Here is a 53824-nt window from a genome sequence, read left to right on the forward strand (position 1 = left end):
TTGATGCCGGGCAGAACCGTCTGGATGACGCCGATGCGCACCGGCCGGTAAGCGTTGACGGCGAAGATCTCGCCGCCGGCGCAGATCTTCGTCACCTTGTCGACCAGAGCCGTGGCAACAGCGAACGGGATGATCTTGACCGTCGCCACCATTTGCCCCGTCTCGACAGGTGCGTGCTGCGCCAGCGTGGCGATGGTGATGGTCGGGTCGACGGCATTGATGGCGTCGATCATCGTGGCATCGACGGTGAAGACGCCGGCGGCCTTGGCGTGAAGGTTGACCCGGCCGGTCGCGGCAGGTTTTGCCTCGATGTTGCGGTGGGCCATGCTGGCAGCAATCTTTTCGGCCGCCGCATCCTCGCTGAGGTCATCGGCGGCAAGCACCGCCACGACGATCTCGGTAATGCCGGCCGCCTTCAGCACGGCCACGTCCTGCGTGCTTAGCCTGTGCGCCTTGCGGAAACGCCGCTCGCCCGCCGTCGTGGCATGCGCCAGCACCGCGCCTTGCGCCTGGTCGATTGGAACCGGACCGAATCTCACGCCGCAGCGCCTTTCGATTCCAGCCCGCGCGAGCGAAAGGCGTGGATCGTCTGCGCCAGGATGGCGACGGCGATCTCGGCCGGGCTCGCCGCGCCAATGTCGATACCGATCGGTGCGTGGATGCGGGCGATCTGGTCGGCGCTGGCGCCGAGCGCCAGCAGGCGCTCGACGCGCCTGGCGTGTGTTTTGCGGCTGCCGAGTGCGCCGACATAGAAACAGTTGGCGTCGAGCGCGGCCTTCAGTGCGAAATCGTCGATCTTCGGATCATGGGTGACGGCGGCGAGCGCCGTATAGCTGTCGAGCGGCTGGCGTTTCAGCACATCCTCCGGCCATTCGGCATGGAGTGCTACATCGGGAAAACGGTCCGGGGTGGCGAAGGCGGTGCGCGGATCGACGATCTCCAGGGGATAGCCGGCGATCCTGGCCATCGGCGCCAGCGCCTGACTGATATGGACGGCGCCGACTACCACCAGGCGCGGCTGCGGCAAATGCGCGTTGAGGAAGAAGGTGCGCCCTTCAGCCTCGACCGAACCCGAATTGCCGGTGCGGAAAGCCTTGGCGATCGCTTGCCCGAGATCGCCGGCAACCTGGTCGCCTTCTCGCACGATGCGGTCGCGGCCGTCGCCGAGATCGGTCACCAGGATCGCCGCACGGCGGGCACGGCGTTCGGCATTGAGGGCTTTGAGAGCGTAGGGATCCATGCCTAACCGAGCCGCTCCACATAGACTTTGATGCGGCCGCCGCAGGACAGGCCGACCTGCCAGGCGGTTTCGTCGGCAACGCCGAACTCCAGCATCTTCGCTTTCCCCGAGTCGATGACGTCCATCGCCTCGCTCACCACGGTACCCTCAACGCAGCCGCCCGAGACCGAGCCGTGGAAATTGCCTTCGGCGTCGATGACCAAGTGGCTGCCGACCGGCCTCGGCGCCGAACCCCAGGTCTCGACCACCGTGGCGATGGCAACATCCTTGCCGTCCTTCATCCAGCCTTCCGCGATGATCAAGGGGTCGCGGGCCTCATCGAGATAGATGCTGTTGTCCATGATCGCTTGCCTCAAAGTCTTTTTTCTCTGGGAGCCTGTTTTCGGAATCCAATATGGCTATGCGGCGCGCCTGACACCAGCGTCCAGCCAGCGACGCGGATCGACCGAAGCGGCGGATTTCTTGTCCAGCGAGGCGCAGAGGTCAGCCAGCGCATCGAGATTGTGTACCGAGCGGAACTCGTCGACATGAGGCAGCATCGCTCTGACGCCGCGGGCGCGGGCCTCGAAACCGTCGAAGCGCAATAGGGGATTCAGCCAGATCAGCCGCCGGCAGGTTTTGTGCAGGCGATCCATCTCCTCCGACAGGCCGGCGACATCGTCGCGCTCCAGCCCGTCGGTGATCAGCAGCACCACCGCGCCCTGCCCGAGCACGCGGCGTGACCAGTGCTTGTTGAACTCCGCCAGCGTATCGCCGATGCGGGTGCCGCCCGACCAGTCCTTCACCGCCGCCGAGCAGTCGGCAAGGGCGGCATCGGGGTCGCGATGGCGCATCTGCCGCGTGAGATTGGTCAGTCGCGTGCCGAAGACGAAGGTGTGCACGCGCCGCCGTTTTTCGGTCAGCGCATGCAGAAAGTGCAGGAAGATGCGCGTGTACTGGCTCATCGAGCCGGAGATGTCGGCAAGCACGACCAGCGGCGGATGGATCTCGCGGGCGGAACGGAATTTCGGCAGGATCAGTTCGCCGCCGGTTCGGGCGGCCGACCGCATCATGGCGCGTGGATCGATACGGCGGCCATGCAGGTCTGCCTTGAAGCGTCGGGTACGGACCATGTCGAACAGCAGCCGCAGCCGGGCAATCGCCTTCTTGGCGTCTGCCATCTCGCCGGCATTCATCTGGGCAAAGTCCTTGCCGCGCAGCACTTCATTCCCAGAGAAGGTTAGCCGGGCGTCGACTTCGATCTCCGGGATTTCCCTGACCGGCCGATTCTTCTCGTGGCCTTCGAACATGGCCTGGCTGACGCGGTTTTCTGCCGCGCGCGGCTTTTGCTTCTCCCTGGTGTCGGGCGCCACCGGCGAGAACATCGCCAGAAGTTTCTCGATCAGCTCGCGCGATTTCCAGAACAGCCGGAAGGCTTCGTCGAAAACAGGGTGATCCTCGTGCCGCGACACCAGCACGGCATGCAGCGTCCAGTAGAAATCGTCGCGCGAACCGATGCCGGCTGCCAGCACCGCCTCGATCCCATCCTTGACCGAAGCCGGCCCGACCCGCATGCCGGATTTGCGCAAGGTGCGGGCGAAATAGACAATGTTGTCGGCGATGCGCCCGTCTTCCGTCGCCTCTCTGGGGTCGGTCTCTTTGGGGTAAGCACCCGGCGCCTTCACTGCCCTACTCCGCCGCCGCCAGTTCGGCCTTGACCTCATCGAGGATGCGCCGGCCCTCGCCCGCGCCGATGCGGGCAATGTCGTCCTGGTATTTCAACAAAACGCCGATCGTGTCGGAGACGGTTTCGGGATCAAGCGCCACCTTGTCGAGTTCGGTCAGCGCGCCGGCCCAGTCGATGGTTTCGGCGACACCCGGCGCCTTGAACAGCTCGACCCGGCGCAGCTTCTGGATGAACGACACCACTTCGGCCGAAAGCCGGCTGTTGGCCTGCGGCACCTTGCGCCGCACGATCTCCAGCTCGCGCTCGGCATTGGGATAATCGACCCAGTGATAGAGGCAGCGCCGCTTCAGCGCGTCGTGGATTTCGCGGGTGCGGTTGGTGGTGATGATGACGATCGGCGGCTCCTCCGCCTTGATGGTGCCAAGCTCGGGGACCGTCACCTGGAAGTCGGACAGGATTTCGAGCAGGAACGCCTCGAAGGCTTCGTCGGTGCGATCGAGCTCGTCGATCAGGAACACCGGGGCAGCACCCGCCTTGCCGGTCAGCGCATCGAGCACCGGGCGGCGGATCAGGTATTTTTCGGAAAAGACATTGCTCTCCATGGCGGAGCGGTCGACCGAGCCTGCCGCCTCCTCCATGCGGATTTCGATCATCTGCGCAGCGTAGTTCCACTCGTAGACGGCGGAGGAGACGTCGAGCCCTTCATAGCATTGCAGGCGGATCAGCCGGCGGCCGAGCGCCTGCGCCAGCACCTTGGCGATCTCGGTCTTACCGACGCCGGCCTCGCCTTCTAGGAAGAGCGGCCGCTGCATGCGCAGCGACAGGAACAGCACCGTTGCCAGCGAGCGGTCCGCGACGTAGTCCGCGCCGGTCAGGAGATCGAGCGTTTCGTCGATCGTCCGCGGCGCGGGGCGCGGTTTCAGCTCGGTCATTCTTTCTCCGTTGCCGCCTCTGCTCCGCTCTGCAGCACGTGGTAGTCGCGGGCGTGGTAGATCAGCGGCCGCAAATTATCGCCCATGCGCAGGCCTGTCACCTTGCCAAAAAGCACACGATGGGTGGCGAGATCCTTGGTGTCGATCAATTCGCAGTCGAAAACCGCAAGAGCGCCCTTCAGGGTAGGCGCGCCCGTCGATATGACATCCCACTCGCCCAGCCCGAAACGCTCATCGGCCGACAGCCCGGTCAGGCCTGAAAACGCCACCGATAGGGGCTGCTGGTGCGAAGCCAGCGTGTTCAGCGCAAACCGGCCGTTTTGCATGAACAGCTCGTTCTTGGCATTCTCGCGGTTGAGACAGACGAGAACCGTCGGCGGCGTGTCCGACACCGAACAGGCGGCAATCACCGTCGTGCCGCGTTTGCCGGCGGGCCCGTCGGTGGTCACCACATGGACGTGGCCGGCAAAATGCGCCATCGCGTCGCGATAGGCCTGAGGCCCTATGTCGTTCAACTTCAACACCGATGATTTTCCATAAGCGGGAACCCAAGCGTTATATATGGCGGCACACAATAGGCCACAAGCGAAGTGGTTGACGCCAATCCGCAAATTCCCGTGTTGCGCCTGGGGCGGGCAGCCTTTAGGTCTTGGCACAAGAGACGCTGGAAGTATGCGACCGGCACGGAGGAATTCGTCGTCAAAATGCGACCCCCAACAGCTGTAATAGCGGCACTGCTCTGGCTGCTGCCGGCAAGCGCCGGCGCGCAGACGCTGCATGTCGGCGTCGCCGCGCCCCTGTCCGGTCCGTCGGCGATCCTGGGCAAGCAGATCGAGGCGGGCGCTGCCCTGGCAGCAGAAGCCAACGGCGCCGAGATCAGGACGGTCGACGATGCCTGCACCGCCGATGGCGGGGCTGCCGCCGCCAGGGAATTCGCCGCTGCGAAGGTCGATATCGTCGTCGGCTTCCTCTGCACCGAGGCGATCCAGGCGGCGCTGCCGATCCTCAAGGACGCCAACATACCGGTCATCACCGTTGGCGTGCGCACCGAAAGCCTGACCGATCGCCGCGCCAAAACCGGCTGGCCGGTCTACCGGCTGGGGCCACGCGGCGACGACGAGCGCAATGCGGTGGCCGGCATCCTGACCCGGCTGTGGCAGAGCGAATTGTTCGCCATCGTCGATGACGGGACCATCTATGGCCGCGAAATCGCCGAGACGCTGCGCGCAGCGGCCGAACAGGCGGCGCTGAAGCCGGTCTTCACAGACACGTTCCGGCCGCAGCTCGACAACCAGATCGGGCTGATCGGCCGGCTGAAGAAGGCGGGCGCGACGCATGTCTTTGCCGGTGGCGACGGCGACGACATCGCCATTATGGGCCGCGACGCCGGCCAGCTCGAGGCCGGCATTGTCTTTGCCGGCGGCGAGAATTTGCGCACGCCACCCGGCGATGTGCCTTACGCCGTCGGCACGCTGATGATCGCGCCGCCGGAATGGGCCGATGTCGCCGATCCCAAGGTGCTGGCGGCGTTTACGGCCAAGAACATCGCGCCGGATGGCTATGCCTTGCCGGCCTACGCGGCGGTGGAGATTGCCAAGGCGGCCTCGGCCGCGCCCCAGACCTCGGGCAAGGGGCTGGCCGACGCGCTAACCGGGCATGATTTCACCACCGCGATCGGGCCGCTGCGGTTCGACGACAAAGGCGATCTGAGCCAAAACCTCTATCGCGCCTTCCGCTTCGACGGGACGCGTTTCGTGCCGGCGGAGACGAACTGATGTTTCGCACCGGGCCGCGCAATCTGATCACCGATGTCGCCGGCTTGCGCGTCGGCAACGCGTCGGATGCCACGCTGAAATCGGGCGTCACCACCGTATTGTGCGACGAACCGGCGGTCGGTGGCGTGCAGATCCTCGGCGGCGCGCCGGGCACGCGCGAGACCGATTTGCTCGAACCGCACAATTCCATCGAGGCGGTTCATGCCGTCGTGCTTTCGGGCGGTTCGGCCTTCGGCCTCGACGCCGCGTCGGGCGTGCAGGCGGCGTTGCGTGAAAAAGGCATTGGCGTCGATGTCGGCGGCTTTCGGGTGCCGATCGTGCCGGCGGCGATCCTGTTTGACCTGCGCAATGGCGGCGACAAGGATTGGGGCCGTTATCCTCCCTACCGCGACCTCGGCTACGAAGCCGCCCAGGCGGCAACAGTCGACTTTCCGCTCGGCACAATCGGCGCCGGCACCGGCGCGCTAAGCTCCGGGCTGAAGGGCGGCCTCGGCTCGGCCTCGACCGCGCTCGACAGCGGCATCACCATCGGCGCGCTCGCCGCCGCCAACCCGACCGGCTCGGTGACGATTGCGCGTACACGCTATTTCTGGGCGGCACCCTTCGAGATCGGCGATGAGTTCGGAGGCCTCGGCTATCCCTCGCCGATGCCGGACGACGCCAGGCGGATCCTGTTGAAATACCGCGACAAGCGTGTCGGTGGACAAGTCGAGGCCGGTGGTAACACCACCATCGCCGTCATCGCCACCGATGCCGTGCTGACCAAGGCGGCAGCCAAGCGGCTGGCCATTTCAGCGCATGACGGCTTCGTGCGCGCCATCTGGCCGGTGCACACGCCGGCCGACGGCGATCTGGTGTTCGCGCTGGCGACGGGGAAGAGCGGCATAGAACTCAGCGCCGACGATGCCGTCGATTTCTTTGCCACTGCCGGCGCCACCATGGCGCGCGCAATCAGCCGCGGCATCCATGCCGCGACGCCGGCCGAAGGCGACCTGTTTGCGGTGTGGTCGTCGCGCTGACTTTCAGTCAGGTCGGGTCGGACTCCTCTTCCTCGAAGCTGACCGCGACATCCGAATTCGCCGACAGCCAGACTTTCTGGCCCTCGACCTCGGCAAGCAGGCTCAAGGGAATGTAGTGGTGATGCCCCTGATGGGCGCCCTCGCCGCTGTCGGCCTTGGTCAACTTGATCCGCTCGCCATCGACCCTGTCGACGGTGCCGATGTGAACGCCGTCGGCGCCGACCACTTCCATATGCTCGCGAATCTTGCTGGCCTCAGTCATGGGGTGTTCTCCTTTTGAAAACGATCGACGATAACAAACAGAGGCGAAATTGGATGCATCGCCTTTTGAATAGCACGATGTTTTGACTGTCTCGTGATAGGGAACGATCGAACCAAGGCAGGCGGAGCGGAACCCCGATGCGAAATCTCGTCCTGATTGGCGTTTGCCTGCTGGTCCATCTGGCATCCGCCATGGCCGCCCGAGCGGGCGATGTCGCCGAGCTTGAAATCCTCGGCTTCAGCAAGGATGGCAGCGTCTTCGCCTTCGAGGAATATGGTGTGGCAGACGGTTCGGGCTTTCCCTATGCCAATCGCTACTACATCAACACCGCCGACGACACGTTCCTGAAGGGCACGCCAATCCGGGTCCGGCTGGAGGATGAGACCGCCTCGCTCGAGACGGCCCGTCAGCAAGCCAGGCAAAAAGGCGAAGCAATCATTGCCCAGGCCGAGCTTACCGCCAACCGCGGCATCACCGCCGGCTTCAACCCGGTGACCGAATTGTCGGCCGACCCGTTCCGCATGGTGGTCAACCCACGGCCGATCTTTTCGCCGGTCGACCCGCCGCTGGAATTCCGGCTGGACGAGATCGGCATGAACGACACCGAAAGCTGCCAGAGCCAAGGCGAGATCAACGGTTTTCGCTTGCTGCGGATCGAGGCCAGGGATGGCGGCCAGACCCATCTGCTGCATGAGGATAAATCGATCCCGAAAAGCCGTGGCTGCCCGAACGGCTACAGGATCGGCGCGGTGCAGACATTTTCGATGGACGGCATCAGCGCCTATGCGGTGCTGATCGCGGTGCGCCAATACGGCTTCGAAGGGCCGGATTTTCGCTGGATCGCCGTGACCGGACGCCTGTGACATCGCTCGATCAATCCAGCTGGCGCAAGCGCGCCGGAAATCGCGTCAGCCGCGCCGTACCATCGACGGGCACGGCGCTTCTCGGCGCCTTGCTTGGGCGATGGCCATGGGCGCCAGCGCGCTGACCGGTCTTTGGCTCGACAATTGGGAGACCCCGGAAAAGATCCGCTTCGTCGCCCTGCTGTTTGCGACCGGCGCGGCATTGGCCTTTCCCGTCGGGTTGTTCGCAGCGCGGCTGGTCTCGCTCGACCGGCATTGGGAGGTGGCGTTCGCCGCCGCCTTCGTCTGCCTGCTTGCCACGACGCTCGCCTTCACCGGCGGGTTGTTTGCGCTGCAATACCGCTCCTATTATGCCGAATGGCACGCGGAGGCCTTCACCGCCCGGTGGGCGTTCGAACTGGTCTTCACCTCGCTGACGGCGCTCTACCAGTTCGTGGTGCTGGGTATCAGGCTCTATTTTCCGCTCGGATTCATCGCGCTTGCCGCCGCCAGCGTTTGGTTTGCACGCCAGCAGCGTTGAGCATTCGGTCCGCCTCTGATAGGAGGCGCACTTAACCACCGACATATCAGGACTGACGGATGATCCCTCGCTATTCCCGGCCGGAAATGGTCGCCATCTGGTCGCCGGAAACCCGCTTCCGCATCTGGTTCGAGATCGAGGCCCATGCCTGCGATGCGCTGGCCGAGCTCGGCGTCATTCCCAGGGAAGCCGCCAAGACCATCTGGGAAAAAGGCGGCGCCGCCCAATTCGACGTCGGCAAGATCGACGAGATCGAGGCCGTCACCAAGCACGACGTCATCGCCTTCCTCACCCATCTCGCCGAATTCGTCGGGCCGGATGCGCGTTTCATCCACCAGGGCATGACCTCATCGGATGTTCTCGACACCTGCCTTGCGGTGCAGCTCGGCCGCGCCAGCGATATCCTGCTGGCCGACCTCGACGGCCTGCTCGCCGCGCTGAAGCGCCGGGCGTTCGAGCACAAGGACACCGTCACCATCGGCCGCAGCCACGGCATTCATGCCGAGCCGACCACGTTCGGCGTCAAGCTGGCGCAGGCCTATGCCGAGTTCTCACGCTGCCGCGAGCGGCTGGTGCACGCGCGAGAGGATATTGCCACCTGCGCCATATCGGGCGCGATCGGCACCTTCGCCAACATCGATCCCTATGTCGAAGAACATGTGGCGAAAAAGCTTGGGCTGAAGCCGGAGCCGGTGTCGACGCAGGTCATCCCTCGCGACCGCCATGCCATGTTCTTTGCCACGCTCGGCGTCATCGCCTCGTCGGTCGAGCGGCTGGCGACCGAGATCCGCCATCTGCAGCGCACCGAGGTGCTGGAAGCGGAAGAGTATTTTTCGCCGGGCCAGAAGGGCTCGTCGGCAATGCCGCACAAGCGCAACCCGGTGCTGACCGAAAACCTCACCGGCCTTGCCCGCATGGTGCGCTCCATGGCCTTGCCGGCGATGGAGAATGTCGCGCTCTGGCACGAGCGCGACATTTCGCATTCCTCGGTCGAGCGCATGATCGGCCCGGACGCCACGATAACACTCGATTTCGCGCTGTCGCGGTTGACCGGCGTCATCGACAAATTGCTGGTCTATCCCGACAACATGCTGAAGAACATGAACAAGTTCCGTGGCCTTGTGCATTCGCAGCGCGTGCTTTTGGCGCTGACGCAAGCCGGCGTCAGCCGCGAGGACGCCTACCGCCTGGTGCAGCGCAACGCCATGAAGGTATGGGAACATAGCGCTGATTTCCTTGAGGAATTGTTGGCCGACAAGGAAGTCACGGCAGCGCTGCCCGAAGCCGAGATCCGCGAGAAGTTCGACCTGGGCTATCACACCAAGCATGTCGATACGATCTTCAAGCGGGTTTTCGGATAGGATCTTCCATGCGGCTGGCTGTCCTTTCCGACATCCATGGGAATCTGCGCGCGCTTGAGGCGGTTCATGCGCAGATCAAAGACGCTTCTCCCGACATCATCGTCAATCTGGGCGATTGTCTCTCCGGGCCGCTATGGCCTGAAGAAACCGCGCAATATCTGATTGCACAGAATTGGCCGACCGTGCGCGGCAATCACGACCGTGTGCTGGTCGAGCCGCCTGCTTCCGGGTTGGAAGACGTCGATGCTTTCACCCACCAATGCCTGTCCCAGGCGTCATTGACCTGGCTCTCGGCATTGCCGGTCACCCTGTCGCCTGCCCAGGGCATCCTGCTTTGCCATGGCAGCCCCAGTGACGACGACGTGTTCCTGCTCGAGGAAGACGGAGGCAGCCACTTCCACCCGTCCAATGAAAAGCAGATCAGGCACAAGCTGGGCAGCGCCGGCGCCGGGCTGACCTTGTGCGGCCATACACATACGCCGCGCGTTGTGCGCTTGTCGGACAACCGGACAATCCTCAATCCCGGCAGTGTCGGCGTCCAGGCATTCCCAGGTTTGACTGTGACCGGCAGTCCGGATGCCCGCTATGTCCTTGCCACGCGCAAGGACAGACAATGGTCGTTCAGCCATCATACGGTCAGCTATGACTGGACCGAAGCATCCGGCCGCGCCACGGCGACCGGATTCGACAGCTGGGCGCATGGGCTGCTGACGGGCTACGCCGCCAATTCCTTGTAAGAACCGAGCAGACGCTCAGCCTGGGGCGCCTGGCACGGTGCGGATCACCGTGCCCCACGGATCTTCCCGTGTGATGTCAGCGGTTGTCTTGTCCGAGCGCATCTCGACCCAGGCCAGCCCTGAGCGGGACGGATCGCGGCGCCCGGCGCCGGCGCTGTGCCACGAATTGCCACCGATATGATGGTGGTAGCCTCCCGACGACAGGAACACCGCCTGCCCTCCATACTTAGCGACCGTGTCGAAGCCAAATTCGTCGTGCCACCAGGCCTCGGCATCTTCCGGCCGGCCGACGCGCAGATGGACATGGCCGATAATGCTGTTTTGCGGCGCGCCCTGCCAGCCGGCGTCACCGGCCGGCACGCTGCCAACCACGGCGGCCAGATTCAGCCGCTCGGTCGCCATGGCGATCTTGTCGCCGTTCCACTTCCACTCCTGCGGCAGACGGTCCCTATAGACTTCAATGCCGTTGCCTTCGGGGTCGGTCAGGTACAAAGCCTCGCTGACCAGATGGTCGGAGGCGCCCTCGATGCGGATCTTGTTGGCGGCGGCATGGTTTATCCAACGGCCGAGATCGGCGCGGCTGGGCAGAAGGAAAGCGGTGTGGAAAAGGCCGGCGCTGCGCGGATCGTCGGGCTTGGCCGCTGCGTCAGGCTCGATGACCAGCAGCGGGCGCTCGGCAGCGCCCAGCGTGATGGCGCCATCGGCGCGGCTCAATTCCTGCAGGCCGACAACAGCCCGGTAGTAATCGGCAAGTCCTTCGGCGTCGCGCGCCTTCAGGCCCACGCGTGACACGCTGACGGGGGTCGTCGCGGCAAAAGGCAGTTCGCTCATAAAACTCTCCGTTCAGCGCGTTATCCCAGGCCGCGCCACCAGTCTATTCTGTTGTCCATCTCTTCCTGCCTCAAATCGTCGATCCTGATCGTTCACACAAGATGGAAAGAATCGAACAGGTTGTTCACGATTGTGATGCACCGCATGCGTCAGCGCGGGTTGCACGAGACACGGCCGCTCGCTATCTCAGCGCCATGAAAGTCAAAGACGCAGATATTCTGATCGTGCCGGGCTACACCAATTCCGGCCCCCAACACTGGCAGACACGCTGGCAGTCGAAACTGTCGACGGCGCGCCGGGTCGAGCAGGCGGAGTGGTCGAAGCCGGTGCGCGAGGACTGGACGGCGAGCGTGGCGAACGCTGTCAACGAGGCCGAGCGGCCGGTGGTGATCGTTGCCCATTCCCTGGGCGTGGCGGCCGCGGTGCAGGCCATTCCGCAGTTCAGGAAGCCGGTCGCCGGTGCGTTCTTTGTCGCGCCGCCCGACGTCGCCAACCCGGAGATAAGGCCGCGTCACCTGATGACCTTTGGCCCCTATGCACGCGAACCGCTGCCCTTCCCGTCCATCGTCATCGCCAGCCGCAACGATCCGTTCTGCGCCTTCGAGGTTGCCGAGGACATTGCCGGCGCCTGGGGTTCGCTGTTCATCGATGCCGGCGAAACCGGTCACCTCAATGAGCATGCCGGCTTCGGCCCGTGGCCGGAAGGGTCGATGACCTTCGCCAAGTTCCTGACCGACCTCAAGGCCTGACCGGGCAAGGCACCACGCCTCAGCCCTTGATCGAATCGTTCATGCTTTTGATGAGTATCTTTGCGCCGAGCGAAATCAGCGCATGGTCCGAGCCCATCGCCAGCAGCCGGTAGCCCATCGCCACGACGCGGCCGGCAATCGCCGGCTCAACGACGTAGATTGCCGCATGCTTGCCCGCCTTGCGCGTCCGCTCGGCGATGGAGGCGACGGTTTCCATCATGCTTTCCAGCGTCGAATTGACGGTGGCGCCATTCGACCAGGCGATGGAGAAATCCGATGGGCCGAGGAAGATGCCGTCAATGCCCGGCGTGTCGAGGATGCCGTCCAGCGCATCGAGTGCGGCGCGCGTTTCGACCATGGCAAAGGCCATGGTGCGTTGATTGGTGTCGCGCAGCCATTCGGCGTGGTCGCCTTTGCCATGGCGCGGAAAAGCATAGGTCGGGCCCCAGGAGCGCTCGCCCATCGGCGGATATTTCATCGCCGCGGCAAAGAGTTTTGCATCGGCCACCGAATTCACCATCGGTGCAATCACCGCCTCGGCACCGAAATCGAGGGCGCGGCTGGCCATGTCGAAGCGGCCGACCGGAATGCGCACCAGCGCCGGCTTGTTGGCGGCCAGCACCGGCACCAGGCCGCGCAAGACCGAGTCTTCGTGGTGTCCGCCATGCTGCATATCGAGGGTGACGGCGTCAAAACCCTGCTTGGCGATGATTTCGACCGTCAAAGCGTCCGGAACGCCGGACCAGGCGGTGAACAGCGTTTCATCCGCCGCCAGGCGTGACTTCAGGGACATGGGTGCTTTCCTCGTTGGGTAGAGCCTTGTAACAGGCCTACGCACAGTTTCAGCCGGAAAAGGCTGAAAAGGCAAAGAAAAACCGCCCGGCTGGACCGGGCGGTCGATTGGTCCAGCGCTACTCGCTCTAGGTGTTCTTGATCTGCTCGATCGCCTGCGCCATCAGTTCGTCCATGGTGCGGCGGATCTGGTGATCCGACTGGTCGACGCCGGCGGCGTCGAAATCCTTGCGGATCTTGCGGAATACGTCGTGATCGCCGGCTTCCTCGATATCGGAAACCACAACTTCCTTGGCATAGGCGTCGGCGTCAGTGCCGGATTTGCCCAGCTTTTCGGCGGCCCACAGACCGAGCGCCTTGTTGCGGCGTGCGGAAGCCTTGAAGCGAAGTTCTTCGTCGAAGGCGAATTTGCGCTCAAAACCCTCTTCGCGGTCTTTCATGCTGCTCATGGCTTCCCTCCGATGAAATCGATTCGCGTTGGCGATGGATATGTGTGTTGCCGCAGCACAAACCAAAAGGGCGCGGGCCGGTCAATATGCTACATCACTTGCTGCGCTGCGGCATTTCATTCCTGAAAGCGGTCGATGGAAAGGATTTGCCGATTGAGCAAACGCTGTGATTGGGATAGACCCGGCATTGAACCCCACCCGTCGCCGCACCAATTTAGGCAGACGGACAGGAACTGGTCGCTTGCCGCCTGCCCGCAAATCCAGAGAAAAATCAGATGAAAAATCGCCGCCGCATTTATGAAGGCAAGGCCAAGATCCTCTATGAGGGACCGGAACCGGGCACGCTTATCCAGTTCTTCAAAGATGATGCGACCGCATTCAACAAGAAGAAACATGAGGTCATCGACGGCAAGGGTGTGCTCAACAACCGCATTTCCGAGTACATCTTCAACCATCTGAACCGCATGGGCATTCCGACCCACTTCATCCGCCGGCTCAACATGCGCGAGCAGCTGATCAAGGAAGTCGAGATCATTCCGCTCGAAGTGGTGGTGCGCAATGTCGCCGCCGGCTCGCTGTCCAAGCGCCTCGGCATCGAGGAAGGCACCGTTCTGCCGCGCTCGATCATCGAATTCTATTACAAGGCCGATGCGCTCGACGATCCGATGGTGTCGGAAGAGCACATCACCGCTTTCGGCTGGGCAAGCCCGCAGGAGATCGACGACGTCATGGCGCTGGCCATCCGCGTCAACGACTTCCTCTCCGGCCTGTTCATGGGTGTCGGCATCCAGCTCGTGGATTTCAAGATCGAATGCGGCCGCCTGTTCGAGGGCGACATGATGCGCATCGTCGTTGCCGACGAGATCTCGCCGGATTCGTGCCGGCTGTGGGACGTGGCAACGCAGGACAAGCTCGACAAGGACCGTTTCCGCCGCGATATGGGCGGCCTCGTCGAAGCCTATCAGGAAGTTGCCCGCCGCCTTGGCATCATGAACGAGAACGAGCCGCCGCGCCCGACCGGCCCGGTGCTCGTCGCCTCGACCGATGGCCTCAAAGGCAAGCCGCATTAAGTCTTCATTTCTTGACGCAATTCCGGACGGAAAACCGCTTCACACTTTTCCTGGAATTGCTAAGTCTTCGAACAGGAACCTGTCCAGCATGATCAAGGCCCGCATCACCGTCACCCTCAAGAACGGCGTGCTCGACCCGCAGGGAAAAGCCATAGAGCACGCTCTGTCCGGACTGGGGTTCGGCGGCGTCGGCCAGGTGCGGCAGGGCAAGGTCTTCGACCTCGAGCTCTCGGAGACCGACAAGGCCAAGGCTGAAGCCGATCTGAAAGCCATGTGCGACAAGCTGCTGGCGAATACGGTGATCGAGAATTACGCGGTGGAGATCGCTTGATATGAAATCAGCTGTCGTTCTTCTCCCCGGCCTCAACCGCGACCGCGACATGATTGCGGCGCTGACCAAGATTTCCGGGCAGGCGCCGGCGACCGTCTGGCAGACCGACACTGAAATCCCCGATGTCGACCTGATCGCCATTCCCGGCGGCTTCTCCTTCGGCGATTATCTGCGCTGCGGCGCCATTGCCGCGCGGATGCCGGTGATGCGGGCAGTCGCTGAAAAGGCCGCCAAGGGCGTCATGGTCATTGGCGTCTGCAACGGGTTCCAGATTCTGGTCGAGGCCGGCCTGCTGCCCGGCGCGCTGATGCGCAATGCTTCGCTGAAATTCGTTTGCCGTGAGGTGAAGCTGCAGATCGCCAACGCCAACACCATGTTCACCCGCCGCTATCAGCCGGGCCAAATCATCCGCACGCCGGTTGCGCATCATGACGGCAATTATTTCGCCGATGCCGACACGCTTGCGCGCCTCGAGGGCGAAGGACAGGTTGTGTTCCGCTATGCCGAAGGCACCAATCCCAATGGCTCGATCAACGACATTGCCGGCATCATCAGCGAGAAGGGCAATGTGCTCGGCCTGATGCCGCATCCGGAAAACCTGATCGAGGCCGCGCATGGCGGCAGTGACGGCCGGGCGCTGTTCGAAGGCGCACTCGGCATCGCCGCCTGATATCTCTTCGAATTCCTTTCAAAACGCGGGGGCGGTTGACCATGAGACTGACGATTGTTCGCCTAGGTCCCCTGGCTGCTGCCGGCTTGGCGTTGGCGTCCTGCCAGTCCAGCCCGAAGAGCGCGCCGGTCCCCACGGGCAAGAGCGCTTCGCTGCTGGCCATGGAACAGGTAGCGATATCGGCCCACAAATGCTGGATCGCCAGCAAGGATCCCGCCTTCAAATCCTATCAGATGGCCAATGAGCTGAATTCGTTCAGCGGCACGCCCCGCTTCCTGCTGGTGCCGGCCAAGCATTATGGCGGCAAGCCGCTGCTGGTCGTCCAGGCGCAAGGCAATTCCAGCCGCGTCGACGTGTTCGGTCCGCTGATGGACGATCCGCTCGGCGCGCGCATCGGATCCGACATTGCGCGCTGGCAAACGGGCAACCCCTCCTGCAACGCGGCCGCCTGACGCCATGGGCCGCTTCCTGCAGTTTGCGGGATTGATCATCGGTCTGGCCGGGCTTGTCCTGCAAGCGTGCATCACCATCCCGGCATCGATGGAAGCCGGCCGCAGTTTTCTCGGCTCCATCGTCTTTCTGTTCAGCTTCTTCACCATCCTGACCAACATCGGTGCAGTGCTGGTCCATGTCTCGCTGCTGTCGCCTTCGGGCTACGCCTGGCTGCCGGCCTTTGCCGGGCCGCGGATGCGGGCGGGCGTGGCGGCTTCCATCGCCCTGGTCTTCATCGTCTACGCGACAGTTCTGGCGCAGCTCTGGCAGCCGCAGGGGCTGTTCCTGCTCTGTGACGTGCTGCTGCACTATGTGACGCCGGTGCTGTTCGTGCTGTGGTGGCTTGTTGCAGGCGCTGACGGCAGGACACGCTGGAGCGACATTTCGTGGTGGATGGCCTATCCGATCGCCTATCTCGCCTATGCGCTGGCGCGCGCACCGATCGCAGGCGAAGTGCCCTACCCGTTCCTCGACGTTGCGAAAAACGGCGCGGCCAACGTCGCCCTTGCGGCGCTGGCCGTCACCGGTGTTTTCCTGGTGCTGTGCATCCTCGCCGTGCTTGCCGATAAGGGCGTCTCACGCCTCAGGGCTCCGGGCACACGCCGCTGACCAGACTACAAGTTAGTCCCAGATTCGCCTGATGCCTTCGCGGTGAGCGTCGTCACGCGACACACCGATGTCCCTGAGCTGCTCGTCGGTCATTTCGAGCAAAGCCAGGCGGCCGCGACGGCGCTCGATCAGCACGTCGATCCATCGCGCCAGCGATCTGACTACATGCACGATCCGGCCGACAAAGCCTCGCCGGCTGGACGGGCGCGGCCCGACCAATTCAATGCCCGCGCAGCGGATTGTCTCGATTGTATCCATTGTCTTTCTGCCAACCTTGCAAATTGTACCCATCTTAGTACGGTTCTGATATGCATTGACACCCGATCTGGTGCAATATACAGAATTGTCACCATGACAAATTGGCTCCCTGACCTCACCATCGGTTCCGGCCCGCTTTACCAGCGCCTTGCCGACAGCATCGAGTCGGACATCGACAAGGGCGTCATCGATGCCGGGGCAAAATTGCCGCCGCAGCGCGATCTCGCCTATGATATCGGCACGACGGTCGGCACGATCGGCCGAGCCTATCAGCTGCTGCGCGAACGCGGGCTGGTGAGCGGCGAAGTCGGACGCGGGACCTATGTGCTGGCGCAGCAATCGGAAGCGTCACCCGAATTCGCCGAGCCTGCCGTGCAAGGCACGCGCTATGTCGATGCGCCGCCCGGCAAGCTGCGTTTCGACAGCACTGCCGCGCCCGACATCGGCCAGGGCGCCATTGTCGCTGACATGCTCTCGCGCACGGTGCAGGATCACCCGCACGAGATTTCGAGCTACACCAGGGATTTTCCGGAGCGCTGGTTCGAGGCCGGCGCCCGCTGGCTGTCGCGCAATTCGTTCCGTCCGGCGGCCGACACCATCGTTCCCACGCTTGGCACACATGCCGCGGTGATGGCGGCGATTGCGGCACTGACCACACCGGGCGACTATGTCGCCTTCGAGCACCTCACCTATTCGCAGATCGCCCGCAGCGCCGGGCTGATCGGGCGGCGCATAGCACTGGTGGCATCGGACGAAGAAGGCCTCGATCCCGAGGATTTCGAACGCGTCTGCGCGCAAAAGCACCCGAAGATGATCTTCCTGATGCCGACGGTGCAGAACCCGACGCTGGCGATCCTGTCGGTTTCGCGCCGCGAGGCGATCGCTCGTGTCGCGCGCGCGTACAATGTCATCGTCATCGAGGACGATCTCTATGGCGGCCTGACCGAAGATCCGACGCCGCTCATCGCCGAATATGCACCCGAGCGCACCATTGTCGCCGGCGGTCTGTCGAAATCGGTCGCGGCAGGTGTTCGCGGCGGCTGGCTCTCCTGCCCGCCCGCCTATCGCCATCGCATCCGCGTCGCCCACAAGATGATGACCGGCGGGATGCCGTTCCTGCTGGCGGAGGTGAATGCGCGGCTGGTGCTGTCAGGGCAGGCTGGCGATATCCGCAAACGCAGCATTGCCGAAATTGCCGCCCGCATCGCCATCGTGCGCGAGACACTGGCGGGTTTCGCCTTCAAGTCACACGGCAGCGTGCCCTTCGTCTGGCTGACGCTGCCCGATCCCTGGCTGTCCGGCACGTTCAGGAGCGCATGCCTCGAAAATGGCGTGCTCCTCGACGACGAGGACGAGTTCAAGGCGGGGCGTTCCGAGCAGGTTTTTCACGGCGTGCGTTTCGGCGTCTCGCAGCCAAGGCGGCGCGAGGACATCACCGGCGGCGTCGCGGTGATCCGGCGGCTGCTGGAGGAAGGCCGCGCCGGCTACGACAGTTCGTCCTGAATCGTTGGCGCTAAACCGTGCGCCTGCGTACCGATCTCAGGTTCAGCCCTCTGCCTTGAAGTTTTTGGCTTCCTTTGCGCCCTTGTCCTTGCCGTGCTTCTCGGCCAGGTCCTTGGCCTGCTTGGGCGAAACGTCGGTGGTCTCGGCAATATGCATGGCCTCCTTGTCGGAGAGGCGATTGTCTTTCTTGCCTTGCTTGGTGGCCATGTCGAAATCTCCTGATTGGTTTGAGGCCTAACGGCCGGGATGCCATAGCGTTCCCCAACGGCTCCCCGCTACCATCGTCGCCCTGTGGTTTTCCGGCGTTTTTCGTCATCCAATGGGGTGTATCACGCCAAAGCTTGCGATATGAGGGGACTCAAATTCCCCTCTCCCATGGACATCAATCGCCGCCCATGACCATTTCTAATTCCGTGCCGATCACCCCGGAACTCATCGCCGCGCATGGGCTGAAGCCCGACGAATACCAGCGCATCCTCGACCTGGTCGGGCGCGAACCGAGCTTTACCGAACTCGGCATCTTCTCGGCGATGTGGAATGAGCACTGCTCCTACAAATCCTCGAAGAAATGGCTGCGCACGCTACCGACCACCGGGCCTCAGGTCATCCAGGGTCCGGGCGAGAATGCCGGGGTGGTCGATATCGGCGATGGCGACTGCGTCGTCTTCAAGATGGAGAGCCACAACCATCCCTCTTACATCGAGCCCTACCAGGGTGCGGCGACCGGCGTCGGCGGCATATTGCGCGATGTCTTCACCATGGGCGCGCGGCCGATTGCGGCGATGAATGCGCTGCGCTTCGGCGCACCCGACCATCCCAAGACCAGGCACCTGGTCAGCGGTGTGGTTTCCGGCGTTGGCGGCTACGGCAATGCGTTCGGCGTGCCGACGGTCGGTGGCGAGGTCAATTTCGACGCCCGCTACAACGGCAATATCCTGGTCAACGCCTTTGCCGCGGGCCTCGCCAAGACCGATGCGATCTTCCTGTCGGAAGCCAAGGGCGTCGGCCTGCCGGTCGTCTATCTCGGCGCCAAGACCGGGCGCGACGGCGTCGGCGGCGCCACGATGGCCTCGGCCGAGTTCGACGACAAGATCGACGAGAAGCGCCCGACCGTGCAGGTCGGCGATCCCTTCACCGAAAAATGCCTGCTCGAAGCCTGCCTTGAACTGATGGCGTCCGGCGCCGTCATCGCCATCCAGGACATGGGTGCGGCCGGCCTCACCTGTTCGGCGGTCGAGATGGGCGCCAAGGGCGACCTCGGTATCGAGCTTCACCTCGACCAGGTGCCGGTGCGCGAAGAGCGCATGAGCGCCTATGAGATGATGCTGTCGGAGAGCCAGGAGCGCATGCTGATGGTGCTGCGCCCGGAGAAGGAAAAGGAAGCCGAGGCGATCTTCCACAAATGGGGCCTCGACTTCGCCATTGTCGGCAAGACCACCGACGATCTGCGCTTCCGCGTCATTCACCAGGGTGACGAGGTCGCCAACCTGCCGATCAAGGACCTTGGCGACAAGGCGCCGGAATATGACCGCCCCTGGGTCGAGCCGAAGAAGCCTGCGGCGCTTGCCGCCGGCGATGCGCCGAAGGCCGATGTCGCCGATGCGCTGTTGAAACTGCTCGGCGGGCCGGACCTGTCGTCGCGCCGGTGGGTGTGGGAGCAGTACGACACGCTGATCCAGGGCAATTCGCTGCAGCTTCCGGGCGGCGACGCCGGCGTTGTGCGCGTCGAAGGCCATCCGACCAAGGCGCTCGCCTTCTCCTCCGACGTGACGCCGCGCTATTGCGAGGCCGACCCGTATGAAGGCGGCAAGCAGGCTGTGGCCGAATGCTGGCGCAACCTCACCGCCACCGGCGCGCTGCCGCTGGCGGCGACGGACAACCTCAATTTCGGCAATCCGGAACGGGCTGAGATCATGGGCCAGCTGGTCGGCGCGGTGAAAGGCATTGGCGATGCCTGCCGGGCGCTCGGCTTCCCGATCGTGTCGGGCAATGTCTCGCTCTACAATGAAACCAACGGCCAGGGCATCCTGCCGACGCCGACCATCGGCGGCGTCGGGCTGATCGCCGACTGGTCGAAGATGACCCGTATCGGCTTCGCCGCCGAGGGCCAGATGATCATGCTGGTGGGCGCACCCGCAAGCTGGGGCAGCCATCTCGGCCAGTCCGCCTATTTCAGAGACATTCACGGTCGGACCGACGGGCTGCCGCCACCCGTCGACCTCGCGCATGAAAAGCGCGTCGGCGACCATGTGCGCGCGCTGATCGCGTCGGGTGTCGTCACCGCGGCGCATGACCTTTCCGATGGCGGCCTGGCGATAGCCCTGGCCGAAATGGCGATGGCGTCCGGCATCGGCGCCACCATTCCGGGGCTCGCCGGCACCGACCCGATCCCGGTCTGGTTCGGCGAGGACCAGGGCCGCTACCTCCTGACGCTGTCCGTCGATCCGAAGAGCAAGGAATGGGACGCCATCCGCGACGAACAGAGCAGGCTCGGCATCTTTGCGCCATGGATCGGCTCGACCGGTGGAAACGAACTGAAGCTCGGCGATGCCAGGGCGATCCCGGTCAGCGAATTGACCGCCGCCCACGAAGGCTGGTTCCCGAACTTCATGGACAAGTCCAGTTGACCAGCCTGGCAGCCCGGACGCTGATCGCAGTCGTCTTCTGGCCGTCGCTGTTCTTCTTCTGGTTCCTCGGGCCGTTCGTCTTTTTCCTGCTGTCGACGACCTCGAGCGAGGTCTGTCCGCTGCTGGAAAGGCGTGACCAGTTCCTTGAGGCGGCCAATGGCACACTGCAGATGCTGGCCTTGCAAAGTCTGATCTATGCGATCCCCATCGTCTGCCTGGTGCTGTGGAGCCGCCTTTTGCCGAACCCGGCGCGCGCAAGGCATGTCGCCACCTGCATCAAGCTCTTTGCCATTGCGGTCATTACCGGCGCGCTGTGGGAATACGGGTCATCGCTGATCTGCGACGGCTATGGCCAACCATTCTTTTCGCCCTTGTGGCAGATGACCAGCTATCTCCCGATTATCACCCTGGCGCTCAACATCCCGCTCTATGTCCTGGTGTTCAGCCTTGGCCGGGGGTTCTCGACCCGCGACGACATTACAGAAGATGGTGTGGTTCACCCGCGGCAGGATGGCCCTTAGACACTGCGTCCCGACAGAACGGCTTCAACCCGGACCAGAAAGGCTTTAGGCTGCCGTCCGAGTCACTCGTGCCTAGCCGCCCAGAACAGGATTTTGCCATGGCAATGGATGCCCACGACATCGAAAAACTGATCAAGGACGGCATTCCGGACGCCAAGGTGACGATCCGCGACCTCGCCGGTGACGGCGATCACTATGCAGCCGAAGTGGTGGCCGAAAGCTTCCGCGGAAAGAGCCGCGTCCAGCAGCACCAGATGGTCTATGATGCGCTGAAGGGCAATATGGGCGGCGTGCTGCACGCGCTGGCGTTGCAGACCAGTGTGCCGGACTGACGCCAGGCTGGCCTAGCGCGTCGGCGGCTGGCTTGCCAACACGGCAATGATCGGCCCTGCCGGATATCTTCCGCCGACAATCATCCTGTCGCCATCCGACAGCGCGGAGACCGCGCCGTCGAGGAACAGCGCGTTGCGGCATTGTAGCGCGTCGCGAAACAGCCGCGCAAAGCTGCCGAAACTTACCTCAGACCGCGAGATCGCCAGCAAAACGGTGTTTTCATCGCGCACGCCGACGCCGTTGCGGACGTAGCGCGAGGTTCCGTTCGGCTCGAAGCGTGGATGAATCTGGCCATCGATCACCAGCATCGGGCCCGACTGCGTGGCGAAGGCGACATCGGGTTTGGCGGCGGCATAGGCGTTGCTTTCCATGACAGCCGCCTTGCCGTCCTTGCCGACCAGAAAGACGCCGTTCGGCTTCAGGAAGAAATTACCTTCGCTATCGGCAAGGTTGAGCGGCGACTTTTCGCTGCCGTTCTCGACCAGCAGGCCGACCGGCGACAAATCCTCGTGATACATGCCGCCATTCATGGCGAGCAGCACCGGCCTCCCCTCGCCCGCAACCGCCTTGTCGAAGGCTTCGAGCGAACCAAAAGGCTTGCCATCGGCGCCGGCGTGGAAAACACCGATGCTGTCGGCGCGAAGATCGATCTCGCAGACGACATAGGTCACCGCCTCGAAGGCGACATTCCGGCAAGGCGCGGGCAGGTCACCGCCAATGACCAGCGGCGGCGGCTCCGGGCGTCTCGGCCACCACACAACGGCAATCGCCGCCAGCAGGATGGCGATCGGAAGGGCGGCGCCATATCGTCTTCTCATCATGTTCCGAAGGCTGCAATCGGGTCGGATGCTTGGCCCAAGACAGGCGATCCTTTGCGCCATTTCCGCGACGGCGGCGCAAACATCTTGTTTCGGCCCATCTATGGGTTTATTTGATGGCTATGCTTCGAGCCTGACTCCCACAGGCGTGAAAGGATATCTCATGAGCGGCATCAACGACTACATCGACAGCGAAGTGAAGGGCAACGACGTCGTCCTTTTCATGAAGGGCACGCCCGGTTTTCCGCAGTGCGGCTTTTCCGGCCAGGTCGTCCAGATCCTCGATTACATCGGAGCCGACTATAAGGGCGTCGACGTGCTGACCTCGGCCGAACTGCGCCAAGGCATCAAGGAATATTCGAACTGGCCGACGATCCCGCAGCTTTACGTCAAGGGCGAATTCGTCGGCGGCTGCGACATCATCCGCGAAATGTTCCAGGCGGGCGAGCTGCAGACGTTGCTCGTCGACAAGGGCGTCAGCGTCAAAGCGACAGCCTGATTCTGAGTTGAGACGGGGCAGCCCCGCCCCGGCAAAATGTTACCTCCCCCTATCGGAGTGAGGACGAACTTATGCGCCGGCATGCCGGCGCATATTCGTTTTGAAGATCGGACCCGCCGTGGACCAGCCAGCAAAAGCGCCGCAACAGGCACGCAAATTGCCTATTCCGCGCTGGGAATTCATCGCGCTGTGCGCGGCACTGATGGCGTTGAACTCGCTGGCCATCGACATCATGCTGCCGGCACTGCAGCAAATCGGCGCCACGCTTGGCGTTGAGAATGAAAACCACCGCCAGTATGTGATCACCGCCTATATATTGGGCTTCGGTGGCGGACAGCTTTTCTTCGGACCGATCTCGGACCGGTTCGGGCGCCGCGCGCCGCTCGTTGCCGGGCTGGCGATTTATGTCGTGGCGGCGGCAGCTGCCGCCATCGCCCCGTCATTCGCCGTCCTACTGCTGTGCCGGCTGGTGCAAGGCATCGGTGCGGCGGCGACCCGCGTCATCGCCGTCTCGATCGTGCGCGACACGTTCGACGGTCGGCGCATGGCCGAGGTGATGTCTCTGATCTTCATGGTGTTCATGGCCATCCCGGTGATCGCGCCTGGGATCGGCCAGTTCATCATGCTGTTCGCAACATGGCACTGGATCTTCGTCACCATGGCCGTCGGAGCGCTGATCGTGTCGGCGTGGTCGCTGCTGCGGCTGCCGGAGACGCTGCATCCGGAGTACCGCCGGCCGCTGACAGTCTCATCCGTCGTCGGTGGTTTCCGCATCGTGCTCACCAACCGCATGGCGCTTTGCTACGCCTTTGCCAGCACCTTCATTTTCGCCGCCATGTTCGGCTTCATCGCCTCCGCACAGCAGATCTATGTCGACATTTTTCATGTCGGCGAATTGTTTCCTGTCATCTTCGCGGGTGTCGCCGGCGTTCTCGCTTTTTCGAACTACCTCAACTCGCGCCTGGTCGGCCGCATCGGCATGCGCCGCCTGTCGCAGAGCGCACTGCTGTTGTTCCTGGTGATCAGCCTTGCCTGGCTCACCGTTTCGCTTCAAATGAAGATGCCACTCTGGCTGTTCATCACCTTCTTCGCCAGCGCGATGCTCCCGTTCGGCGCGCTCGGCGCCAATTTCAACGCGCTCGCGATGGAGCCGCTCGGCCAACTGGCGGGCACCGCGTCGTCCATCCTGGGCTTCATGCAGACTTTTCTCGGCGGCATCCTCGGCACGCTGATCGGCCAGGCCTTCAACGGCACGGTGACGCCGCTTGCCGCCGGCTTCTGCAGCGTCTCGGTCGCGGCCCTGCTGATGATCCTGATCGCCGAGCGCGGCAAGATGTTCCAGCCGCACAACCCACCCATTTCAGGGCACGTCACCGACCTGCATTGAGCAACTGTTCTGCGCTACGAGTTTTATTTGTCTCAGACCGCAGCCACCTTCAAGCGACGCGTTTCAGGATGCGCCGCCAATCACTGCCGTGAAACGAGGGAACAGCGGGCGCCCTGCGATGGCGCCACCCATGCTGTCCGAAAGAGGCATCGGCAGAGCCTTGTCGAGAGCTTCGAGCACGGATGACACAAAGACCCGGTTGAGCGAGGCATCATCTCCCATATGGGAGAAAGTGGCGCGCGGTTTGCCCATCAGCGTGCCGTTTTTGCGAATTGAGAAACTCAGCGTCAGGGTCATGCCAGCACTTCCAGGCGGCGGCTGCCAACAGGCAAAGATCGCGGAAAACATCTCGTCTATGGTATCGACGGGATCGCGACTGCCGCACGCGCGTTCCTGCGATCTTGCCTCAGTGGCGCCAGCGGCGGCCAAGGCAAGTGCAAGCGCCGTTGCAACAATTGCGGACCGATGTTTCATTTCGCAGCTTCCGACTTCGCGAGAGATTGGACACTATAACAGAGCCAATATACTTGACGAAAGCCTCTACCAGCAGTTGGACCGATTATTGCGCCCAGAGTTCCCTGCGCAACTCCTGCCAGCTTTCCTTGTCCGGGGCGACAAGAATGCCGCCGTCGATATGCGAGGGCAGATAGGCGCTGCCGTCGATCCGCGCGGTGTAGCCGCCGGCCTCGGCGTGGATCAGCACACCGACCAGATGGTCCCACGGCATCAGTTTGTTGTAGACGACGAAATGGGCATGGCCGCTGGCCAGAAGACGGTATTCATGTGCCGCGCAGCGATAGCCGAACTGCGATAGGGTCTTGGTCTGGTTGCGCGCCAAGAGCGAGCGTTGCGGTTCCGCCAGATATTGCCAGGAGACGGAGCCGGTCATCTGCGAGATCGGCACGGCATCGGCGACATGCACCGTCTCCAGCGCGCCATGCGCATGGCGGATATGGCTGCCGGCGCCCTTGGCGCCGATCAGCCAGTCCCGGCCTACGGGGTCATGGATGATACCGGCGACGGTTTCGCCCTTGACGACGACGCTCAGCATGACGCCGAAGAGCGGCACGCCGGAGGCGAAGTTGAAGGTGCCGTCGACCGGGTCGACGACGAAGGCGAGGTCGGCATCGCCGAGCCCCTGAAGCAGCGCCGGATTGTCGGAACAGGCTTCCTCGCCGACGATCATCGCCGTGGGATAGCGCTCGCGCAGCCTGGCCGTGATCAGCCGCTCGGCGTTGATGTCGGCCTCGGTCACCAGGTCGGCAGCCGAGGTCTTCTGTCTGATGTCGCCCTCGCCCAGCCGGCGAAAGCGTGGCATGATTTCGGCCTTGGCTGCATCGGCGAGAAGCTCGGCCAGCCAGTCGATCGCTTGGTCGTCAAATATCATCGGAAATGTCTTGTCCTGTGCTGAGGCTGCCATTGAGGGCGGCAAAGTCGAACAGCTTTCTGTCGAGCAGATGCGACGGCCTGGTGTTGGACAGCGCGCGCAGCATCGTATCCTTGCGGCCCGGCATGCGCTTTTCCATATCGTCCAGCATCGCCTTCATGGCGTTGCGCTGCAGGCCTTCCTGGCTGCCGCAGAGATCGCAGGGAATGATCGGGAATTTCATCGCGGCGGCGAATTTTTCCAGATCGACCTCGGCGCAGTAGCTCAGCGGCCGCAGCACCATGACGTCGCCGTCGTCGTTGAGCAGCTTTGGCGGCATGGCGGCAAGGCGGCCGCCATGGATTAAATTCATGAAGAAGGTTTCGAGAATGTCCTCGCGGTGGTGGCCGAGCACCAGCGCCGAACAGCCCTCCTCGCGCGCGATGCGATAGAGATGGCCGCGCCGCAGCCGCGAGCACAGCGAACAATAGGTGCTGCCCTGAGGCAGCTTGTCGGTGACCACCGAATAGGTGTCCTGATACTCGATGCGATGGGCAATGCCATGCGCATCGAGGTAGTCGGGCAAAATGTGCTTCGGAAAGTTCGGCTGGCCCTGGTCGAGATTGCAGGCCAGCAGCTCGACCGGCAGCAGCCCGCGCCATTTGAGATCGAGCAGCACGGCCAGCAGCCCGTAGGAATCCTTGCCGCCGGACAAGGCCACCAGCCAGCGGTCGCCGGGCCTCGCCATGGCGAAATCCTCGACCGCCTGACGGGTCAACCGCAACAGCCGCTTGCGCAGTTTGTTGAACTCGACGGAAGACGGCACGTCGGCAAACAGCGGATGGAAGCCGCCTTCAGCAATCGGTTCAACTGTTTCGATGTCTGCCAGCATGTTCATGGCTTGTCGCTTTCCATAGCCGAGAGTGCCGGATTAGCGGACATGGCCGACAAAGAAAAGGCCGCCTCGACGGGCGGCCCTTTCCAGTATCGCAGAAAAGCGATCGCTTAGCGCGAATAGAATTCGACGACCAGGTTCGGCTCCATCTGCACGGCGAACGGAACATCGGCCAGGCCGGGGATGCGCGAGAAGGTCGCGACCATCTTGTTGTGATCGACTTCGATATAGTCCGGCACGTCGCGCTCGGCGAGGCCGACCGCTTCCAGCACGATGACCAGCTGCTTCGACTTTTCCCGCACTTCGACGACATCGCCCGGCTTGCAACGGTACGACCCGATGTTGACGCGCTTGCCGTTGACGTTGACGTGGCCGTGGTTGACGAACTGGCGAGCCGCGAAAATGGTGGGCACGAACTTGGAGCGGTAGACGACCGCGTCGAGACGCGACTCGAGCAGGCCGATCAGGTTCTCGGAGGTGTCGCCCTTGCGGCGATCAGCCTCTTCATAGACTTTGCGGAACTGCTTTTCGGAGACATCACCATAGTGACCCTTCAGCTTCTGCTTGGCGCGCAGCTGCAGGCCGAAATCGGAAAGCTTGCCCTTGCGGCGCTGGCCGTGCTGGCCGGGGCCGTATTCACGCTTGTTGACCGGGGACTTCGGGCGGCCCCAGATGTTTTCGCCGAGACGGCGGTCGATCTTGTACTTCGCGGATTCGCGCTTGCTCATCGCATTCCCTTTCAAAACAAACCACCCGGAGCCTCATGGTCCGGGTGAAGGAAACGCGCCCTCCTCTGGCCTCCGTTTTCAAGGCCTGACAGGGTTTTCCCACGCAACGCGGCGGAAAACCCACGGGACACGTCAGTCTAGACAAAACCCAGGAAACGATAAACCTGCTTTCCTGGGCTTGCCATGCAAAAGAAACAACCGGGCATTGCGGCCCGGTGTTGGTGCGCTCGTTAAACGGAGATTTGAGCAGAGTCAAGCGCGTCGCTGGCGCTGGGCCCGGCAACCATATCACGTCTTTGGCGTTGAGTGCCGTGCCGGATGCGGCGGGAGGTTGTTGCGCCGACGGCATTTAGGAAGGGACTGGAGCCAAAGGAGCCCGAAGTCGCATGAAGAAGTTTTTCCTCTCGTTGGTCGGTGCGGCCGTCCTGGCCGGGACGATGTCGATCGCCGTGCCCGAGCCAGCGATGGCCAAGCATTGGCAGGGCCACAAGCATCGTCAGACCTGCCATGTCGTGGTGAAGAAGAAGGTCATCTGGCGGCATGGCCACAAGAAGGTCATCCGCTACAAGGTGAAGCGCTGCTGGTGACGTCAGGGGTTTCGGGCTTGGCCTGAACCGAAGAAGCCCGTGGTTTCGGCCACGGGCTTTGTTTATCGACTCGGTTCAAGGTTTCAGTCTGCCGATTTCTTCTCCGGCAGGCCTTTGCGCTTGGTCTCTGCGAATTCCTCGAGCTGCTTTTCGCTCATCGAATTGTACATCGACTTCGACGCGCCTTGAAGTTCGCTCTTCCTGGTCTCGCCGCGCTTGGCCGACAGGGCTGCGCCCGCGGCCTTTTGCTGTGCTTTTGAGGTTGCAGGCATATCGGCTTCTCCTTTGCTGCCAGAGGAAGAAACGTTGCGCTCCGGCGACGGTTCCAGCGCTGGCGGTCAACTTCCGTTCCGCGCTCATGCCTGCCCATGGTCGGCCGGCACTGCCGGCAAACCACCTTCCCGTGCCCGCAACGCCGGTGTAGGACGGCGCCATGAAATCGTTGAACGATCCCTCGCAGGCACTCGCTACCGGCCTCGCGAAAATCCGCACCGAGTTCCATGTGCCGGAGGCATTTCCCCCTGATGTAATGGCCATGGCACAGACGGCGGCCAGGCGCGTGCCCGACCAGCATGCCGACCGCACCGCGATGCCCTTCGTGACGCTCGATCCCGCGGCTTCCACCGATCTTGACCAAGCGTTTTCGATCGAAGCGAGCGGTAGCGACCTTCTGTTGCACTATGCGATTGCCGACGTAGCCTGGTTCGTCGCGGACGGCGACGCGGTGGATCGCGAAGCCTGGGCGCGGGGCGAAACCCTGTATTTGCCGGACGGCAAGGCCGGGCTCTATCCCCGGGTGCTTGCCGAGGGCGCCGCGAGCTTGCTGCCCAGCGGTCCGCGTCCGGCTGTCATCTTCACGGTCCGGATCGCCGACGACGGAGCGGTAAGGCTGGATGGCGCGGAGCGGGCAATCATTCAAAGCCGCGCCAAGCTCGCCTATGACAGCGTGCAGGCCGCCGACGTCCCAGTCGGCTTCGCCGAAATCGCGCGGCGCATGGCGGCGGCCGAAGAGCGTCGCGGCGCTTCGCGCGTCGACCCGCCCGAGCAGGAGGTGGAACAGCTTGCCGATGGCACGTTCCAGCTTGCGTTCAGACCGCTGCTGCAATCCGAGCAAGACAACGCAGCACTTTCGCTGGCCGCCAACATGGCGATTGCCGACGCCATGCTGGCACACAGGACCGGCTTGTTCCGGGTGATGGCGCCGCCCGATGCTTCCAAAGTACAAAGACTGCGCAGCGCGGCACGGGCCTTAGGCCTGTCCTGGCCTCCTTCGACCAGCCTGCCCGACTATCAGCGAACCCTCGATCCGACCAACAGGCAACAGGCAGCGCTGATGCTGGAAATCCGCCGCGCCGGCTCCGGTGCGTCCTACCAACCCTATGAGGAAGGCGTTGTCCCCTGGCACGAGGCGATGGCCGCGACCTATGCCCACGCCACCGCGCCCCTGAGGCGGCTGGCCGATCGCTACGTCGTGCGCTGCGTGCTGGCCATCGCCAACGGCCAGCCGGTGCCGCAAGCCGTTACCGAGGCGTTTTCCAGACTGCCGAAGGTGATGGGCCGCGCAGGCGCCCGCGCCTCGCAGATCAACCACGCGGCCATCGACCTTGCCGAGGCGGTGATGCTGAGGGGGCGCATGGGTGAAACATTCAAGGCCGTCGTCACCGACGTCGGTGATCAGCGTGTGCGCGTTCAGCTCTCGGACATGCCTGTCGTTGCTAATGTGAAGGCCTCAGGGTTCAGGCAGGGCGATGGCCTGACGCTAAGGCTTGTTTCGGCCGATCCGGATCGGCGCGTCATTGTCTTCGAGCCTGCCTAAAGCGCGTCGGCGACGCGCTTTAATTTTTTCGTTTTATGCATGTCGTTGTCCCAAAACCGCTGCGCACTTTTGGGCGACATGCATTAGTCTAGCGCGCGCTCAATCCAAAACCCTGCATCAGCCGGCTGATGGCGAAGTCCGCCTTTCCCGAGGTAAAGACGGCGATGTCGGGCTCGCTTTGCGGCAATGGCCCGTCGACAGCCGGAAGCAGCGACAGAGCACGCCGCGCAATCGCTTCGGCCGGGTCGATCCAGTCGACCGGCCAGGGCGCGGTCTTGCGCATGCGATTGGCCAGGAACGGATAGTGCGTGCAGGCGAGCACGACGATGTCCGTGCGCAAATCGTCATGCTGGACGAAACACGGTGCGATCTCGGCACGCACGGCCTCCTCGTCGACAAAGCCCTCGCGCATGTAGGCCTCGGCCAGTCCGGCGAGATTGTTGCTGCCGACCAGCCGGACATGGCATTTCTGCGCCCATTTGCCGATCAGGTCGCGCGTGTACTGGCGCTTCACCGTGCCCGGCGTCGCCAGCACCGAGACCAGCCCGGACCGGGTGCGCTCGGCCGCCGGCTTGATCGCCGGCACGGTGCCGACAAAGGGATGGCCAGGGAATTTTTCCCGCAACGCATCGATCACCAGCGTCGAAGCGGTATTGCAGGCGACGACCGAAATTTCCGGATCAAAACGGTCGAGCAGCTTGGCGAAGAGCTCGACTATATGGGCCTGCAGCGCCGGCTCTTCCCACGCGCCGTAGGGAAAGGCCTTGTCATCGGCGACGTAGACGAAGCGCCGGTCGGGCATCAGCACGCGCGCTTCGCGCAGCACGGTCAATCCGCCAACGCCGGAATCGAACATCAGTATCGGACGGTGGCTCATTGATATCGGACCATGAAAGAGGCTGGATCAGAAGGCTTGGCGGTCATTGGCCAATGCCGTTCTATCTGCAACCATCATGGCCTTGAAGTGGCGAATGTTAGCAACTTCCATGCAAAGCCGGCGAAGACGACCTTGCCTCGGTTGCTCTAGAGCCCGCGCTTGCCGAAGCCGGCGGGCCGCGGACGGCCCAGAGGCTGGGCGGACGGCACCGAGCGCGTGGCCGGTGTGGCGTTGCGCATGGAAGACTGTGTCGTGCTGCTGGCCGTCCGGCCGGATGCCGCAGGCATGGGCGTATCGCCATCGAAATCGAAAACCGATGTCAGTTCGTCGATATTGATGCCCGCCACCGGCTTAGCCACCAGAATCGTGCACCAAAGGCCAAAGATCGACAGCGCCAGCAGGTTCAAACCGCTGGACGTGCTTTCCGGATTGTTGAAATCGATGACCAGCAGCGTGCCTGCCTGCAGAAAGGCGTAGATGGCGCAGAACACGATGTAGGACCACAGGATCCAGGCTTTGCCGTTGGCGTCGCGGCTGCGTCGCCAGGCGATGTTGGCACGCATGACCACGGCCAGGAGGGAAACGACCAGAACCGCGCCTGCCATCCCTTGCCGCAATGGACCGGGCGCCGAGTTGACCAGCCCCTCAAAGCCGACCGTGCCAACGATGCACAGCACAGCTAGAACGGCCTCGAGCAGGGCTACGCCGAGCGAATAGAAGAAGAAGCGCATACGGCCGATTTTGGACGTGAACATTTGCCACCCCACCGTTTTGACAACAATGGATGAGAGGCAAATAAAATTCGGTTACTTCAGCCGTTCGAAGCTTAGCGATTTCTAATCTTCTTTGTCTGCCTGGCGTTTTCGCGCAGCGGCCGGCAAACGCCTTGGATCGTCTCCCGGCGAGCCGTCACCGCGCGGCATGGCCGGCGAAAACCGGTCGAGCGACGAGATGATGCCACGCAGTACTTTCAGTTCCGGCTCGGCGAAACCGGCGCGCGTCAAGACGGCGCGCAGATTGTCGACCATCTTGGGTTTCTTGGGCGCCGGGCGGAAATAACCGCGCGCTTCGAGCGCGCCTTCGAGATAGGCAAACAGGCCGTGCAACTCTTCCTTGCTCGCCGGCTTCATTTCAGGACTGGAGAAATTGGTCGCCGTCTCGTCCTCCAGGCCGGATTTCATCCATTCATAGGACATCAACAGCACGGCCTGGGCGATGTTGAGCGACGAAAAGCCGGGAACGACCGGGAAGGTGACGATCTCGTCGGCCAGCCCGACCTCGTCATTGTAGAGCCCAAAACGCTCGCGGCCGAACAAGATGCCGGTGCGCAGGCCGGCCATCTGACGCGCCCTGAGCGCCCTGCCCGCCTCGACCGGACCACGCACGGGTTTGAAGCCGTCGCGCTCCCGCGCCGTGGTGGCGAAGACGAAGTTGAGGTCGGCGACGGCGGACGCCAGGTCGCCGAACACTGTTACGGCATCGATGACATGGTCGGCGCGGCTGGCGGCGGCGCGCGCCTTCTCGCTCGGCCAGCCGTCACGCGGGTTGACCAGTCTCAGTTCGGCAAGGCCGAAATTGGCCATGGCGCGCGCGACCATACCGATATTCTCGCCGAGCTGCGGCTCGACCAGGATGATCGCCGGCCCGGCGGCGGATGCGTTTTCAGGATGATCGACGGCGGACATGATCTCAATGAACTGCTGTTTGCGGCATTTCAGCGTTCCCTGCCATATCCGCTTGGCAAAATGAAGCTTTTGCAAAACACCGGTCGCGGCACAGACGACCCATTCTGCACGGATCGTCGTTTGCGCGGCCAAATAGGCTTTGATATACGCTCCGCATACCCGGCCGAAGCCATGCGGGCGAGGCCGTTTTGTTCCCCAAAAGCGAGGCATTCTTTTCATGGCGAAGATCAAGGTGGCGAACCCGGTCGTCGAGCTCGACGGCGACGAGATGACCCGCATCATCTGGCAGTTCATCAAGGACAAGCTGATCCACCCTTATCTCGACCTGAAGCTCGAATATTACGACCTCGGCGTCGAGCACCGCGACGCCACCAACGACCAGGTGACCATCGATTCGGCCAATGCCATCAAGAAATGGGGCGTCGGCGTGAAATGCGCGACGATCACGCCCGACGAGCAGCGCGTCGAGGAATTCAAGCTGAAGAAGATGTGGAAGTCGCCGAACGGCACCATCCGTAACATTCTCGGCGGCACCATTTTCCGCGAACCGATCATCATGAAGAACGTGCCGCGTCTGGTGCCGGGATGGACCAAGCCCATCATCGTCGGCCGTCATGCTTTCGGCGACCAGTATCGCGCCACCGACTTCCGCTTCCCCGGCAAGGGCAAGCTGACCATCAAGTTCGTCGGCGAGGACGGCAAGGTGATCGAGCATGACGTGTACGACGCACCCGGCGCCGGCGTTGCCATGGCGATGTACAATCTCGACGACTCCATCCGCGAATTCGCCCGCGCCTCGCTGAATTACGGCCTGCTGCGCAATTATCCGGTTTATCTCTCGACCAAGAACACCATCCTCAAAGCCTATGACGGCCGCTTCAAGGACATTTTCCAGGAGGTCTACGAGGCTGAATTCGAGGCCGAGTTCAAGGCGAAGAAGCTGTGGTACGAGCACCGGCTGATCGACGACATGGTGGCCTCCGCCCTGAAATGGTCTGGCGGCTATGTCTGGGCCTGCAAGAATTATGACGGCGACGTCCAGTCCGACACGGTGGCGCAAGGTTTTGGCTCGCTCGGCCTGATGACCTCCGTGCTGATGACGCCGGACGGCAAGACGGTGGAAGCGGAGGCCGCGCACGGCACCGTGACGCGCCACTATCGCCAGCACCAGAAGGGCGAGGAAACCTCGACCAATTCGATCGCCTCGATCTTCGCCTGGACGCGCGGCCTCGCCCACCGCGCCAAGCTCGACGATAATGCCGAGTTGAAGCGATTTGCCGACACGCTGGAGAAGGTCTGCATCCAGACGGTTGAGAGCGGCTTCATGACCAAGGACCTGTCGCTCTTGATCGGTCCCGACCAACCATGGCTGTCGACCACCGGCTTCCTCGACAAGATCGACGAGAATTTGCAGAAGGCGATGGCGTAAGCCGGCAGCCATGGCCAAGCCGGTCGTCTACGGGGCGGACTACAGCGTCTATGTGCGCATCGTCCGCCTCGTGCTGGCGGAAAAAGGCATCGACTACGAGCTTGTGCCGGTCGATGTCTTTGCCGCCGAGGGCACTCCTGCCTGGTATTTCGAGCATCACCCTTTCGGCCGCATTCCGGCCTTCGAGCACGACGGGTTTCGCCTGTTCGAAACCAGCGCAATCGCCCGCTATGTCGACGACGCGTTCGACGGCCCGGCACTGCAGCCGCCCGCACCCGTGCAACGATGAACCAGCTCATCGGCATTCTCGACGCCTATGCCTACAGATCGATGGTCTGGGACGTCGCCGTCGAGCGGCTTGAGAAGGAAGCGCCAGACGAGGCACTGGTCGCCAACGGGCTGCGCCAGGCGGAAACGGTGCTGCGGGTGCTCACCGCACTCAAGCCTCCCGGGCCGTGGCTGCTCGGGGACCATCTGACGCTGGCCGACCTGCATGCGGCATCCATCATCGCCTATTTCGTCAAGGTCGCCGACGGGCAAAAGCTGCTTGCGGCGTTCGCCGACATCCAGGCCTGGTGGGAGGGCATCGCAAAACGTCCGAGCCTGGCGGCGGGCTGATATGGGTTCGGGCCATGGCTGACCCATCTCGCCAGGACGCGCTCACCGTCGCCAGAATTGTCAGGGTCAACCACGCCGGTGAGTTTGGTGCGATCAGGATCTATTCGGCGCAGATTCTTGTCGCCAGGCGCTTATGGCCGGATTGCGTGCCATCCTTGTCGGAGATGCTTGGACACGAGCGCACGCATTGCGCTGCGTTCCGCGCCGCCATGCCGGCGCGGCGGTCGCGACCGTGCCGGGTGATGCAGTTCTGGAGCTGGGGTGGCTGGGTGCTGGGTTTTGTCACCGCCCTGCTCGGTCCGCAAGGCATCTGGGCCTGCACGGCGGCGGTTGAAGCGGCGGTGCATCGCCATCTGGACGATCAGCTGTTTTTCCTCGCCAATCGCGACTACGACTTGCACGGCATCATCCTGGCGATCCGCGAGGAAGAGCTCGCCCATCTCCATCACGCCGAAGAGCAGCTGAAATCGCCCGGCCCGGCGCTGAACTTTTTACGGTCGCTGATTTCGATCGCCACGGACGTGCTGATCTGGCTGTCCACCTGGGGCGATTCCAGCAGAATGACGCGCGCCCTGAAGGCGGCGAAGCAGAGCTAAGCTTTCAGGCTGCCTCCAGCGCCGCCCTCACCGCGGCGATCGCATCACTGGCCTTCGAGGCGTCCGGGCCGCCGGCTTGCGCCATGTCGGGCCGTCCGCCGCCGCCCTGCCCGCCCAGTGCGGCCGAGGCAACGCGCACCAGATCGACAGCGCTGAAGCGGCCGACGAGATCGTCCGTCACGGCGACCACGACGCTTGCCTTGTTGTCTTCGCCCGCACCGACGAAGACGACGACGCCGGAGCCGAGCGATGTCTTGCCGGCATCGGCCAGCGGCTTCAAATCCCTAGGTGAGACGCCGGTAACCGCCTTGCCGAGGAAGCCGATCCCGGCGACGGTTTCGGCGGTGGCCGGAGCATCGGCCGCGGCACCACCGCCCAGCGCGAGTTTCTTGCGCGCTTCGCTCAGTTCCTTCTCGAGCTTCTTGCGCTCCTCGAGCAGCGTCTCGACACGCGCCGGCACGTCGGCCGGCGAAATCTTCAACACGGCCGCCGTCGCCTTCAGGCGCCTGTCCTGCTCGTCGAGATATTTTCGTGCGGCTTCGCCGGTCAGCGCCTCGATGCGGCGCACGCCGGCGGCGACCGCGCTGTCGGAGACGACACGCACCAGGCCGATATCGCCGGTCGCCCGGACATGGGTGCCGCCACAAAGTTCGACGGAATAGGGTCTATTGGCCTTGGCGCCATGCACGCCGGTGCCCATCGAGACGACACGCACCTCGTCGCCGTATTTCTCGCCGAACAGCGCCATGGCGCCTTCGGCGATGGCGTCGTCGACCGACATCAGCCGCGTCGTCACCGGGCTGTTCTGGACGACGATTTCGTTGGCCATGCGCTCGACCTCTTCGAGGTCTTCGGCCGAGATCGGCTTGTTGTGCGAGATGTCGAAGCGCAGGCGCTCGGGCGCGACCAGCGAACCTTTCTGCGCGACATGGGTGCCCAGCACCTCGCGCAGCGCCTCATGGATCAGATGCGTTGCCGAATGATTGGCACGCAGCCGGGTGCGGCGTGCATGGTCAACCTTCAGCTCGACGGCTGCACCTGGCTTGACCGTGCCGTTCGTCACCTTGCCCAGATGCACGAACAGGCCGTCGGCCTTTTTCTGCGTGTCGGAAACCTCGATCGAGAAACCTTCGCCGGAGATGATACCGGTGTCGCCCATCTGGCCGCCGGACTCGCCATAGAACGGCGTCTGGTTGACGACCACCGCCACCGCGTCGCCCTTGATCGCGCTGTCGACGGTCTTGCCGTCCTTGACCAGCGCCTGAATGAGGCCTTCCGCCTGTTCGGTCTCGTAGCCGAGGAATTCGGTGGCGCCGGCCTTCTCGCGTACAGAAAACCAGATGGTCTCGGTGGCCGCGTCGCCGGAGCCAGCCCAATGCTTGCGCGCTTCGGCCTTCTGCTGCTCCATCGCATGGGTGAAGCCGGCAAGGTCGACCGAGATGCTGCGCTGGCGCAGTGCGTCCTGCGTCAGATCGAGCGGGAAGCCGTACGTGTCATAGAGCTTGAAGGCCGTCTCGCCGTCCAGCATGTCACCGGCATGAAGCGTCTCCGTCGCCTCCGAGAGCAGGCCGAGGCCGCGCACCAGCGTCTTGCGGAACCTGGTCTCCTCGAGCTTCAGCGTCTCGGTAATCAGCTGTTCGCCGCGCAGCAGTTCGGGATAGGCCTGGCCCATCTCACGCACCAGCGCCGGCACCAGCTTCCACATCAACGGCTCCTTGGCGCCGAGCAACTGCGCATGGCGCATGGCGCGGCGCATGATGCGGCGCAGCACATAGCCGCGGCCTTCGTTCGACGGCAGCACGCCGTCGGCAACCAGGAAAGAGGACGAGCGCAGATGATCGGCAATGACGCGGAAGGAGGCGACCGTCTCCTTGTCGGGTCCCTGCCCGAGCGCTGACGAGGCCGCATCGATCAGATGACGGAACAGGTCGGTCTCGAAGACGCTCTCCACCCCTTGCAGGATGGAGGCCATGCGCTCCAGGCCCATGCCGGTGTCGATCGACGGCCGCGGCAGGTCGATGCGCTCATCCTTGGTGACCTGCTCATATTGCATGAACACCAGGTTCCAGAATTCAAGGAAGCGGTCGCCGTCCTCCTCCGGGCTGCCGGGAGGGCCGCCCCAGATGTGCTCGCCACGGTCGATGAAGATTTCCGAGCACGGCCCGCACGGTCCGGTGTCGCCCATAGCCCAGAAATTGTCGGAGGTCGGGATGCGGATGATGCGGTCATCGGAGAAACCGGCGATCTTCTTCCAGAAGCCGGCCGCCTCGTCATCGGTGTGATAGACGGTGACCAGCAGCTTGTCCTTGTTCAGCCCGAACTCCTTGGTGATCAGGTTCCAGGCCAGTTCGATGGCGCGCTCCTTGAAATAGTCGCCGAAGGAGAAATTGCCGAGCATTTCGAAGAAGGTCAGATGGCGCGCGGTGTAGCCGACATTGTCGAGGTCGTTGTGCTTGCCGCCGGCGCGCACGCTTTTCTGCGCAGTGGTGGCGCGCGAATAGGACCGCTTCTCCAGGCCGGTGAAGACGTTCTTGAACTGCACCATGCCGGCATTGGTGAACATCAGCGTCGGGTCGTTGCGCGGCACCAGCGGGCTCGAGGCCACGACCTCGTGGCCCTCCTTGCGGAAATAGTCGAGGAATGTCGACCGGATCTCGTTCACGCCACTCATGAGTGCTGCCTTTTCGCGAAAACCGCCGGCACGGCCGGCGGACACTGGTCTCTGCTTTTTAGAAGATTGACTTGGCCTTTTAGCGGGCACGCCCCACCCTGTCCAGAAACACGGAATTGGGCCAATCCGGCAACTGCCAAGCCGGCTTCACGCTGCCCAAAAACGAAAACCGCCGGCGCGAAGGCCGGCGGTTTGAAACGCAATACTAAAGAACTCGGTTACTTAAGCTGGATTTATGGCCGAACTCTGGCCGTGCCCTACATGGCGCCGGATTCTTCCTCGAAGCCGTCGTCGCTTTCGCCGCGCTCGGGGCCACCATTTTCAAGAAATTTCTCGGCGATCAGCCCGGCATTCTGCCGCAGCGCAAGTTCGATCTCACGCGCCGTGTCGGGATTGTCGCGCAGGAACAGTTTGGCGTTTTCGCGACCTTGGCCGAGACGCTGCGAATTGTAGGAGAACCAGGCGCCGGACTTCTCGACCACGCCGGCCTTGACGCCGAGATCGACCAGTTCGCCGGTCTTGGAGACGCCCTCGCCATACATGATGTCGAACTCGACCACCTTGAAGGGCGGCGCCAGCTTGTTCTTGACCACCTTGACCCGGGTCTGGTTGCCGACGACCTCGTCGCGGTCCTTGACCGAGCCGATGCGGCGGATGTCGAGGCGCACCGAAGCGTAGAATTTCAGCGCGTTGCCGCCGGTCGTGGTTTCCGGCGAACCGAACATGACGCCGATCTTCATGCGGATCTGGTTGATGAAGATGACCATGGTGTTGGAGCGCGAGATCGAGGCGGTCAGCTTGCGCAGCGCCTGGCTCATCAGACGAGCCTGGAGACCGGGCAGCGAATCGCCCATCTCGCCCTCGATTTCAGCGCGCGGCGTCAGGGCGGCCACCGAATCGACCACCAGAACGTCGATGGCGCCGGAACGCACCAGCGTGTCGCAGATTTCCAGTGCCTGCTCGCCGGTGTCCGGCTGCGAGATCAAGAGGTTTTCCAGATCGACGCCGAGCTTGCGGGCATAGACCGGATCGAGTGCGTGCTCGGCATCGACGAAGGCGCAGATACCGCCTTTCTTCTGGGCTTCGGCAACTGTGTGCAGCGCCAGTGTCGTCTTGCCCGAGCTTTCCGGCCCGTAGATCTCGACGATGCGGCCGCGCGGCAGGCCGCCGACGCCAAGCGCGATGTCGAGGCCCAGCGATCCGGTCGGCACGGTTTCGATCTCGACGACCTGCTCATTGGCGCCAAGCCGCATGATCGAGCCCTTGCCGAAGGCGCGCTCGATTTGCGACAGCGCCGCGTCCAGAGCCTTTGATTTGTCCACCGCTTTGTCCTCTACAAGCCGCAAAGAATTCTGAGCCATGATACATCACCCCTTGGTCGTCAATGAAGGCCGGACAATCCGTAATCCCTGCCCATTTTGTACTACTTTTGTTCTCGTTTGGCAAGAGGGATCAAATAACTGAAAAACAATCATTATCCGGATTTGTTCTTTTTTTGTCTCGTGGTTTGGTTTTCGGACGCGTTCCGCATTGGGCCAGATGCTCCGGCTGTTTCGATGGGCCGAATCGCCGGCTCGCCTGCGAAGCTCGGTCGCACAGCCTAGCGCTTGTCTGGTTCGAATAACAAAGGTCATATCGCCGGCATGGTGAAATCAGCAAAGATACTGGCGGTGGGCGGCGCCCATATCGATCGCCGCGGCCAGGTGTCGGGCACGTACGTGCCCGCGGCGTCCAACCCCGGCACGATGCGCGAGGATGTCGGCGGCGGCGTCTTCAACGCGCTGCGCAGCCTGGTGCGGCGCGGCGTCTCGGCCTCGCTTTTGTCGGTGCGCGGCGGCGATGCCTCGGCCGAGACGGTTGCGCGCGCCATCGCCGACTCCGGCATTGCCGACCTGTCGGCGGTTTTCCTCGACCGCACGACGCCGAGCTACACGGCGCTGATCGATCGCGACGGCGAGCTGATCACCGGCTTTGCCGATATGGCGCTCTACGATTTGGCGTTCCCCAAGCAGATCCGCCGCTCCAAGGTGCGCGAGGTGGTCGCCGAGGCCGATGCGGTGCTCTGCGACGCCAATCTGCCATCAACGGCGCTGGAGCGGCTGGTGGGGCTCGCCGCCGGCAAGCCGGTGTTCGCCATCGCCATTTCGCCGGCCAAGGTGGTGCGGATGATACCAGTGCTGAAGGAACTCGCGCAGGTCTTCATGAACCGGCGCGAGGCCATGGTGCTGGCCGGCGTCGATGCCAATGCCACCGAGCGCGAGATCGTCGACGGACTGCGCTGCAGCGGCCTCACCAGTGGCGTGGTGACGGCGGGCGACGGCCCGGTGCTGGGATTCGACGAAGCCGGCGCCTTCTCTATCCTGCCGCCGGCGCCGAGAAAAGTCGCCGACGTCACCGGCGCCGGCGACGCGCTGGCCGGCGCCACCATCGCTGCCCTGCTGCGCGGCCTGCCCCTGCGCCAGGCATTGCGCGAGGGCGTTGCCGCCGCCACGCTGGCCATTGAAAGCGCCGACGCGGTTCCGGCCTTCACGATTGCGACCTTCACCGAGGCACTGGCTCTTGTGCCCGACGCGCAGGAAATGGCATGAGGGCGGCCAATTGCCATTGCCGGAGCGCGACGTCCAAGCGGACGCGCGGATCTCCGGATCGGAGACCATCATGACACCGCAAAGCGCCCGCCCCTTCATCGACCTCCACGCGCCCGTGGCCGAGGCGCTCGCCGCTGGCCGCCCCGTCGTGGCGCTGGAAAGCACCATCATCACCCATGGCATGCCTTACCCCGACAATGGCGCCATGGCCGCCAATGTCGAAAAGATAATCCTGGACAATGGCGCGGTGCCAGCGACGATCGCCGTGGTCGCCGGCCGCATCAAGATCGGGCTTTCCGACGGCGAGCGCGAGTCGCTGGCGATGACCGGCGACGCCATGAAGCTGTCGCGCGCCGATCTCGGCTTTGCGGTGGCGCAAGGCCGCACCGGCGGCACCACGGTCGCCGCCACCATGATCGCCGCTGACTTGGTCGGGATAAAGGTGTTCGCCACCGGCGGCATTGGCGGCGTCCACAAGGGCGCGGAAAAGAGCTTCGACATCTCGGCCGATCTCGACGAGTTGGCGCGCACGCCGGTCATCGTCGTCTCGGCCGGCGCCAAGGCGATTCTCGACATCGAAAAGACGCTGGAAGTGCTGGAGACGCGCGGCGTGCCGGTGATTGGCCATGGCTGCGAGACGATGCCGGCCTTCTGGTCGCGGCATTCGCCGTTCCGCGCGCCGCTGACCCTGCACAGACCGGAAGAGATCGCGCATTTCTACAAGACCAGGGCGGCACTTGGCCTGGTCGGCGGCATGCTGATCGCCAACCCGGTGCCGCAGGACGATGAAATCCCGGCCGACGAGATGGCCGGCTATATCGAGGCCGCGCAGAAGGCGGCGGAAGTGCAGAATGTGACCGGTAAGGCGGTGACGCCGTTCCTGCTGGGCAAAATCCTCGAACTGACCGGCGGCCGGAGCTTGAAGACCAACATCGCGCTGGTCGAGAACAATGCGCGGCTGGCGGCGAGGATTGCGACGGCGCTGTAGGATCGCCTACGTCGGCGGGACAGCACCCCCCTCTGGCCTGCCGGCCATCTCCCCCGCAAGGAGGGAGATTAACAGCTTAGCCGCAGGCTCCCATTTTCAACGTTGGTGATTAGCGAAGGCCAATGTGACAACTGATCTCCCCCCTTGCGGGGGAGATGTCCGGCAGGACAGAGGGGGTGGGAAGAAACGCGGCGGTCCCGGTTCACTTCCCCGCCCTTCGTCCCGCCTCATACGCCCGGCGCGCCCACACCCTCATCTCGTCAGGATCATCAAACGCGTCGTCGGGAATGCTCCAGTACGGCATCGCGACCAGCTTGCCGTGGCGGGTGCCGGTATAGGTCCATTGCTTGCAGCCGGCGGCTTCGAAGTCGGGCGCGCTTTGCTCGTCAGCCTTGAGCAGCAATTCGCCGCGCAGCACGATGGCGACGATGACGCCGTCGAAATAGATACCCTTGCCGCCGAACAGTTTTCGGATACTGACCGGGCCGAGGCCTTCGAACAGTTCTTCGATGCGTTCATTGTCCATGCCGCAATCATGTCACCGGGCTTGCCATGGCTGCAACCAAAAACCATGCTGGCAAGTTGAGAGCCATCCGTCGGAGTTCTGTCATGCCGCTGCTGCTCAAGGGATCCTGCCGCTGCGATGCCGTCCATTTCGAGGTGGAGAGCAACACGCCGGTGCCGTTCATGCTGTGCTACTGCTCGATCTGCCGCAAGCAGCAGGGCGGCGGCGGCTTCGCCATCAATCTCGGCGCCGATTACAAGACGCTGAAAATCAAGGGCAAGCGCAATCTCGGCGTCTACCAGGCCGAGATCGCGGACGACGAGCATCCAAAGTGCGAGATTTCGACGGGCGAGCGCAATTTCTGCAAGAAGTGCGGTTCGGCGCTCTGGCTCTACGATCCGACATGGCCGGACCTGGTCCACCCCTTCGCCTCGGCAATCGACAGCGAGTTGCCGAAACCGCCGGAGAAGGTGCATCTGATGTTGAAATACAAGGCGAGTTGGGTCGAGCCGGTGATCGGCAAAAAGGACAAGGTCTTCGACGTCTATCCCGAGGAATCGATCGCCGACTGGCACAAGCGGACGAAGATGTGGGTGAAGTAAGCAGGGAGGCGCGGAGCGCGACTTCCGATGGTCAGCGCTGCCCCTCATCCGGCCCTTCGGGCCGTTCGTCATTCGAAAAGCCAAGCAATTGGCTTTTCGCCCGCTGCGCGGACCATTCCTCACCTCCCCGTGAACGGGGAGAAGGAAGATCAGGCCGAAGCGCGCGCCTCAGCCAGCGCCTTCAGGTCGGCGGGCTTCAGTTCGACGGATTCGCCGCAGCCGCAGGCCGAACTCTGGTTCGGGTTGTGGAAGGTGAAGCCGGTGCGCAGCGTGGTCTGCTCGAAATCCATCTCGGTGCCGAACAGGAAAAGGGCAGCCTCGGGCGCGACATAGACATGCGCGCCGTCGCGTTCGATATGGTCGTCCTTGGTATTGGGCTCGGTCACCAGGTCGACCGTGTATTCCATGCCGGCGCAGCCGCCCTTCTTGATGCCGAGGCGAATGCCATGCGCATTGTCGCGCGTGGCGACGATCTCGCGCACCCGGTCGGCGGCCTTTTCGGTCATCGTGATGACGGCGAAGCGTCCCATTCTTTTTCCTCTTCCATTCCATGCAGGTTCAAGGCCTGCCGAATGATTCCTCACCTAAAATGGTGAAGTTTTACCACTGGTGCAAGTGCACCAACCTCAGTCAACCTAGTACCAGCCCACCGCCACCTGCGCCTCTTCCGACATGCGGTCGGGCGACCAGGGCGGGTCGAAGGTCATGTTGACCTCGACGCCGGAGACGCCTTCGACGGCGCCGACGGCGTTTTCCACCCAGCCGGGCATTTCGCCGGCCACCGGACAGCCGGGCGCGGTCAGCGTCATGTCGATCTTGACCGCGCGGTTGTCCTCGATGTCGATCTTGTAGATGAGGCCGAGCTCATAGATGTCGGCCGGTATTTCCGGGTCATAGACCGTCTTCAGCGCCGAGACGATGTCGTCGGTCAGCCGCGCCAGCTCGTCGGCGGGAATGGCCGAGGCGGAAACCAGCGGATTGACGGCCGCTTCCGGCGCGGTGGTGTGGCTCGCATCATCCATGGTCGTCATCCAAAGAACCTGTCACCCGAAGAACTTGCGCGCTTTTTCCAGCGCATCGGCCAAAGCGTCGACTTCGGCCCTGGTATTATACATGCCGAACGATGCCCTGCATGTGGAGGTTACGCCAAAGCGTTTCAACAGCGGCTGGGCGCAATGGGTGCCCGCGCGGACGGCAACACCTTGCCTGTCTATCACCATCGACACGTCATGGGCATGAATGCCCTGCAATTCGAAGGAAATGATGGCGCCCTTGTCCGGCGCGTCGCCGAAGATGCGCAGCGAGTTGATGGCGCGCAGCCGCTCGTGCGCGTAGGTCTTGAGGTCGGCCTCGTGCGCGGCGATGCGCTCGCGGCCGATCTTTTCCATGTATTCCAATGCTGCACCCAGCCCGATCGCCTGGACGATCGGCGGCGTGCCGGCCTCGAAGCGGTGCGGCGGCTCGTTGTAGGTGACGACGTCTTCCGTCACTTCCTCGATCATCTCGCCGCCGCCCATGAAAGGGCGCATGGCCGAGAGAATATCCTTCTTGCCGTAGAGCACGCCGATGCCGGAGGGCCCGTAGACCTTGTGGCCGGTGAAGACGAAGAAATCGCAATCGAGGTCCTGGACGTCGATCGGCATGTGCACGGCGCTCTGGCTGCCGTCGACAAGTACGGGAATTCCACGCGAATGCGCGATGCGCACGATCTCCTTGATCGGCGTCACCGTGCCCAGCGCGTTCGACATATGCGTGATGGCGACGAGCTTGGTCTTGTCGGTCAGGCGCTTTTCGAATTCCTCGATGCCGAAGATGCCGAGATCGTCGACCGGCACCCAGACCAGCTTGGCGCCCTGCCGCTCCCGGATGAAATGCCACGGCACGATGTTGGAGTGGTGCTCCATGATCGACAGAACGATCTCGTCGCCCGCGCCGATATTGGGCATGCCATAGCCGTAAGCGACGGTGTTGATCGCCGCGGTCGTGTTCGAGGTGAATACGATGTTGTCGGTGCTTGGCGCGTTGAGGAAGCGGCGCACCGTCTCGCGCGCCTTCTCGTAGGCGTCGGTCGCGGCATTGGACAGGAAATGCAGGCCGCGATGGACGTTGGCGTATTCCTGGGAATAGGCGTGCTGGATCGTATCCAGCACCACCTGCGGCTTCTGTGCCGAGGCGCCATTGTCGAGATAGACCAGCGGTTTGCCGTAGACTTCGCGCGACAGGATCGGGAAGTCGCGGCGGATCGCCTCGACGTCGTAGGGGGTGGTTTCGAGTTTCTGGTCCATTACAAGCTCTCTTGAGGCAACGCCTCACTCCGTCACTCGCCCCTCATCCGACCGAGCTTCGCTCGGCCACCGCCCGGGGCGAGTCACTTGCCTCGCCCGTCCTTCGGACCCCACAAGGGGAGAAGGGAAAGAGGTGCTTACCCATGGGCCACGAACCAGTCGTCCAGCCTTGTTTCCAGGGCCTCGACGATGGTTTCGTCGTCCAGTTCCTCGATCACTTCGGCGACGAACGCCTTGACCAGCAGGCCACGGGCGCTCTTCTCGTCGATGCCGCGCGCCATCAGGTAGAACAGATGGTTGTGGTCGATCTCGGTAACGGTCGCGCCGTGGCCGCAGATGACGTCGTCGGCGAAGATTTCCAGCTCCGGCTTGGTCGAGAACTCGCCATCATCCGACAAAAGCAGCGTGTTGCAGGCCATCTTAGCGTTGGTCTTCTGCGCGTATTGGTGGACGTTGATGCGGCCCTGGAAGACGCCGCGCGCCTTGCCGGTCACCACATTGCGGATCACTTCCGTCGATGTCGTATGCGGCACGGCATGGTCGAGCACCATGGTCACGTCGGTGTGGGTGTCGCCGGCCAGAAGGTTGATGCCGCGCAATTTGAAATCGGCGCCTTCGCCCGTGGTCTTCACCACGATCTCCTGGCGCACAAGCTTGCCGCCGGCATTCATGAAGAACAGCGTCAGCTTCGAATTCTTGCCGAGATGCGCCTTGAACTGCGCCAGATGGGTGGCCGTTTCCGGCTGTTCCTGGATGATCAGCCAGGTCACCTCGGCGCCCTCGCCCAACACCAGCTGGCTGACGGAGCTGGCCAGAGCCGCGCCCTCGCCCGCCTGACGCTCGACGATCGCAGCCTTGGCGCCGGCGCCGACACGCACGGGAAAGCGCACATGGGTCTGTCCGCCGGCTTGCAGGTTCTGCAATTCGATCGGCTTTTCCAGTGCTGCGCCATCGGCGATGTCGACGAAATAGCCGTCGGCGACGAAAGCAGTGTTCAGCGCGCCGATGGCGTCATCGCTGCCATAGGGCTCGAGGCCGGGTGCAATCGAGCCGTCGGTCAGCTTTTCCGACAGGCGCTGGATCGTCACGCCCTCGATCGCGGGGAATTTCGCACTCGAGACGCCGTTCAGAACCGCCAGCACGGCGGAACCTTCGACGATGGGCGTTAGCGTTTTGGCGGCGGCCGTCGGATCGAATGCCGGCACCGCGGTCAACAGCCGGCGCAGGTCAGTGTAATGCCAGGATTCGATGCGCCGCGTCGGCAGCCCGTGCTTGATCGCCTCGATGGCGTCGTCGCGCTTCAGCATCACCGCGCCGTCACCCGGCAGCAACGACAGACGCTCGCCGAAAGCGTCGATCAACGCCGTTTCGGCCTGCGTGCGCTGGGGTTGTGTATGCATATTCATCAGTTTTGCCCCGCCTTTCAGCATAAAATGGCCTTCTGGCGTCTCACGCGGCTTCGCCGATCACGCCGGCATAGCCATTGGCTTCGAGATCGAGCGCCAGCGACTTGTCGCCGGACTTGATCACCTGGCCCTTGTATAGGACGTGCACGCTATCGGGCACGATGTGCTCGAGCAGGCGCTGGTAGTGGGTGATGACGATGATGGCACGGTCGGGCGAACGCAGCGCGTTGACGCCGTCCGAGACGATCTTCAGCGCATCGATGTCTAGGCCTGAATCGGTCTCGTCGAGCACGCAGAGCTTTGGCTCCAGCAGCTTCATCTGCAGGATCTCGGCCCGCTTCTTCTCGCCGCCGGAAAAGCCGACATTGAGCGGCCGCTTCAGCATCGCCATGTCCATCGAGAGCGAGGCTGCCGCCTCTTTCACCCGCTTCAAAAATTCCGGAATTTTTAGCGGCTCCTCGCCGCGCGCCTTGCGCTGCTCGTTCATCGCCACCTTCAGGAACTCCATGGTCGCGACGCCAGGTATCTCCATCGGATACTGGAAGGCGAGGAAGATGCCCGCGGTGGCGCGCTCGGCCGGATCCATTTCGAGGATCGACTGGCCGTTATAGAGGATGTCGCCTTCGGTGACCTCATAGTCCTCACGGCCGGCGAGGATGTAGGACAGCGTCGATTTGCCCGAGCCGTTCGGACCCATGATGGCAGCGACCTCGCCGTTTTTCACCGTCAGGTTCAGGCCGCGGATGATCTCGGTGCCGTCATCGACGATGCGGGCATGCAGATTCTTGATCTCAAGCATTTTTTCTTTCCTGGATATATATTGTCCGGTCAGCCGACCGAGCCCTCGAGGCTGATGCCGATAAGCTTCTGCGCTTCGACCGCGAACTCCATCGGCAGCTGCTGGATAACATCCTTGACGAAGCCGTTGACGATCAGCGCGATCGCCTCCTCTTCCGGGATGCCGCGCTGCATGACGTAGAACTTCTGGTCCTCGGAAATCTTCGACGTCGTCGCCTCATGCTCGAACTGCGCCGTCGAGTTCTTGGCTTCCATGTAGGGCACGGTGTGGGCGCCGCACTGGTCGCCGATCAGGAGACTATCGCAATTGGTGAAGTTGCGGGCGTTGGTCGCCTTGCGGTGCGCCGAGACCTGGCCGCGATAGGTGTTCTGCGAGAAGCCGGCGGCAATGCCCTTGGAGATGATGCGGCTCGACGTGTTCTTGCCGAGATGGATCATCTTGGTGCCGCTATCGACCTGCTGGTAGCCGTTCGACACAGCGATCGAATAGAACTCGCCGGAGGAATCGTCGCCGCGCAGGATGCAGCTGGGATATTTCCAGGTGATCGCCGAACCGGTCTCGACCTGCGTCCACGAGATCTTCGAACGGTGGCCGCGGCAGTCGCCGCGCTTGGTGACGAAATTGTAGATGCCGCCCTTGCCCTCGGCATCGCCGGGGTACCAGTTCTGCACCGTCGAATATTTGATCTCGGCATCGTCGAGCGCCACCAGTTCGACGACGGCGGCATGCAGCTGGTTCTCGTCGCGCTGCGGCGCCGTGCAGCCTTCGAGATAGGAGACGTAAGCCCCCTCCTCGGCGATGATCAGCGTGCGCTCGAACTGGCCGGTGTTCTTCTCGTTCATGCGGAAATAGGTCGACAGCTCCATCGGGCAGCGCACGCCCTTGGGCACGAAGACGAACGAGCCGTCGGTGAAGACAGCCGAATTCAGCGTGGCGTAGAAATTGTCGGATGTCGGCACGACCGAGCCGAGATATTTCTGCACCAGCTCCGGATGCTCGCGGATGGCTTCCGAGATCGAGCAGAAGATGACGCCGGCCTGCGCCAGTTCCTTCTTGAACGTGGTGACGACGGAAACGGAATCAAACACCGCGTCGACGGCGACACGGCCCGATTTGTAGACGTTGTCGCTGGGCTCCTCGAGATCGGAGACGTCGGTTTTCTGCACGCCGGCGAGGATTTCTTGTTCCCGCAGCGGAATGCCGAGCTTCTCGTAGACCTTCAACAGCTCGGGATCGACGTCGCTCAGCGAGGTCGGGCCGGGCGTGCTCTTGGGCGCCGCGTAGTAATAGAGGTCCTGAAAGTCGATCTTCGGATAATGGACGCGCGCCCAGGTCGGCTCTTCCAGCGTCAACCAGCGCCGATAGGCTTCCAGACGCCATTCCAGCATCCAGGACGGTTCATCCTTCTTGGCCGAGATGAAGCGAATAATGTCTTCGCTCAGGCCCTTGGGGGCCTTGTCCATCGCGATCTCTGTCTGGAATCCGTATTTGTACTGGTCGACGTCGATCTTTCGGACCCGATCGATCGTGTCCTGCACAGCAGGCATAAGCGTTCTCCATCCACGCCGGGGTCAAGGCCCGACAGTTTTCAAACTATGGCATCGCCGAGGGCTGCCCATTAGGCGCCGAAGGCGGCGTAAGTTTCATATAGTGCGTCTCGGCCGGGAATTCACCCGGCCACTTGCAAACGCACGGCTCTACCAGGCCGCGAGGCCTGAATTCTTTGTCGCCGCCTCAGGCGGCTTGTTCCCTGCCCGCCCGGCGCTGGGCAATACCGGCCAGCGCAGCACGGAACAGTTCGATATCCCCGGCACTCGTTGCGTGGCCGATGGACACGCGCAAAGCGCCCAGGCTGTCGCCATGACCCATGGCTTTCAGCACATGGCTCGGCCCGACCTTGCCCGACGAACAGGCCGATCCCGCCGACAGCGCAACGCCAGCCAGATCGAACGCGATCTGCGCCGTCTCGGCCTTGATGCCGGGAATAGCGAAGAATGTCGTATTGGCAAGCCTTGGCGCGCCGGTTCCGAAGATTTCTGCGTCCGGCACCAGCGTTTTGAGTGTTTTCTCGACCTCGCCGCGGCGTTGCGCGATCGCTTCGACGTCTTTCAGTCCAGCCAAAGCCTGCCGCGCCGCGGCGCCAAAGCCGGCGATGGCCGCCAGGTTTTCGGTGCCGCCGCGATGGCCCTTTTCCTGGCCGCCGCCATTGATCAGCGGCTTCGGCATCATCAGATCGGCTGCCGCAACGACGGCGCCGACACCCTTGGGGCCGCCGATCTTGTGCGAAGACAGAATCAAATAGTCGGCGTAAGCCGCTGACATATCGATGGGAACACGGCCCGCAGCCTGCACCGCGTCGACCACCAGAATGCCGCCCGCCGCATTGACGATCGCGGCGATGCGATCAATCGGCTGGATGACGCCGGTCTCGTTGTTGGCCGCATGGATCGCGACCAACGGCAGGCCTTCGGCCTTGTCATGCGCGGCCAGAGCGGCTGTCAGCTGAGCGAGGTCAGCGATGCCATCGGCGTCGACGCCGATCCGCGAAACCTGTGTTGCCGGGAAGCGGCCGCCGTTCAACAGGCAAGGGTGGTCGGCCTCGCAGACATAGAGCCGGCTCATGCGCACCGTGCCACGGCCCATCCGCCAATCCGGTGTCAGCAGCGTCGATGCGGCCTCCGTCGCGCCGGAGGTGAAGACGACATGCTCGGCCTTGGCGCCGACAAGTGCTGCCACATCGCGCCGGGCAGTGTCGATCAGGCGCCGCGCCGCGCGCCCCTCGGCATGCACCGACGACGGATTGGCGACGAGATCGAGCGCGGCAATCATCGCCTCGCGCGCCTCGGCAATGAGCGGCGCGCTGGCATTGTAGTCGAGATAGGCGCGTGCTGCGGCCATTTTCACCCAATCGATCCCGTCAAGACCCTTTCCGCAAGGATAGCGCGTTATTTCCTTGAAATTGCAAGGCAAGACGTCCTATTTACGCGGCTTGCGGCGAGGATGGCCGGGCCGTCACGGCTGGCTATCCAGTTTTGAACAATTCTAAACTAGCTTCTAAGAAGACGCTTGCCCTGCGTCAAGGCCCGGAAGGGCTGGGGCTAGAGTAAAGAGTTGTTCCGGGCGCCGCGCATTCGTATGCCATTTGGAGTAGTTCATGCCTGAGGTCATTTTCACCGGTCCGGCCGGCCGCCTGGAGGGCCGCTACCAGCCTTCCAAGGAGAAGAGCGCGCCGATTGCCATCGTGTTGCATCCGCATCCGCAATTCGGCGGCACGATGAACAACAAGATCGTCTATGACCTCTTCTACATGTTCCAGAAGCGCGATTTCACCACGCTTCGCTTCAACTTCCGCGGCATCGGCCGCAGCCAGGGCGAATTCGACCACGGCACCGGCGAATTGTCGGATGCCGCCGCAGCGCTCGACTGGGTGCAGTCGCTGCATCCGGATTCCAAGAGCTGCTGGGTGGCCGGTTATTCCTTCGGCTCCTGGATCGGCATGCAGCTTCTGATGCGCCGGCCCGAGATCGAGGGCTTCATCTCGATCGCGCCGCAGCCCAACACCTATGATTTCTCGTTCCTGGCGCCCTGCCCGTCATCGGGTCTGATCATCCATGGCGATGCCGACAAGGTGGCGCCGCCCAAGGATGTGCAGGGCCTGGTCGACAAGCTGCACACGCAAAAGGGCATCACCATCACGCAGAAGACCTTGCCAGGCGCCAACCACTTCTTCGCCAACGACGCCGATCTGCTGCTCGAGGAATGCGCCGACTATCTCGACCGACGGCTGGCCGGCGAATTGTCCGATCCGCGGCCGAAGCGGCTGCGCTAAGAGCAATTCCAGGAAAAGTGTAAACGGGTTTTCCGTCCGGAATTGCGTCAAAACAAAAACTCCCGGTCCGATGCCGTCAGAGTCGTGCCCATCATGGGCGCGACAATGCCATTTCGGGTGATCCAAACGGTGAAGCCAGCCTGACATGTGGCGCGGCTCGGCTGAACGGTGCACAATGCCGGTTCAGCCAGCGCAAGAAGGCATGACCGATCATGTACCAGCCTCCCCATTTCCAGGAAACGCGGCCGGACGTCCTGCACGGGCTGATCCGGACGCATCCGCTGGGGTTGCTGATCTCCAACGGCACCGATGGCCCGGTCGCCAATGCCATTCCCTTCCTGCTTGATGCAGAGGTTGGGCCGAATGGCCGGCTGCGCGCCCATCTGGCCAGGGCCAACCCGCAATGGCGTCAGCTGGCCGACAATCCGACATCGCCGGTGCTGGTCGTCTTCCAGGGCGCCGACGCCTATGTGACGCCGTCCTGGTACGAGACCAAGCGCGAGACCGGCAAGGTCGTGCCGACCTGGAACTACGCCATTGTCCAGGTGCGAGGAACCGTCAGAGTGATCGAGGATTCCGCCTGGATCGCACAGCAGATCACCGAGCTGACGCTGTCGCAGGAAGGCGCCCGCGAGGCACCCTGGGCGGTGACCGATGCGCCGCCGACCTTCATCCAGTCGCAAATCAAGGGCATTGTCGGGCTTGAGATCGAGATCGCCGAAATCAGCGGCAAGTGGAAAGTCAGCCAGAACCGGCCTGTCGCCGACCGCGTCGGTGTCGCCGAAGGGCTGGAGAAGGACGCCGCCGGCGCGCCCGACATGGCTCGGCTGGTGCGGAGCTGGGGTGGCATCGACAGCTAGCTGGGGTGGTCTTAGATGGTTCCAAAGGCGTCAGCAATTCAGTTGCCTGCCGGCGCTGCTCCAATGCGGAAATTCGTCTGTCTCGGCGCATCGTTTTGGTTTGGTTTGCGAGCCCGACGGAATAGGCGGAACGTAGTTTTTGCCACCGGCAACCCCGACGCCGTGTAGCGGAAGATACATCCCAGCCGGCCAAGCACCATCGCGCAGACGATGGCAACAGCACAGCCAAGGCCGAATCCGGCGACAGTGTCGCTCGGATAGTGCGCGCCGATAAAGATTCGGGTCGATGCGACCGACAAGGTTGCAGCCAGCAGCACCCATCTGCGCTGGGGCAACAACAGCAGCGCAATGCCGAAAATGACACCCATGGTCGTGGCATGGCCGGATGGGAAGCTGGCAAAGCGCGCCTCCATGGAAAAAGGATGCAGCGACAGATCGCCGAGCTTGTCGAAATTCATTGGCCTGGCTCTGCCCACGCCATATTTCAGCACGTTGACGACCATGGCCGAGAGTGCGATCGAACCCAGCACCATGAAAGCAAAGCAGGTCCAGTTGTAGAAGGTCATCCGCGCGCGCCGGGAAAGGCTGCGCCAATCCGTCAGATTCGCAGCAATCAGCACCAGTACCGACGGGACAAGATACCAGCCGCCTAGGCCGAAGAAGGTAAAAAACTCGGCGATGCGGAAGACATTGGTCGAGCCTGAAGCCCACTGCCTCGCCATGGTGCCCGCAAGATGGTCGAACCGGAGCGACACCGCGATCGTCAGCAAAAGCCAGGCCACGACCCAGACCGACCACAGGATTTTCGGGTAGCGCGCCGGGCGCGTCGCCAGGCGATGCCGTACAATCCCGAAAGTATCGCGGAAATTATCGACAGACTGCCGGAGCATGGCAGGCATAGCGGCACGCGCCGGTGATGGCGACTTCGTCAACATGCGGAGCTCGAAGCGATCATCGAAGAGATATCAGTTCGCCACACGGTACAGGCCGAGCGACAATTTATCACCTGACGAATAGTTGATGCCGTCGATTTCAGCGACGCGGCTGGCCTTCTTGCCTTGCCCTGCCAGCAGGTCATCCAGCCGTTTTTCATCGCCGACCGGCGCCAGGCCCAAAGCGCAGGCCGGATCGCCAAGCAGATGTTGCGCAACCCCATCGACATCGGTCAGTACCGTCTTTGTGCCCACCAGAAATACCAGGCTCGGTTCGTGATATTGCGCGGAGGCGAGCACGCTCATCTCACAGGGACGATCGGCGCGAACCGCAGCCTCGATTTCCCGGCTCATCCAAATCGGTTTCAGTGACGGCACGATGACACCGAACAGCAGGGCGTAGGTTATACCGGCGCAAACCGCAGCCCCGCCGATGCGGACCAGCGGCACCAGCTTCTGGCGCGAAACAGCGAGGTAGCCGGCGCCCAATGCTGCCGCGGCGGCCGGAACGCTCCACCATAAAAATGTCTTCATGAGATAGATCGGCGCACCGACGCAAAGCACGGCGAGACCGACTGTCACCAGGACGGTGCCGAATGCGGTCGCCCACCACAGCCATGTCTGCCAGCGCCTGAGCGGCGCATTTGCCTCTTGCGGTGTCAGCGTCACAAGCCAGCCGATGAGCAGGGCCATGCCGGGATAGGCCGGCAGCACATAATGCGGCAGTTTCGTCGGGATCAATTCGAAGACCAGCCAGAACGGAATGTACCAGGCGAGGCAGAAACGCAGGCGCGGATCGTCGCGCAATCGGTTGAGCGCCTGCAGTCCGGCGCCGAGCGCCACAAGGCCGAACGGCCACATGAACAGGCAATAGGTCAGCACGTAGAAGCCCGGCGGAACGCCGTGCGACTCCTCGCCTTGCGCGACCTTGCCGAGCATATCCTTGCCGACGGCCTGCTGCAGGAAGGCGCCGTTGCTCTTCCAGGTGATAAGGGCGAGCCAGGGCAGCACGATGAGCAGAACCAGAGCCAGCCCTCGCGCCGCTTTCAGCTTTGCCAGCCAGCACCAATCGCGCTCGAAGGCAACCAGCGTGAGCACCGTCAGCGCCGACAGCAGCGGTGCAATCGGCCCCTTGATGAGGATCGCCGCCCCCTGCGCCGCCCAGAAAATCCACGGCAGATGGCCGGCGACCGGCTCGTCGCGGCGCGATGCCAGATAAATCTGCGCCAGCGCGCCTTGCGCCAGAACGCAGCAGGCAAGCAGCATCGCGTCGGTCTTGGCGTCGCGGCCTTCGAAGGCGGTGGCGAAAATCGCCGCCATGACCAGGCCGGCGGCAAGACCGGCATTGGCGCCGAACAGATTGGCCCCGGTCCAGGCGATTGCGACGACGGCGATGGCGATGCCCAGCGCCGAGACCAGCCGGTAAATCCAGATCGGCGCCTGTGCCC

General features: G+C 63.1%; 60 protein-coding genes and 2 pseudogenes (2 of these 62 only partly in view). 29 read left to right on the forward strand and 33 right to left on the reverse strand.

What is annotated here, in order from left to right:
* The 6 genes in view from ACYG9Y_RS12850 to ACYG9Y_RS12875 are tightly spaced (at most 57 nt apart) and all read right to left on the reverse strand, a layout consistent with a single transcriptional unit that may run on beyond the window.
* Window positions 1-539: the beginning of an NTP transferase domain-containing protein gene (locus tag ACYG9Y_RS12850; RefSeq protein ID WP_023739376.1), read on the reverse strand. 1072 nt of this gene lie to the left of the window's left edge; only the first 539 of its 1611 coding nucleotides appear in the window; its start codon is at window positions 537-539; the stop codon falls past the left edge of the window.
* Window positions 536-1240, reverse strand: coding sequence for an XdhC family protein (locus ACYG9Y_RS12855; protein ID WP_023734543.1), 705 nt, complete (start codon window positions 1238-1240; stop codon window positions 536-538). The genes ACYG9Y_RS12850 and ACYG9Y_RS12855 overlap by 4 nt, the downstream gene beginning before the upstream one ends.
* A 2-nt stretch (window positions 1241-1242) precedes the next feature.
* Window positions 1243-1581 carry an XdhC family protein gene (locus ACYG9Y_RS12860; protein ID WP_023739377.1) on the reverse strand — a complete coding sequence of 113 codons (339 nt, stop codon included), beginning with the start codon at window positions 1579-1581 and terminating at the stop codon, window positions 1243-1245.
* Between the two features lie 57 nt (window positions 1582-1638).
* Window positions 1639-2904, reverse strand: a complete 1266-nt coding sequence (locus ACYG9Y_RS12865) for a vWA domain-containing protein (protein WP_023739378.1) — start codon at window positions 2902-2904, stop codon at window positions 1639-1641.
* Between the two features lie 4 nt (window positions 2905-2908).
* The gene (locus tag ACYG9Y_RS12870) at window positions 2909-3838 is read right to left on the reverse strand and encodes an AAA family ATPase (protein WP_023739379.1); all 930 of its coding nucleotides are present in this window, start codon (window positions 3836-3838) and stop codon (window positions 2909-2911) included.
* Window positions 3835-4362, reverse strand: coding sequence for a flavin reductase (locus ACYG9Y_RS12875; RefSeq protein ID WP_023739380.1), 528 nt, complete (start codon window positions 4360-4362; stop codon window positions 3835-3837). Before ACYG9Y_RS12875 ends, ACYG9Y_RS12870 begins: the two co-directional genes overlap by 4 nt.
* A gap of 180 nt (window positions 4363-4542) precedes the next feature.
* Between ACYG9Y_RS12875 and ACYG9Y_RS12880 the strand changes: the two genes are divergently transcribed.
* Both ACYG9Y_RS12880 and ACYG9Y_RS12885 read left to right on the forward strand, forming a co-directional pair.
* Window positions 4543-5613, forward strand: a complete 1071-nt coding sequence (locus ACYG9Y_RS12880; protein ID WP_023739381.1) for a branched-chain amino acid ABC transporter substrate-binding protein — start codon at window positions 4543-4545, stop codon at window positions 5611-5613.
* Entirely contained in the window at window positions 5613-6632 is a 1020-nt protein-coding gene (locus ACYG9Y_RS12885; RefSeq protein WP_023739382.1) for a P1 family peptidase, read from the forward strand. The genes ACYG9Y_RS12880 and ACYG9Y_RS12885 overlap by 1 nt, the downstream gene beginning before the upstream one ends.
* Window positions 6633-6639: 7 nt before the next feature.
* On the opposite strand, the gene ACYG9Y_RS12890 is transcribed toward ACYG9Y_RS12885, so the two are convergent.
* Window positions 6640-6894 carry a DUF2171 domain-containing protein gene (locus ACYG9Y_RS12890; protein ID WP_023669083.1) on the reverse strand — a complete coding sequence of 85 codons (255 nt, stop codon included), beginning with the start codon at window positions 6892-6894 and terminating at the stop codon, window positions 6640-6642.
* Between the two features lie 137 nt (window positions 6895-7031).
* On the opposite strand from ACYG9Y_RS12890, the gene ACYG9Y_RS12895 reads away from it, so the two are divergent.
* The 4 genes and pseudogenes from ACYG9Y_RS12895 (at window position 7032) to ACYG9Y_RS12910 (ending at window position 10375) form a co-directional block, all read left to right on the forward strand.
* Window positions 7032-7757 carry a DUF2259 domain-containing protein gene (locus ACYG9Y_RS12895; protein WP_023739383.1) on the forward strand — a complete coding sequence of 242 codons (726 nt, stop codon included), beginning with the start codon at window positions 7032-7034 and terminating at the stop codon, window positions 7755-7757.
* Window positions 7754-8277: pseudogene (locus ACYG9Y_RS12900) on the forward strand (hypothetical protein). The gene ACYG9Y_RS12895 and the pseudogene ACYG9Y_RS12900 overlap by 4 nt, the downstream one beginning before the upstream one ends.
* 59 nt (window positions 8278-8336) lie before the next feature.
* Window positions 8337-9638 (forward strand): adenylosuccinate lyase, encoded by a 1302-nt coding sequence (gene purB, locus ACYG9Y_RS12905; protein ID WP_023739385.1) that lies wholly within the window; start codon window positions 8337-8339, stop codon window positions 9636-9638.
* A gap of 8 nt (window positions 9639-9646) precedes the next feature.
* Window positions 9647-10375, forward strand: a complete 729-nt coding sequence (locus ACYG9Y_RS12910) for a metallophosphoesterase family protein (RefSeq protein ID WP_023739386.1) — start codon at window positions 9647-9649, stop codon at window positions 10373-10375.
* 15 nt (window positions 10376-10390) lie between these two features.
* Here the strand turns inward: ACYG9Y_RS12910 and ACYG9Y_RS12915 are convergent, their stop codons facing one another.
* Complete coding sequence (locus ACYG9Y_RS12915) at window positions 10391-11206, reverse strand: VOC family protein (protein ID WP_023739387.1); 816 nt, start codon at window positions 11204-11206, stop codon at window positions 10391-10393.
* A gap of 194 nt (window positions 11207-11400) precedes the next feature.
* On the opposite strand from ACYG9Y_RS12915, the gene ACYG9Y_RS12920 reads away from it, so the two are divergent.
* A complete protein-coding gene (locus ACYG9Y_RS12920) occupies window positions 11401-11955 on the forward strand; it encodes an RBBP9/YdeN family alpha/beta hydrolase (protein ID WP_023739388.1) in 555 nt (184 codons plus the stop codon).
* A 19-nt stretch (window positions 11956-11974) separates the two neighbouring features.
* Here the strand turns inward: ACYG9Y_RS12920 and ACYG9Y_RS12925 are convergent, their stop codons facing one another.
* Both ACYG9Y_RS12925 and ACYG9Y_RS12930 read right to left on the reverse strand, forming a co-directional pair.
* Window positions 11975-12748, reverse strand: a complete 774-nt coding sequence (locus ACYG9Y_RS12925) for an HpcH/HpaI aldolase family protein (protein WP_023669090.1) — start codon at window positions 12746-12748, stop codon at window positions 11975-11977.
* A gap of 127 nt (window positions 12749-12875) precedes the next feature.
* Window positions 12876-13196 carry a DUF1476 domain-containing protein gene (locus ACYG9Y_RS12930; RefSeq protein WP_023669091.1) on the reverse strand — a complete coding sequence of 107 codons (321 nt, stop codon included), beginning with the start codon at window positions 13194-13196 and terminating at the stop codon, window positions 12876-12878.
* Between the two features lie 47 nt (window positions 13197-13243).
* Between ACYG9Y_RS12930 and ACYG9Y_RS12935 the strand changes: the two genes are divergently transcribed.
* The 6 genes from ACYG9Y_RS12935 (at window position 13244) to ACYG9Y_RS12960 (ending at window position 16368) form a co-directional block, all read left to right on the forward strand.
* On the forward strand, window positions 13244-13366 hold the full coding sequence (locus ACYG9Y_RS12935) for a hypothetical protein (protein ID WP_280790911.1): 123 nt from the start codon (window positions 13244-13246) through the stop codon (window positions 13364-13366).
* A gap of 105 nt (window positions 13367-13471) precedes the next feature.
* On the forward strand, window positions 13472-14266 hold the full coding sequence (gene purC / locus ACYG9Y_RS12940) for a phosphoribosylaminoimidazolesuccinocarboxamide synthase (RefSeq protein WP_013532127.1): 795 nt from the start codon (window positions 13472-13474) through the stop codon (window positions 14264-14266).
* Window positions 14267-14354: 88 nt separating this feature from the next.
* Entirely contained in the window at window positions 14355-14597 is a 243-nt protein-coding gene (gene purS, locus ACYG9Y_RS12945) for a phosphoribosylformylglycinamidine synthase subunit PurS (RefSeq protein ID WP_023669092.1), read from the forward strand.
* Between the two features lies 1 nt (window position 14598).
* Window positions 14599-15267, forward strand: coding sequence for a phosphoribosylformylglycinamidine synthase subunit PurQ (gene purQ / locus ACYG9Y_RS12950; protein ID WP_023684888.1), 669 nt, complete (start codon window positions 14599-14601; stop codon window positions 15265-15267).
* A 41-nt stretch (window positions 15268-15308) separates the two neighbouring features.
* Complete coding sequence (locus tag ACYG9Y_RS12955; protein ID WP_023669094.1) at window positions 15309-15719, forward strand: hypothetical protein; 411 nt, start codon at window positions 15309-15311, stop codon at window positions 15717-15719.
* A gap of 4 nt (window positions 15720-15723) precedes the next feature.
* Window positions 15724-16368 carry a Pr6Pr family membrane protein gene (locus tag ACYG9Y_RS12960; protein WP_023684887.1) on the forward strand — a complete coding sequence of 215 codons (645 nt, stop codon included), beginning with the start codon at window positions 15724-15726 and terminating at the stop codon, window positions 16366-16368.
* A gap of 12 nt (window positions 16369-16380) precedes the next feature.
* Here ACYG9Y_RS12960 and ACYG9Y_RS12965 read toward each other — a convergent pair whose 3' ends face one another.
* Window positions 16381-16626 carry a DUF1127 domain-containing protein gene (locus tag ACYG9Y_RS12965; RefSeq protein ID WP_023739389.1) on the reverse strand — a complete coding sequence of 82 codons (246 nt, stop codon included), beginning with the start codon at window positions 16624-16626 and terminating at the stop codon, window positions 16381-16383.
* A gap of 93 nt (window positions 16627-16719) precedes the next feature.
* Between ACYG9Y_RS12965 and ACYG9Y_RS12970 the strand changes: the two genes are divergently transcribed.
* Entirely contained in the window at window positions 16720-18129 is a 1410-nt protein-coding gene (locus ACYG9Y_RS12970) for an aminotransferase-like domain-containing protein (RefSeq protein ID WP_023736517.1), read from the forward strand.
* A 42-nt stretch (window positions 18130-18171) separates the two neighbouring features.
* Here the strand turns inward: ACYG9Y_RS12970 and ACYG9Y_RS12975 are convergent, their stop codons facing one another.
* On the reverse strand, window positions 18172-18336 hold the full coding sequence (locus ACYG9Y_RS12975; RefSeq protein WP_023669098.1) for a hypothetical protein: 165 nt from the start codon (window positions 18334-18336) through the stop codon (window positions 18172-18174).
* A gap of 188 nt (window positions 18337-18524) precedes the next feature.
* Here ACYG9Y_RS12975 and purL point away from each other — a divergent pair, with 188 nt between their 5' ends.
* The 3 genes from purL (at window position 18525) to ACYG9Y_RS12990 (ending at window position 21609) form a co-directional block, all read left to right on the forward strand.
* Complete coding sequence (gene purL, locus ACYG9Y_RS12980; protein WP_023739390.1) at window positions 18525-20756, forward strand: phosphoribosylformylglycinamidine synthase subunit PurL; 2232 nt, start codon at window positions 18525-18527, stop codon at window positions 20754-20756.
* Complete coding sequence (locus tag ACYG9Y_RS12985) at window positions 20753-21277, forward strand: hypothetical protein (RefSeq protein ID WP_023706458.1); 525 nt, start codon at window positions 20753-20755, stop codon at window positions 21275-21277. The genes purL and ACYG9Y_RS12985 overlap by 4 nt, the downstream gene beginning before the upstream one ends.
* A 98-nt stretch (window positions 21278-21375) precedes the next feature.
* Window positions 21376-21609, forward strand: a complete 234-nt coding sequence (locus tag ACYG9Y_RS12990) for a BolA/IbaG family iron-sulfur metabolism protein (protein WP_010909092.1) — start codon at window positions 21376-21378, stop codon at window positions 21607-21609.
* A gap of 12 nt (window positions 21610-21621) precedes the next feature.
* Here the strand turns inward: ACYG9Y_RS12990 and ACYG9Y_RS12995 are convergent, their stop codons facing one another.
* Window positions 21622-22431 carry a phosphodiester glycosidase family protein gene (locus ACYG9Y_RS12995; RefSeq protein WP_023739391.1) on the reverse strand — a complete coding sequence of 270 codons (810 nt, stop codon included), beginning with the start codon at window positions 22429-22431 and terminating at the stop codon, window positions 21622-21624.
* Between the two features lie 160 nt (window positions 22432-22591).
* Here ACYG9Y_RS12995 and grxD point away from each other — a divergent pair, with 160 nt between their 5' ends.
* Both grxD and ACYG9Y_RS13005 read left to right on the forward strand, forming a co-directional pair.
* Window positions 22592-22927 carry a Grx4 family monothiol glutaredoxin gene (gene grxD, locus ACYG9Y_RS13000; protein WP_023669102.1) on the forward strand — a complete coding sequence of 112 codons (336 nt, stop codon included), beginning with the start codon at window positions 22592-22594 and terminating at the stop codon, window positions 22925-22927.
* Between the two features lie 118 nt (window positions 22928-23045).
* Window positions 23046-24314 (forward strand): multidrug effflux MFS transporter, encoded by a 1269-nt coding sequence (locus tag ACYG9Y_RS13005; protein ID WP_023684881.1) that lies wholly within the window; start codon window positions 23046-23048, stop codon window positions 24312-24314.
* 63 nt (window positions 24315-24377) lie between these two features.
* Here the strand turns inward: ACYG9Y_RS13005 and ACYG9Y_RS13010 are convergent, their stop codons facing one another.
* The 4 genes from ACYG9Y_RS13010 to rpsD all read right to left on the reverse strand — a co-directional run bounded on the left by ACYG9Y_RS13010 (window position 24378) and on the right by rpsD (window position 27303).
* A complete protein-coding gene (locus tag ACYG9Y_RS13010; protein ID WP_245259853.1) occupies window positions 24378-24611 on the reverse strand; it encodes a hypothetical protein in 234 nt (77 codons plus the stop codon).
* Between the two features lie 262 nt (window positions 24612-24873).
* Entirely contained in the window at window positions 24874-25701 is an 828-nt protein-coding gene (locus ACYG9Y_RS13015; protein WP_023726924.1) for an inositol monophosphatase family protein, read from the reverse strand.
* Window positions 25691-26578 (reverse strand): tRNA 2-thiocytidine(32) synthetase TtcA, encoded by an 888-nt coding sequence (gene ttcA / locus ACYG9Y_RS13020; RefSeq protein WP_023739392.1) that lies wholly within the window; start codon window positions 26576-26578, stop codon window positions 25691-25693. Before ttcA ends, ACYG9Y_RS13015 begins: the two co-directional genes overlap by 11 nt.
* 107 nt (window positions 26579-26685) lie before the next feature.
* Window positions 26686-27303, reverse strand: coding sequence for a 30S ribosomal protein S4 (rpsD, locus tag ACYG9Y_RS13025; protein WP_023669107.1), 618 nt, complete (start codon window positions 27301-27303; stop codon window positions 26686-26688).
* A gap of 386 nt (window positions 27304-27689) precedes the next feature.
* Here rpsD and ACYG9Y_RS13030 point away from each other — a divergent pair, with 386 nt between their 5' ends.
* Window positions 27690-27890 (forward strand): hypothetical protein, encoded by a 201-nt coding sequence (locus ACYG9Y_RS13030; protein ID WP_023690200.1) that lies wholly within the window; start codon window positions 27690-27692, stop codon window positions 27888-27890.
* A gap of 83 nt (window positions 27891-27973) precedes the next feature.
* Here the strand turns inward: ACYG9Y_RS13030 and ACYG9Y_RS13035 are convergent, their stop codons facing one another.
* Window positions 27974-28162 (reverse strand): DUF3008 family protein, encoded by a 189-nt coding sequence (locus ACYG9Y_RS13035; RefSeq protein ID WP_023684876.1) that lies wholly within the window; start codon window positions 28160-28162, stop codon window positions 27974-27976.
* Between the two features lie 161 nt (window positions 28163-28323).
* Between ACYG9Y_RS13035 and ACYG9Y_RS13040 the strand changes: the two genes are divergently transcribed.
* On the forward strand, window positions 28324-29706 hold the full coding sequence (locus ACYG9Y_RS13040) for an RNB domain-containing ribonuclease (protein WP_023739393.1): 1383 nt from the start codon (window positions 28324-28326) through the stop codon (window positions 29704-29706).
* Between the two features lie 88 nt (window positions 29707-29794).
* On the opposite strand, the gene murI is transcribed toward ACYG9Y_RS13040, so the two are convergent.
* The 3 genes from murI to ACYG9Y_RS13055 all read right to left on the reverse strand — a co-directional run bounded on the left by murI (window position 29795) and on the right by ACYG9Y_RS13055 (window position 32268).
* Window positions 29795-30583, reverse strand: coding sequence for a glutamate racemase (gene murI / locus ACYG9Y_RS13045; protein WP_023684874.1), 789 nt, complete (start codon window positions 30581-30583; stop codon window positions 29795-29797).
* Window positions 30584-30729: 146 nt separating this feature from the next.
* Window positions 30730-31314, reverse strand: coding sequence for a hypothetical protein (locus tag ACYG9Y_RS13050; protein WP_156929814.1), 585 nt, complete (start codon window positions 31312-31314; stop codon window positions 30730-30732).
* Window positions 31315-31419: 105 nt separating this feature from the next.
* A complete protein-coding gene (locus tag ACYG9Y_RS13055) occupies window positions 31420-32268 on the reverse strand; it encodes an RNA methyltransferase (RefSeq protein ID WP_023669113.1) in 849 nt (282 codons plus the stop codon).
* Between the two features lie 217 nt (window positions 32269-32485).
* Here ACYG9Y_RS13055 and ACYG9Y_RS13060 point away from each other — a divergent pair, with 217 nt between their 5' ends.
* The 3 genes and pseudogenes from ACYG9Y_RS13060 to ACYG9Y_RS13070 all read left to right on the forward strand — a co-directional run bounded on the left by ACYG9Y_RS13060 (window position 32486) and on the right by ACYG9Y_RS13070 (window position 34911).
* Window positions 32486-33697, forward strand: a complete 1212-nt coding sequence (locus ACYG9Y_RS13060) for an NADP-dependent isocitrate dehydrogenase (protein WP_023669114.1) — start codon at window positions 32486-32488, stop codon at window positions 33695-33697.
* A 10-nt stretch (window positions 33698-33707) separates the two neighbouring features.
* Window positions 33708-34315 (forward strand): annotated as a pseudogene (locus ACYG9Y_RS13065) (glutathione S-transferase family protein).
* A 14-nt stretch (window positions 34316-34329) separates the two neighbouring features.
* The gene (locus tag ACYG9Y_RS13070; protein ID WP_023739395.1) at window positions 34330-34911 is read left to right on the forward strand and encodes a demethoxyubiquinone hydroxylase family protein; all 582 of its coding nucleotides are present in this window, start codon (window positions 34330-34332) and stop codon (window positions 34909-34911) included.
* Between the two features lie 4 nt (window positions 34912-34915).
* Here the strand turns inward: ACYG9Y_RS13070 and alaS are convergent, their stop codons facing one another.
* Together alaS and recA are read right to left on the reverse strand one after the other, a co-directional pair.
* Window positions 34916-37582: an alanine--tRNA ligase gene (gene alaS, locus ACYG9Y_RS13075; protein WP_352609237.1), complete on the reverse strand. Its 2667-nt coding sequence runs from the start codon at window positions 37580-37582 to the stop codon at window positions 34916-34918.
* A 257-nt stretch (window positions 37583-37839) separates the two neighbouring features.
* Window positions 37840-38943: a recombinase RecA gene (recA, locus tag ACYG9Y_RS13080; protein ID WP_023669117.1), complete on the reverse strand. Its 1104-nt coding sequence runs from the start codon at window positions 38941-38943 to the stop codon at window positions 37840-37842.
* 282 nt (window positions 38944-39225) lie between these two features.
* Here recA and ACYG9Y_RS13085 point away from each other — a divergent pair, with 282 nt between their 5' ends.
* Together ACYG9Y_RS13085 and ACYG9Y_RS13090 are read left to right on the forward strand one after the other, a co-directional pair.
* Window positions 39226-40170 (forward strand): carbohydrate kinase family protein, encoded by a 945-nt coding sequence (locus ACYG9Y_RS13085; RefSeq protein ID WP_023739396.1) that lies wholly within the window; start codon window positions 39226-39228, stop codon window positions 40168-40170.
* 70 nt (window positions 40171-40240) lie between these two features.
* On the forward strand, window positions 40241-41158 hold the full coding sequence (locus tag ACYG9Y_RS13090) for a pseudouridine-5'-phosphate glycosidase (RefSeq protein ID WP_023739397.1): 918 nt from the start codon (window positions 40241-40243) through the stop codon (window positions 41156-41158).
* A gap of 202 nt (window positions 41159-41360) precedes the next feature.
* On the opposite strand, the gene ACYG9Y_RS13095 is transcribed toward ACYG9Y_RS13090, so the two are convergent.
* Window positions 41361-41684, reverse strand: a complete 324-nt coding sequence (locus ACYG9Y_RS13095) for a TfoX/Sxy family protein (RefSeq protein ID WP_023669120.1) — start codon at window positions 41682-41684, stop codon at window positions 41361-41363.
* An 83-nt stretch (window positions 41685-41767) separates the two neighbouring features.
* Between ACYG9Y_RS13095 and ACYG9Y_RS13100 the strand changes: the two genes are divergently transcribed.
* Window positions 41768-42265: a GFA family protein gene (locus ACYG9Y_RS13100; protein ID WP_023697559.1), complete on the forward strand. Its 498-nt coding sequence runs from the start codon at window positions 41768-41770 to the stop codon at window positions 42263-42265.
* Window positions 42266-42414: 149 nt separating this feature from the next.
* Here ACYG9Y_RS13100 and sufA read toward each other — a convergent pair whose 3' ends face one another.
* The 7 genes from sufA to ACYG9Y_RS13135 form a co-directional block, all read right to left on the reverse strand.
* On the reverse strand, window positions 42415-42795 hold the full coding sequence (gene sufA, locus ACYG9Y_RS13105; RefSeq protein WP_013532156.1) for a Fe-S cluster assembly scaffold SufA: 381 nt from the start codon (window positions 42793-42795) through the stop codon (window positions 42415-42417).
* Between the two features lie 105 nt (window positions 42796-42900).
* Window positions 42901-43287: an SUF system Fe-S cluster assembly protein gene (locus tag ACYG9Y_RS13110; protein ID WP_023669122.1), complete on the reverse strand. Its 387-nt coding sequence runs from the start codon at window positions 43285-43287 to the stop codon at window positions 42901-42903.
* A 21-nt stretch (window positions 43288-43308) separates the two neighbouring features.
* On the reverse strand, window positions 43309-44550 hold the full coding sequence (locus ACYG9Y_RS13115) for a cysteine desulfurase (protein WP_023739399.1): 1242 nt from the start codon (window positions 44548-44550) through the stop codon (window positions 43309-43311).
* Window positions 44551-44687: 137 nt separating this feature from the next.
* Window positions 44688-45956, reverse strand: coding sequence for a Fe-S cluster assembly protein SufD (gene sufD / locus ACYG9Y_RS13120; protein ID WP_023700862.1), 1269 nt, complete (start codon window positions 45954-45956; stop codon window positions 44688-44690).
* Window positions 45957-45999: 43 nt separating this feature from the next.
* A complete protein-coding gene (gene sufC, locus ACYG9Y_RS13125; protein ID WP_023684862.1) occupies window positions 46000-46755 on the reverse strand; it encodes a Fe-S cluster assembly ATPase SufC in 756 nt (251 codons plus the stop codon).
* A gap of 29 nt (window positions 46756-46784) precedes the next feature.
* Window positions 46785-48302, reverse strand: a complete 1518-nt coding sequence (gene sufB / locus ACYG9Y_RS13130) for a Fe-S cluster assembly protein SufB (RefSeq protein WP_023706434.1) — start codon at window positions 48300-48302, stop codon at window positions 46785-46787.
* Between the two features lie 187 nt (window positions 48303-48489).
* The gene (locus ACYG9Y_RS13135) at window positions 48490-49653 is read right to left on the reverse strand and encodes a cysteine desulfurase family protein (protein WP_023711505.1); all 1164 of its coding nucleotides are present in this window, start codon (window positions 49651-49653) and stop codon (window positions 48490-48492) included.
* Between the two features lie 256 nt (window positions 49654-49909).
* Between ACYG9Y_RS13135 and ACYG9Y_RS13140 the strand changes: the two genes are divergently transcribed.
* Window positions 49910-50584 (forward strand): alpha/beta hydrolase, encoded by a 675-nt coding sequence (locus ACYG9Y_RS13140; RefSeq protein WP_023669128.1) that lies wholly within the window; start codon window positions 49910-49912, stop codon window positions 50582-50584.
* Window positions 50585-50796: 212 nt separating this feature from the next.
* Complete coding sequence (locus tag ACYG9Y_RS13145) at window positions 50797-51444, forward strand: FMN-binding negative transcriptional regulator (RefSeq protein ID WP_023700865.1); 648 nt, start codon at window positions 50797-50799, stop codon at window positions 51442-51444.
* 38 nt (window positions 51445-51482) lie between these two features.
* On the opposite strand, the gene ACYG9Y_RS13150 is transcribed toward ACYG9Y_RS13145, so the two are convergent.
* Together ACYG9Y_RS13150 and ACYG9Y_RS13155 are read right to left on the reverse strand one after the other, a co-directional pair.
* Window positions 51483-52379, reverse strand: a complete 897-nt coding sequence (locus ACYG9Y_RS13150; protein WP_023700866.1) for a phosphatase PAP2 family protein — start codon at window positions 52377-52379, stop codon at window positions 51483-51485.
* Between the two features lie 30 nt (window positions 52380-52409).
* Window positions 52410-53824 carry the 3' portion of an ArnT family glycosyltransferase gene (locus ACYG9Y_RS13155; protein WP_023739401.1) on the reverse strand. 229 nt of this gene lie beyond the right edge of the window, so 1415 of the gene's 1644 nt are visible here — the last part of the coding sequence; the start codon falls outside the window, past its right edge; the stop codon is at window positions 52410-52412.

Source organism: Mesorhizobium sp. W050 (assembly GCF_054719535.1).

Bases quoted from the DNA above. Each gene is read 5' to 3' on its own strand.
- ACYG9Y_RS13135 (WP_023711505.1), bottom strand. From the start codon at position 49,653: ATGGCCGCAGCACGCGCCTATCTCGACTACAATGCCAGCGCGCCGCTC.
- purS (WP_023669092.1), top strand. From the start codon at position 14,355: ATGATCAAGGCCCGCATCACCGTCACCCTCAAGAACGGCGTGCTCGAC.
- ACYG9Y_RS12965 (WP_023739389.1), bottom strand. From the start codon at position 16,626: ATGGATACAATCGAGACAATCCGCTGCGCGGGCATTGAATTGGTCGGG.
- purC (WP_013532127.1), top strand. From the start codon at position 13,472: ATGAAAAATCGCCGCCGCATTTATGAAGGCAAGGCCAAGATCCTCTAT.
- ACYG9Y_RS13010 (WP_245259853.1), bottom strand. From the start codon at position 24,611: ATGACCCTGACGCTGAGTTTCTCAATTCGCAAAAACGGCACGCTGATG.
- ACYG9Y_RS12915 (WP_023739387.1), bottom strand. From the start codon at position 11,206: ATGAGCGAACTGCCTTTTGCCGCGACGACCCCCGTCAGCGTGTCACGC.
- sufD (WP_023700862.1), bottom strand. From the start codon at position 45,956: ATGAATATGCATACACAACCCCAGCGCACGCAGGCCGAAACGGCGTTG.
- ACYG9Y_RS13115 (WP_023739399.1), bottom strand. From the start codon at position 44,550: ATGGACCAGAAACTCGAAACCACCCCCTACGACGTCGAGGCGATCCGC.
- purQ (WP_023684888.1), top strand. From the start codon at position 14,599: ATGAAATCAGCTGTCGTTCTTCTCCCCGGCCTCAACCGCGACCGCGAC.
- ACYG9Y_RS12925 (WP_023669090.1), bottom strand. From the start codon at position 12,748: ATGTCCCTGAAGTCACGCCTGGCGGCGGATGAAACGCTGTTCACCGCC.
- ACYG9Y_RS13100 (WP_023697559.1), top strand. From the start codon at position 41,768: ATGCCGCTGCTGCTCAAGGGATCCTGCCGCTGCGATGCCGTCCATTTC.
- alaS (WP_352609237.1), bottom strand. From the start codon at position 37,582: ATGAGTGGCGTGAACGAGATCCGGTCGACATTCCTCGACTATTTCCGC.
- ACYG9Y_RS12970 (WP_023736517.1), top strand. From the start codon at position 16,720: ATGACAAATTGGCTCCCTGACCTCACCATCGGTTCCGGCCCGCTTTAC.
- ACYG9Y_RS13030 (WP_023690200.1), top strand. From the start codon at position 27,690: ATGAAGAAGTTTTTCCTCTCGTTGGTCGGTGCGGCCGTCCTGGCCGGG.
- ACYG9Y_RS12880 (WP_023739381.1), top strand. From the start codon at position 4,543: ATGCGACCCCCAACAGCTGTAATAGCGGCACTGCTCTGGCTGCTGCCG.
- sufB (WP_023706434.1), bottom strand. From the start codon at position 48,302: ATGCCTGCTGTGCAGGACACGATCGATCGGGTCCGAAAGATCGACGTC.
- ACYG9Y_RS12995 (WP_023739391.1), bottom strand. From the start codon at position 22,431: ATGATGAGAAGACGATATGGCGCCGCCCTTCCGATCGCCATCCTGCTG.
- ACYG9Y_RS13040 (WP_023739393.1), top strand. From the start codon at position 28,324: ATGAAATCGTTGAACGATCCCTCGCAGGCACTCGCTACCGGCCTCGCG.
- ACYG9Y_RS13150 (WP_023700866.1), bottom strand. From the start codon at position 52,379: ATGTTGACGAAGTCGCCATCACCGGCGCGTGCCGCTATGCCTGCCATG.
- ACYG9Y_RS13070 (WP_023739395.1), top strand. From the start codon at position 34,330: ATGGCTGACCCATCTCGCCAGGACGCGCTCACCGTCGCCAGAATTGTC.
- ACYG9Y_RS13090 (WP_023739397.1), top strand. From the start codon at position 40,241: ATGACACCGCAAAGCGCCCGCCCCTTCATCGACCTCCACGCGCCCGTG.
- rpsD (WP_023669107.1), bottom strand. From the start codon at position 27,303: ATGAGCAAGCGCGAATCCGCGAAGTACAAGATCGACCGCCGTCTCGGC.
- ACYG9Y_RS12855 (WP_023734543.1), bottom strand. From the start codon at position 1,240: ATGGATCCCTACGCTCTCAAAGCCCTCAATGCCGAACGCCGTGCCCGC.
- ttcA (WP_023739392.1), bottom strand. From the start codon at position 26,578: ATGAACATGCTGGCAGACATCGAAACAGTTGAACCGATTGCTGAAGGC.
- ACYG9Y_RS12920 (WP_023739388.1), top strand. From the start codon at position 11,401: ATGAAAGTCAAAGACGCAGATATTCTGATCGTGCCGGGCTACACCAAT.
- ACYG9Y_RS13110 (WP_023669122.1), bottom strand. From the start codon at position 43,287: ATGGATGATGCGAGCCACACCACCGCGCCGGAAGCGGCCGTCAATCCG.
- ACYG9Y_RS12885 (WP_023739382.1), top strand. From the start codon at position 5,613: ATGTTTCGCACCGGGCCGCGCAATCTGATCACCGATGTCGCCGGCTTG.
- ACYG9Y_RS12955 (WP_023669094.1), top strand. From the start codon at position 15,309: ATGAGACTGACGATTGTTCGCCTAGGTCCCCTGGCTGCTGCCGGCTTG.
- ACYG9Y_RS12990 (WP_010909092.1), top strand. From the start codon at position 21,376: ATGGCAATGGATGCCCACGACATCGAAAAACTGATCAAGGACGGCATT.
- ACYG9Y_RS13055 (WP_023669113.1), bottom strand. From the start codon at position 32,268: ATGTCCGCCGTCGATCATCCTGAAAACGCATCCGCCGCCGGGCCGGCG.
- ACYG9Y_RS13095 (WP_023669120.1), bottom strand. From the start codon at position 41,684: ATGGACAATGAACGCATCGAAGAACTGTTCGAAGGCCTCGGCCCGGTC.
- ACYG9Y_RS12870 (WP_023739379.1), bottom strand. From the start codon at position 3,838: ATGACCGAGCTGAAACCGCGCCCCGCGCCGCGGACGATCGACGAAACG.
- purL (WP_023739390.1), top strand. From the start codon at position 18,525: ATGACCATTTCTAATTCCGTGCCGATCACCCCGGAACTCATCGCCGCG.
- ACYG9Y_RS12895 (WP_023739383.1), top strand. From the start codon at position 7,032: ATGCGAAATCTCGTCCTGATTGGCGTTTGCCTGCTGGTCCATCTGGCA.
- ACYG9Y_RS12860 (WP_023739377.1), bottom strand. From the start codon at position 1,581: ATGGACAACAGCATCTATCTCGATGAGGCCCGCGACCCCTTGATCATC.
- ACYG9Y_RS13085 (WP_023739396.1), top strand. From the start codon at position 39,226: ATGGTGAAATCAGCAAAGATACTGGCGGTGGGCGGCGCCCATATCGAT.
- ACYG9Y_RS13050 (WP_156929814.1), bottom strand. From the start codon at position 31,314: ATGCGCTTCTTCTTCTATTCGCTCGGCGTAGCCCTGCTCGAGGCCGTT.
- ACYG9Y_RS12960 (WP_023684887.1), top strand. From the start codon at position 15,724: ATGGGCCGCTTCCTGCAGTTTGCGGGATTGATCATCGGTCTGGCCGGG.
- grxD (WP_023669102.1), top strand. From the start codon at position 22,592: ATGAGCGGCATCAACGACTACATCGACAGCGAAGTGAAGGGCAACGAC.
- ACYG9Y_RS12975 (WP_023669098.1), bottom strand. From the start codon at position 18,336: ATGGCCACCAAGCAAGGCAAGAAAGACAATCGCCTCTCCGACAAGGAG.
- ACYG9Y_RS13145 (WP_023700865.1), top strand. From the start codon at position 50,797: ATGTACCAGCCTCCCCATTTCCAGGAAACGCGGCCGGACGTCCTGCAC.
- ACYG9Y_RS13140 (WP_023669128.1), top strand. From the start codon at position 49,910: ATGCCTGAGGTCATTTTCACCGGTCCGGCCGGCCGCCTGGAGGGCCGC.
- ACYG9Y_RS13035 (WP_023684876.1), bottom strand. From the start codon at position 28,162: ATGCCTGCAACCTCAAAAGCACAGCAAAAGGCCGCGGGCGCAGCCCTG.
- sufA (WP_013532156.1), bottom strand. From the start codon at position 42,795: ATGGGACGCTTCGCCGTCATCACGATGACCGAAAAGGCCGCCGACCGG.
- ACYG9Y_RS12890 (WP_023669083.1), bottom strand. From the start codon at position 6,894: ATGACTGAGGCCAGCAAGATTCGCGAGCATATGGAAGTGGTCGGCGCC.
- murI (WP_023684874.1), bottom strand. From the start codon at position 30,583: ATGAGCCACCGTCCGATACTGATGTTCGATTCCGGCGTTGGCGGATTG.
- sufC (WP_023684862.1), bottom strand. From the start codon at position 46,755: ATGCTTGAGATCAAGAATCTGCATGCCCGCATCGTCGATGACGGCACC.
- ACYG9Y_RS12930 (WP_023669091.1), bottom strand. From the start codon at position 13,196: ATGAGCAGCATGAAAGACCGCGAAGAGGGTTTTGAGCGCAAATTCGCC.
- ACYG9Y_RS13015 (WP_023726924.1), bottom strand. From the start codon at position 25,701: ATGATATTTGACGACCAAGCGATCGACTGGCTGGCCGAGCTTCTCGCC.
- ACYG9Y_RS13060 (WP_023669114.1), top strand. From the start codon at position 32,486: ATGGCGAAGATCAAGGTGGCGAACCCGGTCGTCGAGCTCGACGGCGAC.
- recA (WP_023669117.1), bottom strand. From the start codon at position 38,943: ATGGCTCAGAATTCTTTGCGGCTTGTAGAGGACAAAGCGGTGGACAAA.
- ACYG9Y_RS12910 (WP_023739386.1), top strand. From the start codon at position 9,647: ATGCGGCTGGCTGTCCTTTCCGACATCCATGGGAATCTGCGCGCGCTT.
- purB (WP_023739385.1), top strand. From the start codon at position 8,337: ATGATCCCTCGCTATTCCCGGCCGGAAATGGTCGCCATCTGGTCGCCG.